Origin of the sequence: Limnohabitans sp., from assembly GCF_046052825.1 — a bacterium.
GTDB lineage: Bacteria > Pseudomonadota > Gammaproteobacteria > Burkholderiales > Burkholderiaceae_C > Limnohabitans.
In genome coordinates this window covers 1-45568 of the sequence record NZ_JAVLFP010000029.1, presented here as the reverse complement: position 1 = coordinate 45568, position 45568 = coordinate 1, and the positions used below count along the sequence as shown (strand labels likewise).

Here is a 45568-nt window from a genome sequence, read left to right as displayed (position 1 = left end):
ATCTACACTCGACTAGTCGTCGGCAGCGTCAGATGTGTATAAGAGACAGATGTGATCCATGTGCCCTACAAAGGCAGCTCTGGCTCGGTGAACGATTTGATCTCGGGCCAAGTGAGCGCACTGTTCAGCAGCCTGCCCTCGCTGCAAGGCTTGATCGACAAGGGCTATGTGCGCTTGCTGGCGGCTACCGCGCCCAGCCAATCACCGGCCACCAAACATTTGCCACTGATGTCGGCCACCCTGCCCGAGTTTGAATACGCCACCTGGTACGCCATGTACGCACCGCTGGCCACACCGCCCGCTTTGGTGGAACGCATCAACCAGGCTCTGAGCCGTGCGCTGAAAAACCCAGCCCTCACCAGCAAGGTGGAAGCGGCGGGCACCGAGCTGCGCACGGGCTCGGCCGAAGAGGTGCTGCAGTGGACCCAACGCGACGCAGCCAAATGGCGCCGCGTGATTCAAGACGCCAAGATCACGCTGGAGTAGCGCCGCCCGCGGGGTGGCTGAGGGCGTCAATCTCTGCTGGGCTGTAACCCAGCTCAGCCAACACCACCGCGTTGTGCTCGCCCAAGCGCGGCGGTGACAGGCGAATGCCAGGGCGCTGACCATCCAGCGTGAACGGCAGCAACACCGCAGGGGCGCTGCGCCCATCGGGCAAGGTGATGGGCGACAAGCCCCCGCTGGCTTGCAGGTGCGGGTCATCAAGCAACTCATGCGGACGGGTGATGGGCGCAAACGGCAAGCCGTGTTGCTCAAACACAGTGGCCAAGTCGGTGGCGGACCAAGCGGCCAAGCGTTCGCGCAAGATGGGCATCATCCAGTCGCGGTTGCGCACGCGGTCGTTGTTGCTGTGCAAGCGGGCATCGGCTTTGAGGTCGGCAAAGCCAAAGGCGTTGCAAAAAATGCCCCAGGCGGTGTCGCTGACCACCGCCAAAAAGATTTGCGCATCGTCTTTGACCTGGAACACGTCGTAAATGCCCCAGGCCGAAATGCGCGCTGGCATGGGAGCGGCGGCTTTGCCGGTGACGGCAAACTGCATCATGTGCTGGGCCATCAGGAACACATTGTTTTCAAACAAGGCACTTTGCACTTCTTGGCCCAGCCCCGTCTTCTCGCGTTGCGCTAGCGACGCCATGACGCCCAAAGCGCCAAACACGCCGCCCATGATGTCGTTCACGCTGGTGCCAGCACGCAAAGGGTCACCGGGGCGGCCGGTCATGTAGGCCAAGCCGCCCATCATCTGCACCACTTCGTCCAAGGCGGTGCGGTGTTCATACGGCCCAGGCAGAAAGCCCTTGTGGCTGACATAGATCAACCGTGGGTTCAAGGCTTTGAGGCTGGCGTAATCCAACCCCAGCTTGCGCATGGTGCCGCTCTTGAAGTTCTCGCTCACCACGTCGGCGGTGGCAATCAAGCGCAGCACGGCCTCTTTGCCTTCGACCGTTTCCAGGTCGAGCGCCAGGCTTTTTTTGTTGCGGTTGAACATCGGGAAAAAGCCCGCGCCTGAGCCAATCAACTGCCGCGTGGCGTCGCCGTGGCGGCCGTGACCAATGGGTTCGACCTTGATCACCTCGGCGCCCAAATCGGCCAGCGCCATGCCGCAGGTCGGGCCCATCACCATGTGGGTGAACTCCACCACGCGCAGGCCCGCATAAGGCGCGGGCTGCGAGGGTGTGGATGGTGTGGTGGTGGTATTGGTCATGGGCAACACATCAAGTGTCAGAGCCAGCCCTTGGGCAGGCCCGCTTCGGGCGTCATGCCGTACAGCGGTTCATCGGGTAAGCCGTCGCGCAAAGGTGCGCGTGCGGCCATCAAACGGGTCAAGTCCACGCCGGTGCGCACGCCCATGGCTTCGAACATGAACACCAGGTCTTCGGTCACCACATTGCCCGAAGCACCGGGGGCGTAGGGGCAGCCGCCCAAGCCGCCGAGCGAACTGTCGAAGGTGCGCACGCCCGCGTCGTAAGCGGCCAAGCAATTGGCCAAGCCGAGACCACGCGTGTTGTGCATGTGGGCCGCGCCGGTTTTGTCGCCAATGGCGGCACGCACTTTGGCAAACAGACGCCGCACCTGCGCGGGGTTGGCCATGCCGGTGGTGTCGGACAGGCCCGACTCATCGGCCCCCGCCTCCACCACGGCCTGCGCCAGCCAGACCACGTCGTCTTCGGGCACCACGCCCTGCAAGGTGCAACCAAAGGCGGTGGAAATGCCGGCTTCGATGTGCACCTGCGGCGCGAGTAGGTTTTTGAGCTGCACGATGGCACGCACTTCGGCCACCATGTCTTCGCGTGTTTTACGCACATTGGCCATGGAGTGCGCGGCACTGGCCGACACCGGAATGGTGAGCTTGTGCACGCCCGCACGCAGCGCAGCCTCAGCACCACGCAGGTTGGGCACCAAGGCCATGACGGTCAGACCCTTGTGAGTCAAGGCGTGGCGCACCACCTCGGCGGTGTCGGCCATTTGCGGCAACAGCTTGCGCGGCACAAACGAGCCGACCTCGATCTCGCGCAAGCCCGCCGCCACCAGGGCATCGAGCCAACGCAGCTTGTGCGCGGTGGACATGACCCGGCTGACCGACTGCAAACCGTCGCGCGGGCCGACTTCGCTGATCAGCACATCAGGCGTGGACGACATCAGAAACAACTGGGGTGAACATGGTGCCAATTTAACCATCGTCTGAACGGGTAAAGTGGGCCTCACGATGATGAGGAGACACCCATGTTCAACCGTTTTCTAAACCGCACATTGCGCCATACCACCCTGGCCCTGTCGTTGATGGGTGCCAGCGCCCTGTGGGCCCAAACGCCCAGCACCGAGGTGCAGTGGCTGGGCCAATCGGCCTTCAAGATCACCACCCCGGGTGGCAAGACCGTGATCACCGACCCGTGGCTCAAGGCCAACCCGCTGACACCACCCGAGTACAAAAACCTGGAGAACCTGGGCAAGGTGGATGTGCTGCTGGTGAGCCACGCGCACTGGGACCATTTTGCCGATGCCCCGGCCCTGGCGTTGATGCACCACGTGAAGATGTACGCCCCAGGTGACATGAACCAAACCGCCACGCTGCTGGGCATCTTGCCACCCGAGTTGCTGCCGCGCTTCAACAAAAGCGGCACGGTCGAGCCTGCACCCGGCATCCAAGTGACCGCCGTACACGCCGAGCACTCGTCGGTGCTGGTGTGGAAGAACCCAAGCACCGGCAAAGACGAAGCCCATGTGGGCGGCGAACCGCTGGGCTTCATCATCACCTTGGAGAACGGCTTCAAGATTTACCACATGGGCGACACGGGCGTGTTTGGCGACATGAAACTGATTGCCGAGATGTACAAACCGGACCTGGTATTGGTACCGATTGGCGGCAACTTCACCATGGGTCCGACCGAAGCGGCCTATGCGCTGAAAGCCTGGTTCAAACCGCAAGCGGTGATCCCGATGCACTACGGGGCCAACCCCTTGGCCAAGGGCACAGCCGCCCAGTTTGTCGACGCCATGAAAGGCAGTGGCATCCCGGTGCTGGCCTTGAAGCCGGGCGAGCGGGCCAAGTTTTGAAGCTCAGGGCTTGGCGCCCAACACCACCGTGACCATGCGCTCGGGTTGCAAAGTGCGTGCGAAGGCGGCTTGGATGTCGGCGGCCGTCAGGCGCTGCACCTTGTCGCTCCAGGTGTCCAAGTAGTCCAAGGGCAAGTCGTACCAGGCAATGTTGCTCACGTTGTCGAGCAGCTTGCGGTTGCTGTCCAGGCGCAGCGCAAAGCCGCCAATCAGGTTGTCTTTGGCGGCTTGCACTTCGGCCTCGGTGGGGCCATGCTGCACAAAGTCGACCAATACCTCGCGCGCCACCTGCACCGCTTGAGCCGCCTGGTTGGCGCGGGTCTGCAAAGCGATGCGGAACGCGCCCGCGTGCATGCCAGGCGAGAAGTAACTGGACACGCTGTAGCTCAAGCCACGTTTCTCGCGCACCTGCTCGGTCAGGCGTGACACAAAGCCGCCGCCGCCCAACACATAGTTGCCCACGGTCAGCGCCAAGAAGTCGGGGCTTTGGCGCGCAATGCCGGGCTGTCCGATGAAGACATGGGCTTGGGCAGACTCAAACGGGATGTCGATGTTTTGGGCGCGTGCCAAGGGTTGTACCTGCGACACGCCCGGCAAGGCGGCACAGGCTTTGCCCTGAGGCAAGCCTGCCAGCAACTGGGTCACGCGGGCTTGGGCTTGGGCACGGTTGAGCGCACCCACCACACTGACCCGCGCGTGGCAAGCTTGCAGGTGATGCGCATGGAAGGCCCGCATGGGCGCCGCCTCGATGGCCTGCAAATGCGCAGGCGTGGTGTCTAGGCCATAGGGGTGCACGCCATACACGGCGGTTGCAAACGCGCGAGCCGCCACATAGGCGGGCTGGGTTTTGGCCTCGGCCAAAGAGGCCAGCCAGCGTTGGCGCTCGCTGTGCCACACCGCTGTGGGAAAACTCGGCTGCGCCAACTGCCGGGCGGCCAGTTGCACCGCACCGTCGAGCAATTCGGCGCGGGTGAGGCTGCGCAGGTTGACGCTGAAGCGGTCGTTGCTGGCCCCCAGGCTGAGCGAGGCCCCCAGGTCGGCCCAGGCCTCACCCAACGCGTTTTCATCCATCGCCGGTGCACCACCGTGCGCGGCAATGCCTTTGCTCATCATCAAAGCCGTGGCCGATGCCAGCCCCACTTGGTGGGCCGGGTCGCGGCGTGCGCCAGCGTCGAAGTCAATTTGCACATCGACCATCGGCAAGCCTGGTGCCTCCACCAGGTAGACCCGCGCACCGTTGGGCATGACCCAGTGTTGGATGGGAATGCCCGCTTGGGCCCATGAGGACAGACAGGCCAGCACCAGGCCCAAGAACGTGCGTGTGCAACGTGAGGTGTTCATCGTGTGGCCTCCATCGGCTTGGCCTGGGACTTCGATGCGTTGGCAGCGGTCTTGGGCATGGGCAGGGGTTGCAACACCGCCACCGTCAACTGCGTGTCGTCAAAGTAGCGCTGCGCCACCGAGCGCACTTGCTCGGGGGTGACCGCTTGCAGGCGGTCGAGCAAAAGCTCGTTGCTGTCCAGGGGCAGGCCTTCGATCCAAGAGGTGCCAATTTCTCGCGCTTGGTTGAACAAAGAGTCGCGCTGGTAGACCTTGGCGGCCATCCATTGCGCTTTGACACGGCGCATCTCGGCCTCGCTCACGCCCTCGCGGGCGATGCGTTGGATCTGAGCGCGCAAGGCGGCCTCTAAGCCATCGGTGGTTTTGCCCTGGGCCGGCACGCCGGTGAGCATGAACGTCTGGGGGCCGCGGCCACTCAAGCCATACGAGGCACCGACCTCATCAGCCAAGCGCGTGGGGCCTTGCGCCAAGGCACGGTCGAGTCGCGCACCGCTGTAGCCGTCGAGCACGGCCGACAACAGGGTGAGGGCCAAGCTGTCTTGGGTACCGGGGCTGTCGTCAAAGGCCAACAGGCCAGGGACTTTCCACGACAAGCACAAATACGCTTGTTCCGCCGGGGCTTGAACGGTGACGCGCTTGATGCCTTTTTGAAGCGGCTCGATGCGCGGCTTACGCGCAGGCACCTCACCCGCAGGCACACGGCCATAGGTGGCCTGTGCGAGCTTGAGCACGGCTTGGGGCTCCACATCACCCACCACCACCACGGTGGCGTTGGCGGGCACGTACCAGCGGCGGTAAAAGTCGCGCGCGTCTTGCGGCTTCATGGCCTCTAAGTCGTTCATCCAACCCACGATGGGGCGGCGGTGAGGCGACGCCACAAACTGGGTCGCACTGAGTTGCTCAAACAACAAAGCCCGAGGCGCGTCGTCGGTGCGCATGCGCCGCTCTTCTTTGACCACTTCCAACTCGCGGACAAATTCGTCGTCAGGCCATTGGTTGTTGGCAAATCGGTCGGACTCCAAGCGCATCACATCGGCCAAACGCTGAGCCGGGATTTGTTGGTAATACCCGGTGTAGTCTTTGCTGGTGAAAGCGTTTTCACGCCCACCCAAGGCCGCCACTTGGCGCGAGAAGTCACCCGCTTTGACGGTGGGCGTGCCTTTGAACAGCATGTGTTCGAGCATATGGGCCAGCCCACTGCTGCCGTCGACCTCGTCCATGGAGCCCACGCGCACCCACAGCATGTGCACCGCGGTGGGGGCGCGGTGGTCGGCCTTGACCAGGAGCGTCATGCCGTTGTCGAGCATGAAGCGCTGCACCTGGGCGTCGGCTTGTGCCCATGCCAACCCGGAGCACACACCCAAGGCGAGGATGAGCCGCTGCAGCACGCGCGCACAAAGAGATGAAAAGGGTTTCAAACAGTGTGCGCGCGGTTCATGCGGCACGCGAGGCATGGCGTTGGTTGTTGCAGTGTTCATGGCTGATGGCCAAATTTTCCAAATGGCTGTTGCCCCCTTGACTCAAAGGCTGGATGTGTTCCAAGGTGGCGGTGTCGTGCGGCACATGTTGCCCGCATACCCAGCAAGGTACCACGCCATGCATTTGGCGCGCGACTGTTTTGTAGATCTTTTCTCGGGTGAGTGCTAAACGGCTCAAGGGACGGTGCTCCAAAGTCAGGCCGAGATTTTGACATTCACCCAGGCGACACCTGCGTGACATGGCCTATGGATTCCACCCTTGTCATTCAAACGGGGGGCCGTTAGCTTTGGGTCTGCGTTGCTTCATTCCTTCAGGTCAGGTTCTGTTTTCATGTCTTCCCCTCCCCCTTCTTTGGCCCTGGCTCGCTTCAAGGTGCTCGATTTGACCCGCGTGCGTTCAGGCCCGACCTGTGTGCGTGTGTTGGCCGACTTTGGGGCCGATGTGATTCGCATCGAGTCGCCCCCGGGTGTTGACCCCAATGAAGGGGCCTTGGGTGGGCGTGAAACCTACGACATGCTCAATTTGCACCGCAACAAGCGCGCCATCACGCTCAACCTGAAAGAACCAGAAGCGCGAGAGATTTTTTACCGACTGGTGGAAACCGCCGATGTGGTGGTGGAGAACTTTCGCCCCGATGTGAAGTTTCGTTTGGGTCTTGATTACGACCGCCTGGCAGCCATCAATCCACGCATCATCTTGGCCAGCATTTCGGGGTTCGGCGAGGACGGGCCTTACCGCGAGCGCCCTGGATTCGATCAAATTGCCCAGGGCATGGGCGGCATGATGTCGGTCACGGGCTTGCCCGGTCAAGGCCCGGTGCGCGCCGGGATTGCGATTGCCGATTCGAGTGCCGGTAACTTTGCGGCCATGGGCGTGATGGTGGCGCTGCTGGAGCGCGAAACCTCGGGCCGTGGCCAATGGGTGCAGACCAATTTGTTGCAATCGATGATTGGCATGTGCGATTTCCAAGCCGCGCGTTATTTGATCGAGGGCGACGTCCCACCCCAAGCCGGCAATGACCACCCCTTTGCCACGCCCATGGGCACGTTTCAATCGTCCAACGGGCACTTCAACATTGGCGCCTCGGGCACCACGCAGTTTCGCGCTTTGTGCACCGTGCTCGGTCGCTTGGACCTGCGCGATGAACCACGCTACCAAACCAACCCCGGGCGCTTGCAAGACCGCAACTACCTCAACGCCGAGCTGAACCGCGCTTTCGCCCAACACACCACCCAACACTGGGTGGACTGCCTCAATGCAGCGGGTGTGCCCTGTGGGCCGATCTACAACATGCAAGAGGTGTTTGAGGACCCACAGGTTCAACACTTGAACGCCGCCGTCACGGTGCACAACGCCAAGCGCGGTGACATTCGGGTGGTGGCGCAGCCCATCACCCTCACGCGCACACCAGCCAGTGTGCGGTCGAGCCAACCCCCATTGGGCGAACACAACCACGAGGTGCTCACCAGCCTGGGGTACACCGAATCACAAATCGCCGCATGGCAAGAAAAAAAGGTCATCTGACATGTCCACACCTGAACCCCACGCCCCCGGCACACTGCAAAGTTTCAAACGCGGACACGTTGGCCATGTCGTGTTCAACAACCCCAGAAAATTCAATGCCATGAGCTATGACATGTGGGCCGCCCTGCCCCAAGTCATGCAAGACTTTGTGGACGACGTCGACGTCCGGGTGATTGTGCTCAGCGGTGCCGGCGACAAAGCGTTTGTCTCGGGCGCCGACATCAGCCAATTCGACACCATGCGCACCGGCGACGCCAACATCGTCTACTCGCAAGCCTCCGAAGCCGGGTACGCTGCCGTGCTGGACTGCCCCAAACCCACCGTGGCCCAAATTCAAGGCATCTGCATGGGCGGCGGTTTGGGCCTCGCGCTCAACTGCGATGTGCGCATTTGTGCCAGCAACGCCAAATTTCGCATGCCGGCCGGGCGCCTGGGTCTGGGCTATGCCTTCGATGGGGTGAAGCGCTTCACCGAGGTGGTGGGGGTGAGCCACACCGCCGATTTGTTTTTCAGCGCCCGCATTTTTGACGCCCAAGATGCGCTGGCCATGGGACTGGTCAAGCAAGTGGTTGCGCCAGAAGCCTTGTCGGCCACTGTTGACGACTACACACGCACGGTGTGTGAGAACGCACCGCTCACCTTGGCTGCTGCCAAGCGCGCGTTGTTGGAGCTGCGCAAGAACCCCGAGCAGCGCGACATGGCCTTGGTGCAAGCCATGGTGAGCGCGTGCTTTGCCAGCCAAGACTACCAAGAAGGTCGCCAAGCGTTTGCTGCCAAACGCGCCCCTGTTTTCAATGGTCACTAGGAGTACACGCCCATGTTCAACGGTTTGTCACGTCGCTCGTTTCAGTGGTTAGGCGCTGCCTGCTTGTGCTGTGCACTGTCGGCCTTGGCGCAACCCTACCCCAACAAACCGATCCGCTTTGTGGTGGGCTACCCGCCCGGCGGCTCGGGCGACTTTGTGACGCGCACCGTGGGTGAGGCGATTGCCGCAGAGCTGGGCCAGTCGGCCGTGATTGACAACCGCCCCGGCGCTGCGGGCAACTTGGCCAGCGAGATCGTGCTCAAAGCGCCCGCCGATGGCTACACCTTGTTGGTGGGCAGCAACCCGTACATCAACAAGGCGCTGTACAAAAAGTTGCCCTACGACATCGAGAAAGACTTCCAACCCGTCACCCTGTTGGCCAACGGGCCCATGGTGATTGCGGTCAACAACAGCTTGCCAGTCCACAGCATCCGAGAGTTGATTGCGTATGCCAAGAAGAACCCTGGCAAGCTCAACTTTGCGTCGAGCGGCAACGGCTCGGCGCCGCACATGGCCGGGGTGTTGTTCAACAGCGTGTCAGACCTGGACATCTTGCACATTCCCTTCAAGGGCGGCGCACCCGCAGTGCAGTCGGTGATTGCGGGCGACACCCAAGTGATTTACGGCACCTCGCCTGTGGTGTTGCCTCAGGTGCGCGGCGGACGCATTCGCGCCTTGGCCATCACCACGCAAGAAAAGTCGGGCGCCATCCCCGGCATCATGGGCATGAAAGAGGCCGCACTGCCCGACTACGACATCAGCTTTTCATTTGGTTTGTACGCCCCCTCTGCGATGCGCGCAGAGGACATCAAGAAAGTGTTTGATGCGGCCGTGAAAGTGTTGAAGCGCCCCGACATTCGCGACAAACTGGCCACGCAAGGCATGGACCCGGCACCCAATGCCTCCCCCGCCGAGTTTCAAGCGCAAAACCTCAAAGACGCGCCGATGTGGGCCAAGCTGGTGGTGGACTCGGGCGCCAAGGTCGATTGATCACGCCTGCGACAGCAGGTCATGGACCGCCTGCTCGCCTGCGATCTTGCCAAACACCAATGCACGCAACATGGCCACCGAGTTGGGCGCCTGACGGTAAAAATGCCCCGTCACTTCGCCCGCTGCATACAAGCCGTGAATCGTGCCGTGTGCACTGAGCACTTGGGCTTGTGGGTTGGTTTTGACACCGCCAAAGGTGTAGACCAAAGCCCCCACCAGGGGCCACGCCAAGAAGGGGCCTTGGTCAATGGCTCGGGCCCAATTGGACTTGGGCGGCTGCCCCACCGGTGCGCAAGCCAAGCCGTCCTTGCGGGTCGGGTCAAACTGCGCTGGCGTGCCATGGCAAGCGGCATTGAAGTCGCCCACCGTGCGCACCAAGGCATCCACAGGCAAACCCAAAGCTTGGGCCAAGGCCTCCAGGCTGGGGGCTGAGACGGGGGGCACGTCAGAGCGAATCGCACGGGAGTAGTCTGCAATGGTGAGCAACTTGGCGTCCAAAATGGTCCAGGCTTGTTGCTCGGGCAAATCATGCTGCATCTGGTGAGAAAAACGCTCCCAGGTTTCATGCATCAAGCCTGCACCCTCGTCAAAAAAACGCTGGCCTTGCGCGTTCACCACCACCCCATAGGGGTAGACCAAGACCACCGGAGCGGGGCCTTGGCTGCGCGGGTCAATGGGCTCAGCGTGACCGGTGTGCCAGTCGCCAGACGGCAGCGCACCCAAGGCCAAGGCGGCACGGATGCCTCCCCCATCATTGAAGGCAGTGCCCTTGGCGATGAGACGAAAGTTTTTGGCGGCAGACCCCAAGTGAGTGTGCAGCATCTCCGGGTTGCCTTGAAAACCGCCGCAGGCTAAGACCACCGCATCGGCTGGCCAGGTTTGCCACTGTCCGTTTGCATCGGTGCCCACCACGCCGGTGACCCGGTGGGCGTCGCCCAGCACTTCGGTGAGGGTGAAGCGATCGACCCATTCCACGCCCGCGGCCTGCGCCTGCGCACGCAAGGCTTGCAACAGGGCCGCGCCGCCGCCTTGAGGCTGGATGCGCGCTGGGCCCTTGGCCAAGTAGTAAGGCGGACTGAGAAAGGTGATACCCAGCGTGACCAGCCAATCGGCCATGGCAGGGGCCTGGTCAACCAGCTGCTGAAAATAATCGGGGTCGGCGAGGCCCTCTGATTCCGCCATGACCTCGTCGACAAAACCAGGTGCCATTTGGTGGTTAGCTTGCAAGCGAATGTTGGACGGGCTCCAGCGCGAGTTGCCACCGCTGTCGGCTTCGCTGGCCGCATCGAGCACGGTGATCTGCACGTTCAACCCAGAGCGGCGCGCTTGGCCTAAGGCCGAGACCACCGCGCACAGACCGGCTGCGCCCTGACCCACCACCAGCAAGCGGCGCGGTGACGGCGAAGGTTGCGCCGACATGCTAGAGACCTTGTGCTGCAAACCGCCCTGCGCGGCGACCCGACACAAACGCCCAGGCCAAATGATGACCGTGGCCTTTGAGCAGCAAGCCGCCTTGGCCGGTAGAGCCTGCGGCATACAAACCAGCGATGGGCGCATCGGCCGCATCCAAGACATGGTGATGCGCGTTGACCTTGAGCCCGCCCTCGTTGTGCACAAACACCGAGCGCACCGGACCCAAGGCCACAAAGGGGCCAGATTGCAAGGCGCGCACACCACCCGATTGGGCACTGTGGCGCAAGGCGGTCGGATCCATCTTCAAGCGCTGGGCCAAGGCGTCAAGCGTGGGCGCTTGGGTGTAAACATCGGGGCGGTTGCGCCGGTAGTCGTCGACATACGCATAGGCAATGCCGGGCGCGGTCGACACGAAGTTCGGCCAAGCCGAAAACTGCTGCACCAGGGATTGGTCGAGCACGATGTAGCCCACCTTGTCGGGTTGATCCGGCAAACGCAGGGCCGGACGGTCGCACTCGTTGCCCAAGCGTTCGCCGCGCTGGTTGACCAAAATTGCACCAAGGTCAAACAACGTGGTCGAAGGGGCCAAGGCGGTGGTCAAAAACTTCATGACGAAGGGGCGCAACACCACCCCCGGCACATGGTCAATGGCCCAAGCCATGAACACCGCCAGCCAACGCCAAGGGGGCAAGCGTCGCATCAAGGTTTCGTGGGTGGGCGCCATGAAACGGATCTCCGGGCCCAGTGCCAAATCGCCGTTGAGGATGCGCCCGCCCAGCGCTTCTGCCGCGCGTTGGCCGTCGCCCGTGGCGGTCACGTTGACGGCTTCGACCTTGGCTTCTTGCGGCCCCATGAAGCGCGCCTTGAGTTCGGGGCTGTTGGTGAAGTCACCTGCCGCCAACACCACACCACGGCGTGCCGTGATGCGCTGAACACCAGATGCATGGCGAACCTCCACGCCCGTGACACGGCCTTCGTGCAGCAGCAACTGTGTCAAACAATGCCCAGTGCGAATGTCCACACCCGCGTCCCGCGCACGGCGACTGAGGTGGTAGATGAACGAGCGTGAATTGGGCAGCACGTTGTGCATGCGCGGCACGCGGTGTGGTGGCTCGGGCATCGGGCCCATGAAGCGCACGCCCGAGTCGAGCAGCCACTGGAAGGTGTCGGGAATGTCTTGGCACAAGATACGTCGCAAGTCGTGGTTGTCGCGGTCGGCCAAGTCCCCGGCAAAACCGGGCATGTCGGCCCAATGGTCTTCGGAGTTGTCGTCAATGCCAACGCGTTGTTGGTGCGGAGTGCCACTGGACGTGACCGAACCAATCGACCACGCGGTGGACCCTCCGAGGGCATCGTTTTTTTCCAGCAATAGCACGCTGGCCCCATGGGCTTGGGCCTCGATGGCCGCCGCCAGGCCAGAGCCTCCGCCGCCAATGACCACCACATCAAACGCAAGCGCTGTCATACCGTGCCTCAGACCATGCCGCCGTTGGGCTGGATGATTTGGCCGTGAATCCAAGAAGCTTTGTCAGAGGCCAAGAAGCACACCACCTCGGCAATTTCCTCGGGTGTGCCAATGCGATTGAACGGGCTGAGAGCGGCAGATCGTGCCTTGACCTCATCGGTTTTGCCCGCACGGAACAAATCGGTGTCGACCGGGCCAGGGGCCACGCCGTTGACCCGCACGCCACGCGGTGCGACTTCTTTGGCCATCGAGCGCAAGAGGCTTTCAACCGCTGCTTTGGTGGCGGTGTAAGGGCCACCGCCCGGAATACCCACGCGCACCATCGAGGTGGTCAGCGCCAAGATGCTGCCACCATCTTGCACATGACGCGCTGCGGCGCTGAGCACGTTGAAAGCGCCAACGATGTTGACCTCGACCAATTGGCGAAAGCTCTCGGGCTTGAATTGCGCCAAGGGACCGGGTGGCACATTGATCCCCGCATTGGCCAGCACACAGGTAGGGGCAGCGCCAAAGTCTTTTGCCACCGAGGCAAAGACTTGCTCCACTTGGGCCGCATCACAGATGTCCACCGCGTAGCCTTGGGTGCGTGAGCCACCGATGTGCTTGGCCACGTTGGGCGCGCTGCTGACGTAGGTATAGGCCACATCAAAGCCTTGTTCGGCAAACTGATGCACGCACGCCGCGCCAATGCCACGGGTGCCGCCAAAGACGAGGGCAATTTTTTGACTCATGAGAAATCCTTTGAACAATAAAAATCAGGGTTAGGCGATGTACGGTTTGCCGTAGATCGGTTCTTTGAAGGGGGTCGGTGGTAACTGCCAAGTGCCCGTGGAGGGTGGGCGCACTTCGGGATCCACGTGCACGTCAATGACGCAAGGACGTTTGTTCTTGAGCGCCATCTCCACCGCTGCGGCCAACTCTTGCGGGCGTGTGACGGTGTAGCCATCGGCACCACACGCGCGGGCCCAGGCGGCAAAGTCGGGGTTGTAGCGCTCGCCGGTTTGGCCATGGTAGAAAGCCGTGCCAATCTCGCGGCCATCGAACATGCCGTACTGGATGTCGCGAATGGCACCCCAGGCAAAGTTGTTCCACACAATCCACACCACCGGCAGGTTGTATTCGACGGCAGTGCACAAGACATACGGTGCCATCGTGAAGCCGCCGTCGCCGACCACCGCCACGCAGGGGCGGTCGGGCGCTGCAAGTTGTGCGCCCATCACACCGCACACGCCAAAGCCCATCGACGAATAGCCCCAGCTGTTGAGCATGCTCTGGGGCCGCTTGGCCTTCCAAAACTGCATGAACCAGTTGTGGTGCACGCCGGAGTCGAGCGACAAGATCACGTCATCGGGCAAGATTTTTTGCAAAGTGCCCACCACAAACTCTGGCCGCAAGGGGCTGGTCGAATCGGAGAAGTGCGGGCGAATGAACATCTCCCACTGGGCTTGCCAGCCTTGCACTTGCGCCAACCAAGGGGCGTAGCGCGCGGCTTGAATCTCGGGACGCTTGTCCAGCGCGGTGAGCAACTGCTGGGTGAAGACCTTGATGTCGGCGATCACGCCCAACGTGGGCGCGTAATTGCGGCCCAGCTCTTGCGGGTCGATGTCCACATGGAGCAATTTGGTTTTGGGGAAGTTCCACGAGTAGCCCACGTGCCAGCTCGATGAACTGCGGTCGTCAAAGCGGGTGCCCAAGGTGAGCACCAAATCGGCATGGCGGCCCGACTCGTTGGCGGGATAAGCACCGTTTCGGCCAATGAAGCCCAGCGCCAAAGGATGGTCGCCTGAAATGCAGCCCATGCCATTGGGCGAGGTGATAACGGGGATGCCCAAGCGTTCAGCCAAGGCGGTGATTTCGGGGCCGGCTTCTGACAGCGTGGCGCCATGGCCAATAAAGATCACCGGTTGATGCGCTTGCGCCAGCAAGTCGAGTGTGGCGGCCATGTCATGATCGCTTGCGCCGGGGCGGTGCATGCGGTGGATGTGCGAGCTCTCGGGCACGCTGACCTCGGCCTCTTCTTGGTACACGTTGTAGGGAATGTCCAAGTTCACAGGGCCGGGTCGGCCGGTGACCATGGTGTCCATCGCCTGACGCAAGGCCAGGGGCAACATGTCCACGCGGGTGGGCTGGAATGCCCGCTTGACCACCGGGCGCATGACTTGCGCAAAGTCGGCCTGGTTGTGTTTGTAGAGTTCTTGAAACGGCGCGCGGTTGTGCTGCGAGGTAGGCACATTGGAGGTGATGGCCAAAAAGGCCGACGAGTCCGACAAGGCCGTGGCCAAAGACATGACCATGTTGGCCGACCCCGGCCCGGTCGAGGTCAGGGTGACCACAGGCTTGTGCTTGACGCGGAAATACGCATCGGCCATGTGACCGGCGCACTGCTCATGCCGCGGCGACACCATCTTGAGCTTGTCACGCACGTCGTAGAGCGCATCCAAGATGCCCACGTTGCCATGGCCGCAAATGCCAAAGACATAAGGCACTTTCTCTTGTACCAAGTACTCGGCGATGAGCTCGCCCCCCTTCATTGTCGACATGATGTGCTTTCTGGATGAAATTAAGTGGTAATGGTCACAAGGCGCTCTTCGGTCATCTCGTGCACCGCATAGTGTGGCCCTTCCCGGCCAAAGCCGCTGTCTTTGGAGCCGCCGTAAGGCATCAAATCGACACGGGAACTCGAGGTTTCGTTGATATGAACCCCGCCGACTTCGAGTTGGTGCGCCGCTGCCAGGGCATCGGTCAAGCGGTTGGTGAACATGCCGGTAGCCAAGCCGTAAGGCGTGGCGTTCACGCGGGCGATCGCTTGTGCCAATGTATCAAACGGCATGACGCACATGACAGGACCAAAAATTTCGTTGCAACCGACCTTCATGTCGTCGCGCACGTGGGTCAGCAAGGTGGGCGGAATGACTGCCCCTTGGCGCGCGCCCCCGGCCAACAGCGTGGCACCGCTGGCCACTGCCTCTTGAATCCAAGCGTCGATGCGAATGGCTGCGTCTTCGCTGATCACAGGCCCCACAAAGGTGTTGGGGTCTTGTGGATCGCCAAAGCTCAAAGCTTGCACCATGCTGGCCAAGCGTTGTTCCACCTCTTGCACGCGCGAGCTGTGCACCAGCAGCAACTGCACCGAGGTGCACACTTGCCCCGCTTTGCGGTAGCTGGCATTGATCACCTTGGGCAAGGCCATGTCGAGGTCGGCGTCATCGCACACGATGGTGCAAGCGATCGACCCGAGCTCCATCTGAGTGCGCCGCAAGCCTGCAGCTTCTTGAATTTTTCGACCCACCTCGGTGCTGCCGGTGAAAGCAAAATAACGCACCCTGGCGTCGTCTTGCAGGTGTTTGACCACCGGGGCACTGCCATGCAAAACCGTCAAAAAACCTGTGGGCATGCCCGCGTCCAACAACAGCTGCGCAAACTTGCAAGCAATGTGCGGGGTTTGGGTCGAGGGCTTCAAAATCACCGCGTTGCCTGCTGCAAACGCTGGCCCCACCTTGTGCGCCACTGTATTGAGCGGGGCATTGAAAGGCGTGATGGCCGCCACCACGCCGAGGGGCACGCGCAAGGTGAAGCCAATGCGCCCTTTTTGATGTGGGGCGCCCATGAGCGGGATCATGTCGCCCGACAAGCGACGCGCCTCTTCACCAGAGAGCTTGAGGGTTTGGACGCACCGGCGAGCTTCGCCCGTGGCATCCGATTGCGTGAACCCGGCCTCGCGCTGCATGGTCTGTACGAAGTCGTCTATGCGCGCCTCCAGCAAAGCTGCTGCACGCTCGAGCACGGCACCGCGCTCATATGGCGTCAGGGGCCCTCGGCGAAACGCAGCTTCTGCGGTGTCGACCGCATGTCGCACTTGGGCTTCATCGGCCGTGTCCAGGGTTGACAAAGGTTGAAGCGTGAACTTGTTGCGCACGGTGACGCGCACGCCCGCACCGTCGACCCATTGACCTTGGATCAGGTGCTGTAAGTAGGTGACAGGGTCAGTCATCAACGCATCTCCTGCTCATCATCGGTGGGGGTGGTGACTACCAAGAACACCAAACCGTTGGTGCCGGTATTGGTGAAACTGTGGCGCACGCCCGGGGGCACATACACGTAGTCATGGGGACGCATGAGGTGTTTTTCGTCGTCGGTGGTCAATACGCCCTCGCCTTCGAGCACGTAATACACCTGCTCTTGAATTTTGTGAACATGCTCTTCGACAAAGGCGGCCGGCGCGTAGCGCGAAATGCGAAAGTCCATGCGGTGGGTGTCGGCATTGCCCGGGCCGACCAAGGCTTTGGACAAGGCCCCACCAAAGTGACCAGGAAATTGCTGCCAAGGGATGTTGGCCATTTTTTCAACCAAGGCGCGGGGTTTTGAAGAGGTCGTCATGGATGGGCTTTCAAAAAGAGGTATTGAGGAGGGGCGGCGCAGACAGATGCGGCTCAAAGCCACAAGATTTTTTTACGGTAGGTCAAGTCGGTCAGTAAGGGCTCGGCCGGGCCTTCGTGGAACACCTGCCCGCGCTCGAGTGCATAGACACGGTCGGCCAGGGCCAACACCAGGTCGAGGTTGTGCTCCACGATGACGATGGAGATGTGTTGACGCAACAAATCGAACACGGTGAACAGCTCTTGCACCACAGCAGGTGCCAAACCTTCAAAGGGCTCATCGAGCAACAACAAGCGCACATTGCCCGACAAAGCCCGCGCCACTGCCACCATTTGCTGTTCACCACCGGAGAGGTAATCGGCCGCCACATGCATGCGCGCCCGCAGACGGGGGAAGTATTGGAGGATTTGTTCCTCGTCCCATACCACGCCCGATTGCCCATCGGTGGCGCGCGCCAATCGACCCAGACTCAGGTTCTCAGCCACCGTCATGCCGGCAAACAGCCCCCGGCCTTGGGGCACATACCCGATGCCCATGCGGGCAATGTCAGGGGCCGACAGACCGGCGATGTTTTGCCCCGCAAACACCACTTGACCACTCTTGGGCGGGAGCAAACCAACCAAGGCCTTGAGCAAGGTGGATTTGCCCGCGCCATTGCGCCCGAGCAAAGCAACGATTTCGCCTTCGTGCACGCGCAAACTGGCATCGTTCAAGATGTGGCTCTTGCCATAAAACGCATTCACTTGGTCAAAGTCCAGCAGCAAAGTGGGTGCGGTGTGGACAGTCGCGCTTCTGCCGGTGACAGGCGGTGTGCCATGACCGGTGTAGATTTCCTGCACGCGTTGGTCGTTGCGCACAGCATCTGGGCTACCGCTCATCAACACTTCGCCTTGGTTCATCACCGTGACGCAGTGCGAAAAAGCCAGCACGCGGTCGATGTCGTGCTCAACGATCAAAACCGGAATATTGCTGGCGATGGTGGTGACCAAGTTCGACACCCGCTCGCGCTCGGCGGCGGCCAAGCCCGCCAGCGGTTCGTCCATCAACAGCACCTGTGGCTTGCAGCCCAGCGCAATGCCAAGATCGACCAAGCGTTGCCCACCGTAAGACAACTCGCCGCCTTCGACATGCTCCATGCCTTGCAGGCCCAGAAATTTCATCAACTCGGCGGTTTCTGCATGCACGTGTGGGTAGTCGTCGACATCACGCCATGCATTGAAGCGTCCCGCATGTTGGGCTTGCAGAGACAAGCGCAGGTTTTCGTAGATCGTCAGCCCCTTAAAAAGGTTGGTGATCTGGAACGAGCGGGCCAAGCCGCTTTGGCATATTTGATCGGGCGAGAGGTGCCCGATCGATTGACCATGCAACCGGACATGGCCGGTGTCGGAGGTGAACAAGCCCGAGACCAAATTGAAAGTCGTGGTCTTGCCGGCGCCGTTGGGGCCAATGAGGGCATGAATTTGTCCCGCCTCCACCACCAGCGAGGTGTCTTTGACCGCTTGAATGCCCCCAAATTGTTTGCTGATGTGGCTGGCCTCCAGCACGGCACCTTGGTGCGGGGCTGGCCGCAAGAAGTCGGGCAGTGGCAAACCCTCGTAAATTTTGCGCTTGCTCATGGCCGCTGAATCTTCAGCAGGCGGATGCCAGCGCCGTTGCAACTGCGCCCAAATGCCGACCAATCCGGTAGGCGAAAAAATGATGAAGCCGACAAAGATCAAGCCAAACCAAAGCAACCAGTTGTCGGTGTAAATCGAAAACAGTTCACGAAATAGCAAGAAGAACAAAGCGCCCAAGGCCGGGCCCAAAAAGCTGCGCATGCCACCGATGACCACCATCGCCAACAACTCGCCCGAAAACGCCACGGTGGTGGACTCGGCTGCAGCCAAACGATGCAAAAACACCATCAACGAACCGGCCAAACCGGTGATCGTGGCCGAGATCACGAATGCCAACAGTTTGTAGCGGTCAATTGCGTAGCCTTGGAATGTGGCGCGCTGCTCGTTTTCACGAAGCGCCACCAAGGTGTGCCCAAAAGGTGATCGCACCACGCGAAGCAAGGCAAACACCACAGCAAACGCAATGGCGGCTATGAAGATGTAGTAGTTGATGTGCTCGTCCAAGCTGAGCGGACCGATGCTGTTGCGCTCGATCCCGCCCAAACCACCCTCACCGCCGGTGAGGCTGGTCCAGCGAAACGAGATGGCAAAGGTCAAGGCACACAGGGCCAAGGTCATGAGCGAGAAGTAAACCCCCTTTCGACGCAACACCAACACACCGACCACCCACGCCAGCGCGGCGGTGAAGGCCACGCCAAAAAGCAAGGGCAGCAAGGTCTGCCCAGGCATCCAATGCCGCTGTGACAAGGCGGCCGCATAACCGCCAATGCCAAACCACGCACTGTGTCCAAACGACACCAAGCCGGTGTAGCCCACCAGCAGGTTCAAGCCCATCGCCGCCATGGCCAAGATGACCACCACGGTCGCGGCATCGGTGGTCAAGCCAATGGCTTGAAACACAATCGGCAAGAGCACCAAGCTCGCTGCGGCGATCCAAAGGGGTTGGTATTTCGAGTTCAAGGACATCCTGCTCATTCAAAACGCTCGATCCGCTCGCCCAGCAAACCACGGGGGCGCAGCATGAGCACCAAAAACATCAAGACATACATGGAGGCTTCGCTGGCCGCAGGCTGAAAGTGAATCGTGATGCCACGCACCACTCCCACCAACAAGGCCGACAAGACCACGCCCCAAAAACTACCCAGACCACCGATGATGACCACCACAAAAGCCACGGTCATGATCTCGGTGCCCATGGCGGGGTGAACGGTGGCAATGGGACCAAACAACACACCGCCCAAGGCAGCGGTGGCGACACCCAACACCACGATGGCCGTCATGTACGGTTGCAAGCGGATGCCCAACACCGCCACCATGTCCGGGCGTTGAACCCCCGCGCGCACTACGCGGCCAAAGGCGGTTTTATGCAGCAGCAACCAGATGCCGCACAGAATGACCACCACCACAGCGAGTATGAAAATGCGGTATTTGGAGAACATCATATCCCCCACCATCCAAGCACCTTTGAACTCCGCCGGCATCATGGACGACAAGGGCGCAGCGCCCCACAGCATGCGAATGAACTGCTCGACCACCATGGCCAAGCCAAAGGTCAGCAGCAAACTCAAAATCGGATCAGCGCTGTAAAAGCGTCGCAGCAAGTACCGCTCAAACGCAATGCCCAAGCACCCCACCAAGACGGGCGTGATGAAGATGCTGGCACCAAAACCCAGTTGCTTGATCACCTCGAGTGAGATGTAGGCACCCAGCGCATAAAAAGCGCCATGTGCCAGGTTCACGATGCCGCCAACACTGAAAATCAGTGATAGCCCCAAGGCCATCAACAGGTAGTAACCGCCCAAGACCAAGCCGTTGACCACTTGTTCGAGCAAAAAAACAATTTCCATGTCACTCCAAAGGAACCAAATGCCATGCTGACAGCGTCAGCATGGACAGATCGACACACGCAGGATCACATCTTGCAGGTGTTATCGGCCTTGTTGGTGGCCAGCAATTCCAGCGACTGATTGGGCGCGGGCACCGCATCGCCAAACTGCAAGAAGTCTTGCTTGTTCTTGGCTTGACCTTTGGGCTTGACCGTGAAGGGATAAGCCTCTTGCATCAACTGATGGTCCCACGAACGGAAGTAGCCTTTGCGCGCTTTGAGGATGTCAAACTCAGCGCCTGTCTCTAAGTAAGCGATCAGTTTTTCGCTGTCGGTGGACTTGGTGGCGTTCATGGCCTGCGCCATGATCTTGAGGGTGATGTACTCGATCCATGCGTGGTTTTCTGGGATGCGGCCAAAGCGCTTCTCGAAATTCGCCACAAAGGTTTTGGACGCAGGGGTTTGCAAATCGTGGTGCCACACGGTGGGCCAAATGCCACCCAAGTTGCCCTCGCCTGCCGCCCACGCATCCGCGGTGTTCAAGTTAAAGCCCACCACAGGGTAAGGCAAGCCGAACTCTGCGTACTGCTTGACGAAGTTGGTCACCTGGTTACCGGCCAAGTTGGACGCGATCAGGTCGGGCTTGGCTTGACGAATTTTCAGCAAGTAGGGGCTCAGGTCGGTGGCATCGGTGGGCACCAACTCGTCACCAATCAACGTGCCGCCGTTGTCGGTGAAGAATTTCTTCGCGACTTTGGTCAGGTCGTGTCCAAACAAGTAGTCGGCAGTCAAGCTGAAAATTTTCTTGCCTTTGACCATGTTGTCACGCACCAGGGCTTGACCCACGGCGTTGACCATGACGGTGACCGGAATGTCCACGTGGAAGGTGTAATGGTTGCAGTCTTTACCGCGCAACACGTCTGAGCGCGCGCCAATGCTAAAGAACAGTTTTTTGTTGCGCCCAGCGACTTGCGAAATCGTCAAGGCGGAGGCGGAAGAAATTTCACCCATCAACACCGACACGTTGTCGCGCTCGATCATGCGCTGGGCTTTGGTGGCGGCAACTTGAGGGTTCACCGAGTCTTCGGTCAGCACTTCCAACTTGCGGCCCATCACGCCACCGCTGGCGTTGATTTCGTCAGCGGCCATCTTGATGCCCTGCGCGGCGTACTCACCCAAGGCGCCCAGAAAACCCGTCATTGGGGTCAAGTGCCCCACTTTGATCGGTGCCGCCCCCTGCGCCCACAAGGGCATCGAGAAGGTCGCCGCACCGCCCAGCGCCAAACCGGTGGAGAGCAGTTGTCGACGTCCGGTCGATGCCACGTCTTGGGTCTGCCCTGGTTTCTTGGAAATGTCCATGAATGTCTCCTTGTAGTCATTGATCAAGCTAGCCGCTGCATACTAGGGAGCTTCTGACGGTTTGCAAAGTAGTGTTTTCCGTCACACGCTATAAGTTTTTCATATATATTCGCCCCACACGTGGAGAGCCTCGCCCTTGAATCTGAAACAACTGCAATATTTCGTTCGTATCGTCGAGTGTGGCAGCCTGGCCAAAGCATCGCGACAGCTCTACATTGCGCAACCGGCCCTGAGCCAACAGTTGTCCAAGCTGGAAGAAGAGGTAGGGAAAACACTGCTGATTCGATCGGCCAAAGGCGTTGTGCCCACGCCCAACGGTGCCGCCTTGCTGCAACACGCGCGCTTCATGCTGCGCCAACTCGAGCAAGCCTTGGTCATTGCGCGCCAAGAGCCGGGTTCGATCCAAGGCATGGTGTCAGTGGGCCTGGCCTCCACCACGCTGTGCGCACTGGGCGCACCCTTGATGCGTCGCATGCGCGACAAATACCCCGGCATCGTGCTCAACATCGTCGAGGGACTGAGCGGCCACATCGCGCAAATGATGCGCCTGACTCAACTCGATCTGGCAGTTCTGTTTGGTCGCGATGAGGCGCCCGACCTGCCCCACGAGGCCTTGCTGGAAGAAGACCTTTTCCTCATGCTGCCAGAGGACAGTGACTTGGTGGCCGCGCGCCGAAAAAGTGTGCGCTGCGACGAAATATCGCAACTGCCCTTGATACTGCCCACCGGCATCCACGGCTTGCGCCGACGCATTGCACATGAGTTTGAACAACGCAATTTGCAAATGAACGTGGTGGCCGAAATCGATTCGCTGTCGCTTTTGATGCTGTGCGTCAAAGAAGGCATGGGTGTGACCATCAAGCCGATGTCGGCCACCATGATGGAAGATCGCATGGCTCAGGGTCTGCGCTATTTGCCCATCTCCGATGCCAGGCTCAGGCGCCCCAATTTTCTCTACACCACCGATCATGAACGCCTGACACCGGCCACCATCGCGGTGCACAGCGAACTCAAAGCAACCATCCAACACCTGGTGCATACCGGGCAATGGAAAGGCGTTGAGTTGCTATCCCCTTGAACTTTGACCACAACACGGAGAACACCTGCATGAAACGCCCACTCTCTCACCTGCTGTCGTATTCACTCGCGCTTGGCAGTTTGCTGCTGGCTGGATGCAGCACCTCCTCAGGTTCGTTGTCGCTCAAAGACATGGGCTCCTTTCATGTGGGGGGACGTGAAGTGGAGCTGTCTGGCAAACCCATCAAAGAAGTGCTGTTCTCGCAAGGCGGTGTGCCCGCCAAGGTGGACCCGAACGGGGTGTACCAAGTCGAGCAGATGTATGTGCAGTACTTTGTGCCCGCCACCGAAAAAGGCAAGCTGCCTTTGTTGATGTGGCATGGCGGCGGCTTGAGCGGCGTGACCTATGAAACCACGCCCGACGGTCGCGAAGGCTGGCTCAACTACTTCATCCGCCAAGGCTGGACGGTGTACAACAGCGACGCGGTGGAGCGCGGCCGTTCAGGCTGGGCCATGTACCCGGAAATCACCCAAACCGACCCGGTGTTCTTGACCAAAGAAAACCCGTTTGAGCGGTTTCGCATCGGCAATGGCCCGGGCAGCTACAACCGCGACCCGGCCAAGATGAAGCCGCTGCCGGGCAACCAGTTCCCGACCGAGGGCTACGACAACTTCACCAAACAGGTGGTGCCACGCTGGACCAGCACCGACGAGCCAACCATTGCCGCCTACATCGCGCTGGTGGACAAGGTGTGTCCGTGTGTGGTGCTGGTGCACTCGCAAGGCGGCCCCTTTGGCTACAAGGTGGCGCAAGCGCGGCCCGACAAAGTCAAAGCGCTGGTGTTGGTGGAGCCCGCAGGCGTGGGCGACATCAGCCAAGCGGCCAAGCTCAAAGACATCCCCAGCTTGAGCATGTATGGCGACTACATTGCCAGCGATGCGCGTTGGCCCACCATCCGTGCCAACAACATCAAGTTCCATGACGCCATCCGCGCTGCTGGTGGCCAACCCGATTTGGTGAACTTGCCAGAAGTGGGCATCCGAGGCAACAGCCACATGATGATGATGGACCGCAACAACCAACAGATTGCGCAACTGATTCAGAAATGGCTGGCTGACAAAGGCTTTGTGCGCTGAGTGACGCATCGAATTGCTGCGCGCATGACGCAGCAGAGCGTCTGAACCGAGCCCTGACGGGCAGGGCACCGAAGTTCAGGCGCGAGAACGGCTCAATAGAAATCTTCTTGTGCTGCTGCTTGCCGAGCGTCCAAGCTCAACGGGCCAGCGCCCCAAGCCATCAGCCCAAGAAAACCGCCAGTGATGGCTATGTTTTTCAAAAACTGAATCGTTTGGCCGGCCACTTGCGCATCCGGCACGGCCCAAAAGTTGTGGAAGAAATAGGCTGTCAACACACAGTAAATGGCCAAGCCCAACGCAGCCCAATGGGTTCGCCACCCCACAATCAATGCTGCGGCACCGACCAGTTCGAGTGCAGCCGCAGCGGCAGCGCCAAGCTCTGGGAAAGGAAGTCCTTTAGAAAGGATGTAGGCCACAGAGTTATCAAAGCCCGTGACCTTGTTCAAGCCAGAGGCAATGAAAATGATCGCCAACAAAATGCGACTCAACAAACTCAACAGGGGCTGCATAGAAACGAACATCGTGGGATCCTCTCTGGATGAATGAATTTTCTGACAAGAGAATACCAATGATTTGTGGCGCAAACAGGCGAGAACCGTCAGCAATAACCCGACATCACGATGCAAGATTTGCGGCAGTGTTCAAACGCAGGGCACCGATTGCCAATCGGTGGTGTAACGGGGTGACTTGCGCTCTTGCTTCATTTGCCATGCGTGATGGGCCCCTTGTGTCGAGACCTTGACCGTGCCACGCCCGTAGCGTTGGTTGAGTCCATCCAAAGCATCCATCAAGCGCGTGTCGCGCGCAGGCGCGGGCTCTAGCCAGTCGGCCTGGGTGTGCCCTACGGGCGTGATCTGCCCGAGCATGATTCCCGCTTTTTTGTAGCCATAGCCTGGCTTGAACAAACGCCCCACCAAATGGTCGGCCCAGCGGTTGACCACCAGGCTGTCGTTGGTGGGCTGCGGCAATGGCACAGAGACCGATGGGTTGTATTGCGGCTGATCTTTTCTGAAACGGTTGGTGCACAAGAACACGTGAATCAACGCGGCATGGGCGCCTTGGGCACGCAACTTGACACACGCGTTGGCGACAAAGGTGCTCATGGCGTCTTTGAGTACCGCCACCTCGGTGACCGTTTGGCCAAACGATCGGCTGCTGATGATTTGCTGTTTGTCAGGCACCATCTCTTGCAAATCCAAGCACGCGGTGCCTTGAAGTTCGCGTTGTGTTTTTTCAAGGACCACGCCGAACTGCGCCCGCAGCGTGGGCGTGTGTGCGGCGCGTAAATCTTGCACCGAGTGAATGCCGTGCTCAGCCAAACGCGCAGCGATTTTTCGCCCCACGCCCCAGACCTCGCTCACGTCAATTTGTCCCAACAGCTTGTCTTGTTGCGCTGGCGTCAACTCGTTGTAATTGAAAACGCCCTTGGACCTGGGATGTTTCTTGGCAATGTGGTTGGCCAACTTGGCCAGTGTTTTGGTGGGGCCCAGGCCGACACACACCGGGATGCCAGTCCACGCCATGACACGCTCACGCATCTGGTAGCTGGTCTGCTTGAGTCGGGGGCTTCCACTGAGGTCGACAAAGCATTCGTCGATGGAGTACACCTCATGCCGGGCAGCGTAGTCGCTCAAGATCGACATCACCCGGTTGGACATGTCGGCGTACAAAGCGTAGTTGGAACTCAAGGCCAATATGCCATGTGCTTCAGCCAAGGCTTGGCATTCAAACCACGGTTGTCCCATGCGGATGCCCAAGTCTTTGGCTTCGTTGGAGCGTGACACGACACAGCCGTCGTTGTTGGACAGCACCACCATGGGCACGTGCTTCAGATCAGGACGAAAGACGCGCTCGCAACTGACATAAAAATTGTTGCAGTCCACCAATGCAAGCTGTGGTGTCATGGCGCATCCACCGTTTCAATTTGGACGGTTTGCAACATGATGGGTTTGACCAAAATTTTGTAACTGTCCAAGTCAAAATCGTGTGGCTTGCGCGCTTTGAGCGGAGTGGCTTGTCCCGCCCTTGAACACTGCGTTCCTAAATAACACCAGTTGTTCACACGGTGGCGTTGCACCCAATCGCCGGACGCTTCAACCACATCCACCGCACCTGCGAACGGCCATACCTCGACCTGCGAGTCCACCAAGGCGGACAACAGACGTTGGTCGTGCGTGTGGCGGTCTTCCTTGCCCACGCAAGCCCCTAAACAGCTTTTGATTTGCAGGCCAAAGCAACCACGTGTGGAAGTTTTTTCCAGCCCCAACAGCGCCATGCACAGCAGGTGCTGCTGGGCCAAGGCCTTGAGCTTTTCCTTCGCCGCATGGCTGGATGAGAACAGGCCATACAGCCCTGGGGTCGCGCCCAAGTTGACCACCTGGCTGTCGACAATTTCTGGCACATGGCCTGATTCTGTTGCCGTCAAGCGGATGGCGCACAGCGTTCTCAAGCGCCGCAGACGTTGGTTGAACAAGGGGCTTTGTTCTTTGATCATGCGCGACTCGAGCAACAACGCACCGATCTCTCCGGCGGTTTCGACAAAATCAATGCGCCGCGTTTGCGCCACCATGCTGACTTCGTCAGGCGCTCGCAAATGGCTCATCACCCGGCTGCGAATGTCCACGCTCTTGCCGATGTACAGCGGCAGCGTGCCCTCGCCTTTGAAAATGTAGACGCCGGGTGTGCGCGGCAGCGCGGCTAAACAGTCAGGGGCAATTGGGTGCCCAGCATGGGTTGCGTCGGCCATCGCTCAGCACAGCTTGTGAATGTTGTTGGTCACCACACCCCAGACCACGAAGTCATCTTCTTCTTTGATGAGGCGTGACGGATAGATCGGGTTTTCCGCCACAAGTTTGACCACGCCCCCTCGGCGGTACAGGCGCTTGACGGTGAACTCGTTGTTGAGTTGGGCCACCACGATGTGGTTGTGCTTGGGGTCCATGCTGCGATCGACCAACAAAGCATCGCCCTCGTAGATGCCAACCCCCGTCATGGAATCGCCCTTGACTTTGAAGATGTAGGTGGCCGCCTTGTTGCGGATCAACTGCTTGTTGAGATCGATCCGTTCTTCGGTGTGATCGGCTGCGGGTGAAGGAAAACCGGCAGGCACCAACCAGCCACAAACGTCTAGCCACAGTGGGCTTGAATCAACAGGGATGGGGGCGGCGTGAGAGGAATTTGACGTGGCTTGCATGGAATTGATGATACTGTTTAAATCAACAGCACCAACAAACCATGTCAATCAATCCCAATAATTGTCATTCACGATTTCTGCGAACTGGCGACACACTCTGGCAGCCAACACTTTGGGCGCCGTTTCTGTTTTGACCGTGCCTTTGCCCACAGGGCCTTCGTAGTGGTAAGAGGAATAAGACAAACCATCCACGTCCATCTTGTACGAATCCAAACGGTAGGTTTCACCATTCGAACAACGCCCAGAGAACACAAAAGTATTCTCATCGTTGCCCAACTGAAGTGGCTGTGCACGCGCTTTATTGGCCGAACCCACTGCGCTTTGCGCGACGGCGAGATGGATGATCAAGCAGGCGAATATCAAAAGGCCTGAACGCATGAGACTTGGTGTGTACATATTCAGTGAAGCTTGGTTTTTCCAGACCCTCATGCTAGAGAGCAAGGACGCCAACGCCAATCGTCAATACGACCTAGAACCAATGTCTCATCAAAATCTTTGAGGTTTGCCATACGTGCGTCATTGACATGCAAACCAAGCGACTCGAACCCTCGAACGAAGTGCCACCGTGTAAGATCATTCGAGTCCATGGACAGTGCTATCGCTGACTTTTTTTATCCAGTTCACCTGCCTTGCTTGGCTCGACCATTTCTCTGATCGGATCCTTCTTTGGAACTTCAATCTTTCTCAAAAAAGAATACGGCCATCACTTATCTGGTGACCGCTGGACTGATCTTATTGTTCTCACTCTGGACGTTCATCTCGTACAGATCCAATCAGGACAAAGAGTTGGTGTTGAAACAATCGATTGCCAATTTACAAAACATTGCCATCAGCTTCAAAGAACATTCCCAAGCGACGATACGCAATTCAGACGAGGCACTTCGCATCATCAAGTTCCACTACGAGACAAGAGGCGCCAAGGACTTCAACTTGCTCAATGAGTACTTTGAAAAAAATGTGATCGATGTGAGCTTTTTTAACCAAGCCGGCATCATCAACAAAGATGGGATTTATGAGTTTTCTAACCTGCAAAACCATAAAAAGATCGACCTCTCGGACAGGGAGCATTACCGTGTTCAAAAAGAAGCGTATCCCTACGGCGTATATGTCAGCAAACCCGTTTTAGGACGTGCCAGCAAGAAATGGTCGATACAACTGACCAAGCGACTGAATACCCCCAATGGCGACTTCAACGGTGTCGCGGTGGTCTCGTTCGACCCAACCTACTTTGTCGACTATCACAAGCAAATAGATTTGGGCCCACAGAGCTTCACATCCCTGGTGGGGACCGATGGCTTCGTGAGGACCTTAAGGGTCGGCGATGTTTCAAAAATTGATGGCTCGGTGCCACAAATCGTGCTGCCGAAATTAGTTCAAGACAAAGAGTCAGGGTATTTTGTATCGGATGACTTGTTTGACCACGTCAAACGCATTTATGCGTTTGAACGGCTCACGAATCAACCGCTCGCTGTGGTGGTGGGGATTCAAGAGTCTGAGGCACTCGCAGAGTACGACAGGTTGGTGCGGTCGTATGTGACATTGGCCGGTTTGCTGTCCATTTTGATCGTCGCGTTCACGTCGATCGCCATCGTGATGATTCGCCGTGCGCAAAGACTTAACTCAGAACTGCTGCAAAGCTATACAGACATGAAAGGCGCGAAGCAAAGTGAGTTTGAAATGTCTCAGCGCCTCACGCAGTCCGAAAAATTAGCCGCATTGGGTCAATTGGCAGCAGGCGTCGCACATGAGATCAACAACCCCATCGGCTATGTGAATTCAAATTTAGGCACCTTACGGCAGTACTTCAGCATCTGCGAAAAAATCATCTCGAAATATGAAAGCCTCGTTGCCTCAGCAAGTTTTTCACCCATTGCCGATCAAGACAGCCCTGATTTACTTAAGAAAAAACTCAACTACGCGTTTGTCAAAGAAGACATCTATGCAACCCTCCATGAAAGCCAAGAGGGCATCGTTCGAGTCAAGAACATCGTCGATGATTTGAAAAACTTTTCTCGCTCAGACAACACCAACTTATTTGTTCGCAGTGATTTGCACAAAGCCATTTTGTCGACGCTCAACATCGTCAACAACGAAGTTAAATACCGCGCAGATGTTGACATTCAATTTGGCGACATACCCGAGGTTGAATGCCTGCCCTCGCAGCTGAACCAAGTCTTTCTTAATCTGATCGTCAACGCAGCACAAGCCCAACCACAAGGTCAACGCGGGAAAATCGTCATCAGCACCGGTACCGTCAACGACAAAGTGTGGATCGAGGTCTCTGACAATGGCGCCGGCATTGCCAAAGAAAATTTGAACAAGATATTTGAGCCATTCTTCACCACGAAAACGCTTGGATCGGGCACGGGCTTGGGGTTGGCTGTGTCCTACGGAATCGTGCAAAGACACGGCGGCACGCTGACCGTTTCAAGCACGTTGGGGGTTGGCACACGCTTTCGCATCGAAATACCTATTCGGCATGTTCAGTCTTCTGAGGAGAAATAATTGAAAGATTCAAATACACAATTTGAAGAGCCATTGCACGAATTTGATGCTTCTGATTTTCGAATTCTGTGCGTAGACGATGAGCCCAATATTTTGTCGTCTTTGCGGCGGATGTTCACCTTGGCCGGGTTTTCAGTTGAAATCGCCAACAGCGGTGCTGAGGCCCTCAAGATGTTGTCCAACCAAGAGTTTCACTTGGTGCTGTCAGACATGCTCATGCCTGAAATGAATGGCGCTGAGCTGTTGATGAAGGTGCGCGCTCAGCACCCCAACATCATGCGTTTGATGCTGACTGGAACCATTGAACTCACGGACGCCATATCAGCGGTGACCCAAGGCGATGTCCACACATGCCTCACCAAACCTTGGAACGATGAAGAAGTCATCTCCGCAGTCAGAGCCGCACTGACGACTGCTTGCTGATCGATCTGCGCGGTGGTGTTTATCGCTGTCTGAAATATAAAAAACTGCTGGCACTCAAAAAAATAAGGCCGTGCAGCAACAGCAGGTACGTCAGCCAATGGATCAGGCCTTCAGCGACCCAGCTTTGGCCCACATTGATCATGTTGTTGTAGAAGTGGAAAAATAAAATCCCCAAGGCGAAATTACCGCCCCTTCCCACCCGCGCATTGGGACTGGTCAAGGCCAAGGCCATCAGCAAATAATTCAAAGGGGCGATAAAGATACTCAGTCGCCAAAAAAACTCCGCCCGGTGTACCAGATTGGGCGAGGTGATGAGTTCATCCGTTGGAATAGCACGCGTGTTGACAGTTTTCTCGATCACATGATTCGATTGAACCACCGAGCCGTACAGCTTGAACTCAGTGATTTTGAGATCACCGTCGGACGCCGACTCTTCGACACGTTGACCGTTCTCAAGCATCAAGTAATCATCGCCCTCTTTGCGGTCAAGAAACCCCAACTGAGCCGACGTCATGATCTGCTTGTCATGCTCATTGGACAAGATGAAAATATTTTTAGACTTGCTGCCTTCCGTATTTTTGTCGACAAAGTACACGCGACTTCCATTGGCTGACTCTTGAAATATGCCAGGCTCCACACGCGCCAAATCATTGCGCTTGCTGAATCTGGTTTTCATTTCATCGGTGTGATAGTTCACCCAAGGCCAGGCAATGGTGACTAAGAAAAAAACAATGACGATGAACGGCCAAGCAAACGCAAACAACTGCTTCACCAAATCAAAGAAGTTTTTGCCGCTCATTTGCCAAATCACCATCTCACCATCCATGTACATGCGATAGACCGTCGCCACGACGCATATGTACAAACTCAGCGAAATGATCGTTGGGAGTTGGCCAATGAAGTTAAACGCCATGATGTAGCCCACTTCGATGGGGTTCACTTGACCAATGGACGCCTGTCCCAATGTGCGGATCAAAATGGTGGTCAACACAATGGTGCCCAGCACCAACAAGGTTGGACTGAAGCTTCGCGCCAGTTCCGATCGGGTGGAGGTCTCGTATAACTTCACATGGGCCTCTCTTTATGGATTCAACCACCACAGTTGAAACACCAAGGCATCTGCTGGCATCTGGTCTGCCCGTATTTCGCGAATCCAAGTCGCCTTTGGAAAAGCCTGTAAGACGTCATCACGCGAAGCTTTGGTGACCAGCAACACAGTCTCTGTGGTGTCGGATTTCAACGGGAAATGTTGTTCAAAATGATTTTCTGGCGCTGGATCGCGCTGCCAACCGAGCACCTGACCGGGCCGCAAAACCAAGCTCATCTGAGTTTGCGCCAATACGGCCCTGTCCTCTGAAGCAATACGCCATGCGGGCCTGGGCAAATTTCCCGCCAACTCTTGTGCCACCTGTTCGTTGATCTTGGGCCAATTTCGCAATGCCCAAAATGGATCGGAGGCTGCCGTGCCGTGCAAGTGAAAAGGTGTGGCCACCAGCGCCTGGTAGTGATACAAAACGACGGCAAAAAGAAGATTGAACCCAACAGCGAGGCTCAGCCATATTTTTCGAGATGAGGCCGACATGTGACTCACGGCCAGCAAACAGACACCCAAATAGGCCGGCGCGGCCCAATTGGCATAGGCGCGTGTCATCAAGGCCTGCCCACAGATCACCCACAAAATAGGAACAGCGGCAGACAGGCTGAACCAAGTTTGAGCGCTTGGCGCCGATTTGGCGTAGCGAAAAGCCGCCAGCAAGAAGAAGAACACCAGGAATGGATTGCCGATCAAGACTTGCTGCGCCAGAAAACTGGCCAATGAGTCCCAATACAAGCCAAAGCTCTTGGCCCCATGGGTGATGTTGGCGGTGTGCTGGAATGTGGGCATTTGATGGGTCAAGTTCCACACCACATTCGGTGAAAAAACGACCACCGCAACCAGCAAAGCCAAATATGGCCCCCAAGTTTTCCAATGACTGCGCCACTGTGGGTGCAACAAAATCAGCAAGGCGCTGATGCCAAATACAACCATGGTGTATTTGGCCAGCATGCCCAAGCCAAACGCCAGTCCAAGCATTGGCCAAGCCCAAAAACGACCCTGCAGGGCAAGCCACAAACACAGCATCGCGGTTGACCACATCAACAACAAGAAAGTATCTGTGGTGGCGGCGATGCCATAAAAAGAAGACAGCGGAATCGTGACAAACAAAAAGGCCACCAGACAAGCTGATTTGAGCGACTCGCCCATGCGCCAAGCAAGAACACCCAACACGAGACTGGTGAGTGGAAATCCGATCAATGCCGTCGAGCGAATGCATGCAATGGATTCGCCGCACACCATTCTTGCGCCACCGATGGCCCAAGCGATCAAAGGCGGCTTGGTCCAATAGCCCCAATCCGGACTTTTTGACCATGCCACGTAGTAGGCCTCATCGACCGACAGCGGCAGATTGGACGCGATGTCAAAACGCCAAGCGGCGATCAACACCAGCCCAATACAGAGCAGCCAGACGGGTAACAGGCCAGACGCTGTGGGCTCTTTGAAATTTGGGTTCAATGCCATGGGTATATTGACTTATTTTTTCCAGCCCATCTCGTCTGACACTTCGGGCAGATTCCTGACAACATACGATTTGTTTTGTCCCGACTCAAACATCACGCGGACCAGAACCTCAGCCAAAATTCCTGTAGTAATCATTTGAAAACCCGCGATCATGAGGAAAAAGGAGGTGGTGAGCAGCGGTCGACCGCCAATATCTTCAGAGAAGATAAATTTGAGTCCGCACAGGTAGGTGAATATTGCGCCGCCCAGCGCCAACAGCATGAGGCCGGTTCCACCAAAAAAATGGCCTGGCCTGGCGCGGAATTTCATGAAGAAATAAACAAAGAACAAATCCAACAAGACTCTGAAAGTGCGAGAAATTCCATATTTGGATTCGCCATGAATTCTTGGGTGGTGCTGCACCACCTCTTCGGCAATTCGACGGCTGCTGGTGACAGTGACCAACCAAGCCGGAATGAATCGGTGCATTTCGCCATACAAACGCACTTGTTTGATGACACTGGCACGAAACACTTTCAAACTGCAACCATAGTCATTCAATACAACCCCCGTCATGCGCGCGATGAGTTTATTGGCGATCTTGGACGGGAATTTCCGCAACCAATAGCCATCTTTTCTGTTTTGACGCCAGCCAGCCACCAAGTCTAGGTTTTCGGTTAATAAACGTTTGACCATTCGAGGAATATCGCTTGGATCATTTTGTAAATCACCATCCAGCGTGACGATCACATCTCCGCGCGCCGCATCAATACCGGCTTGCATTGCTGCGGTTTGTTTGAAATTGCGGGCCAGCTCAACCACACGGACATAATCGCCATATTGATTGGCGGTCTGTTTCAATTGCTCAGTCGTACCATCTGAGCTCCCGTCGTCCACCAGAATCAGTTCCCAAGCCTGATCTGCCATCTTCATGGCGTTGACAATGCGCTCAACCAATGGTTCGACGTTGTCTTTTTCGTTATACAACGGCGCCACAATCGAAATGCGCGCAGTCTTATTTGTTTCTTGATTCATTTCAAACACTTACTTTCTTTTGTTTGATCAGGGGTAATGCACACATGCTCACGAATGCCCAAAGCAATGAGCTCGCCAACATCATCAAATGCACTTGCGCGGCTCCTTGCAAAGCATCCATCCATGGCACGCCTTCAGCACGCATGACCATGGCACTGCTGGCCTCAAATGTCCCAATGCCAGCCAAACCTTGGATTGGCAAAAATGCCGCCAATTCAGTACTCAATGTGGAAAGTACACCCATTGAAAAACTCAAATGCAACAAATAACCGTACAAAGCGGCTTGAATACTTATTTTGATGATCCAGTTACTGGCGGTGAGCAACCAACTCAGGCCTGCACGTTGATTACCCCGCGCCAAAGCCTCACGCCAAGCAGCCAACTTTCTTTTCAAAAGCCAGCTCGAATCCTGCCAGGATGCCGTGGATTTTGCCCACTGCTGAAACAACAAGGCGGCAACCACCAAAAGCAAGGACAGCAGCAACCGCAAACTCAAATCTATATTCGGCCAAAAAGCAATGCCGATCATCAAGACAGTGCAAGCGTCTTGAAATCGAAGGTATATCAATGAAGTGACCGAATTCAAAACAGGGATGTCGGCCACTTGGCGCAAAAGCAAAGGAAACACCACCTCACCACTTCGAAAAGGCAGCAGATTCAAGGTCGCGTTGTGCCACATCACCACTTGGATCGCCCTCAACAGGGTCAGCTTCTCGTAGTCACGAAACTCATAGGCGACTCGCCATCCGCGCAACACGTAGGTGCTCAGCAACCCGATGACGACCATCAGCCAAACTGCCGCAGGTAGCGCCAACAAAGGCTCGTAGATGCCCGCCCAGGACATGGCTTGATGCCCAAAAAGCCATCCCAGAAACAACAGGCTCACGGCTATTGCTGCTGAATTCTTAACTATTCTGGGGGACAAAATCATAAGTCATGCTATTATCGCATAAGCTTGTTTTAGCCTAGTCATCGGCACCTCATTTAAGACGCATCGGAATGTCATTTATTCAAAACTACAGCCAGGCGCAATTCTTTAAGCGTGATTGGTTGTTTTTTTTGGCGTCTGTGGTTTTTTTTGCCGCGCTCCCAAATCTTGATTTATATTTTACAAATTTATGGTGGACGCCCGATCAAAAATTTATTTATGAAAATACCCCCTGGGTACAGTTTTCTTATTTGATATTTTCCAAAGCTCATTTTTTTTATTTGGCCATATTAATTCTTCTGATTCTCAAAGAGCTCATTTCTTTTCGCCTCAAGAGCACGCTCACCAAAAACGCACTGTTCATCATCATTGCCTTGTTGCTTGGGCCGGGATTGGTGGTCAACCAGGTCTTCAAACAAAATTGGGGCAGAGCCAGGCCCAACGAAGTTGTTCAATTTGGTGGCGTCAACACATATTCTGCCCCCTTGGAAATCTCAAACCAATGCGAGAGCAACTGCTCCTTTGTGAGCGGCCATGCATCCGGTGGATTTTTCATCTTGACGCTCACCTGGGCTTTGAGGCGTAGGCGCTGGTTTTGGATTGGTCTTATTTCAGGAAGTATTGTTGGATTGGGTCGGATTCTGCAAGGCGGTCACTTTTTGAGCGATATTGTTTTTGCTTTTTGGACTGTTTATTTCAGCAGTCAACTGACCGCGGCGCTTTTTGGAATCAAGGCACCTCGCAACAACAATGACAATACCCAATTATTTAAATCATAACCACAGTTAAATTTTCACCTATAGCCCAAAGATGAAACATATTTTAGTTACCGGTTGCGCTGGATTCATAGGGATGCATGTCGCCAAGAAATTGCTCCAAATGGGCCATTCAGTGATAGGCGTCGATAACTTAAACAATTACTACAACACCGATATTAAAAAAGATCGGTTGAACCAACTGAAACAGAATCATCATTTTGTTTTTTCCGAAACGAATTTAATTGACTCAAAATCAATTCAAGAAAAATTAAAAGTATTTGATATTGAGCACGTCATTCACTTGGCCGCGCAACCAGGCGTTAGATATTCGATTGACCACCCAGAAGCGTGCATTGAAAATAACATTGTTGCATTTGTCAACGTTTTAGAGTTTTGCAGGCAACGTCAAACCAAGCACTTGGTTTATGCGAGTTCGTCGAGCGTGTATGGCATGAACACGCAAACGCCCTACGCGACACAACACAACGTGGATCACCCGGTCAGCTTGTACGCCGCCAGCAAAAAATCCAATGAATTGATGGCCCACTGTTACAGCCATCTGTTCAACTTACCGACGACAGGCTTGCGCTTTTTCACAGTCTATGGTCCTTGGGGAAGGCCCGATATGTCTCCATGGTTGTTCAGCAAAGCCATTTTGAACGGCCAGGCGATTCGCTTATTCAACCATGGCGATATGTCGCGTGACTTCACTTACATCGACGACATTGTCGAAGGAACGGTCAGTGCAATGGCTTGTGTGGCACAACCCTCAGCAGAATTTAACCCGGGCATCCCGCTGTCGGACATCAGTTCTGCGCCTTACCGCATCTACAACATTGGCAATCAAAACCCCGTTCGACTGTTGGACTTTGTGCATACCCTCGAAAATGCTTTAGGGCGCAAAGCCATCTTGAACATGCAACCGATGCAGCCGGGCGATGTGCTCAACACATCGGCCAATATTGACAGCTTGTACGATGCGACCGGCTATCAACCCAAAACCGATTTGGCGACCGGCTTATCTCAATGGGCCCAATGGTTTATCAGTACTGGGCAGCATTACGCGACCTGATGACATCAGACAATTCATTTCTCAATGGATGCTTGATTGACTCTTTGAAAAAGCGCTTCAACAGATTCTTTGCGCTCGCTTGGATTGGAGCCATGTCTTGGCCATGTGAAATCGTACGCACACGTACATTCACAATGCGTACAAATTTGAATGTACAAAACTTAACTCCAGTGGGCCCTATCGTTTTCCCTAGAAAAGGCATCAAGAACTGGGGCTTGTCATGCCCGACGCATGCAAAGTATTGGCCCAATCGGCGCAGGAGGGATCACCCGCCGGATACGCGTTGCTGAGCCACCGCGCAAACGCCCTGCCTACGAAGCATCCACTGAACAGGCTCGGTGGCGGCAATCAGAGAATATTGAGTGGCCTGAACTTGAAGAAAACAAGCCGGCTGTTGGTCGATCTTTTGAAGCACCCACTGAGGCATGACATCAAATGCAGCGGCCATGACCAAACGCATGAAGGGCTTGTCCATGAAGTGGACGGGATAGTTCTCAACCACTTCAAGAATCTCCTTGGCCCGGTCATCAAAACACAGCTCCTGCTGAAACACAGCAAGCTCATTTTGTGTGGATTGCCATGTCATCGGCAGTTCAACGGCACCCAACAAATGTCCTATCTTGGTCATTTCGCGGATGTACCGATCACACTCGGCCTCACTCAAAGGTTGTTTTGACAAGTGCTGGAATGCATTGACAAAGGATGTCACTTCGACAAGGTGAACCCATCGAATCAAGCCGGGTTCGTTGGCAACGTATGGGCGTCCTTGCTGATCGACACCTTTGATGTTTGCGTGAATGGAGTTCACACGACCAATGGCCCCCAATGCCTGCGCTTCACCACCATAAGTTGTTGCTGCGACGAAATATGCCGTTCTGCCTAATCTGTCTTTGAGTTTGTTTCTAAAGTCTGAGTGGTCCCAAACGGCAGCAAGTGCGCGTGGGTGCAAAGCCTGAACAATCAACGAAGAAAGGCCCCCAACCATCATGGCTGTGAAATCAGCATGAACCCGCCATGCGATTGAATCTGGCCCCAACAAACCTTTGTCGCCCTTGGGTGATGCAAATTCATCCAGAGATGACTTAGAGCCTGTGATTGAACGAACGCGCGCGCCAATCACCAGTGCAGCAAAGTCCAAAAAGGACTCACTCAGAGACATGGCTTGCTCGAATCCGCGATTCAATCCGAGCGCTGAGTCTTGTCAGGCTCGACCCCGTGCTCCGACTTGTGCTCCATGTCAGGGGTTGGAAAGCACATTTTCTGGCCATCCCATTTTTGACCACACCAACACACACCCTCATGGTTGATGAGGCAGGTACCCGTTCCGCAGCATCTGGGGTCATCTTGCATACGTAGCTCCGTTCATTCTGAATCAGCAATTGTCACGTCGGCCATTGGCAATCCACCGATCATCAAATTTCATATCTGCGCAGTTGAAAAAAGCGATAGAACTCAACCGTTTTCAGAACGACATGTGCAGTTGAAAGACGGAGTTCGGGGCTTTGGGGATGAACGTCGCGGCAAGTGGCTTGAACTTGAAACGCCCTATTTCTTGACCCAAAGACGCGTGCTCAGATCGGGTGGGGTCAACAAAATCAGACAGAGAAAAGCTGCTCAACATATTTCGAATAACCTGCTCAAGTTCACGCTCGTACGAAGGGTAGGCGTGGCTTTCTTGCCCGATATCCCCCAAGGTCTGCTCAAACACAAAAGCGATATCTGCCACTGAAACCAAGGACACATCGCCAAGGATTTTGTAACCGCCCCCGGGCCCTTTCATCGAGGTCACAATGTTGTGATCCTTGAGGGCCTTGAGAATAATTTCTAGGTAAGAAATTGACAGCCCAAGTCGCGATGAAAGTTCTGACGTGGCGAAATAGCCGGAGTCACGTTGCTCGGCCAGCAAGACGCAGAGTTCAACTGCGTTGATTGTTTTCTTTGAAATCATGGCTTCACCTCTCAATGAGTAGGATTTTGAGGCTTTTATCTACGCAAGTCACAATTTTTTATATTTATTGAGATAATATCAACTCAATACCTACTCAACCTATCTTTATTGATGTCAACCCCAACCCATCACATCTTTCGAATTGGCGCCGTCTCGAAAGCAACTGGTATTCCTGTCTCGACCTTGCGAATTTGGGAGACCCGCTATGGGGCTTTCAGCCCTGTCAAAACCGAAGGCAAGCAGCGTATGTTTGAAGAACTGGATGTGTCTAAAGCCATATTGCTCAAACAACTCTCAAGCGAAGGGCACGCCATCAGCGCCATTGCTGGCCTTGATGTGAATCAGTTACGCAGCTTGAGCAATTTACAAAACAGCACACACCTCAAACCCAGGGCTCAAGATGAGCCTGTGACATTGGCTGTTGTGGGGTTGAGCCTAGCCAACCGAATCGAATCCAAGAAATTTGCATCTGGATTGATGCACAACAGAATCAAAGTGACAGGCGTCTTGGTGGACATGGAGGCCGCAAGCCATGCAAGCTTTGGCGAGGTACCCCACGTACTTCTTGTCAAAGTCAACTCTCTACAAACAAGTGTTCACTCTTGCATTCAAACCCTCATACAGAAGCACCAATTTGCGCAAACCATCGTCATCTATAACTTCGCACCAGAAGCCGTCGTGCAAGCCATGAAATTTTCCGGCTTGATCGTGAGGCGCGAGCCAATCTCAGACCTCGACCTCGCAGAGCTCTTGCAATCTGTGGCGTTTGTAGACAAAAAACGCGCCCAAGAATTTGGCACGAGTGGCGCCGTCATTGCTGGCCGTAAATATTCAGATGACACACTCATGCGCGTTGCCAGCATCTCCACCAACGTGCTGTGTGAGTGCCCACGACATGTTGCCGAATTGATAGCACAACTTGCAAGTTTTGAAGAGTACAGCCAAGAGTGTTTGAATAAAAATTCAGAAGATGCGCATCTGCACGCCTACTTGCGCTCCATTTCGGGTTCTGCCAGATCTTTGTTTGAGAATGCACTTGAAAAAATTGCGCAACACGAAGGCATTGACTTGCTCGAAGGGAAAAAATGAAACAAGCCCTCAACGTGCTTGGAACTCCGTTGGTTCCATGCTCGTACGACCCGTTGACTGGATACTTCAGAGATGGGTGCGTAAGCTCCCCCATCAGGTAGACAATTCAAAACTAGAGATTCCTGTTTTAAATGTCCTCGGCATGAACTCCATGGGAGTTTTATCGCCGAGGGAGTCATGGGGTCTGAACTCGTTGTAATCCATCACCCAAATCTCCGCAGCCTCTTGAGCCTCAGCAATTGAGTTGAATAAATTGGCATCGAGCACTTCATCCCTGAAGCTTCTGTTGAATCGCTCAACAAATGCATTCTGATTGGGCTTGCCAGGCTGAATAAACAGCAGCGCATTCCCTTTTCCTTCGCCCATTCTGTGAACGTCTCGGACGTCATTTCGGGGCCATTGTCCATCCGAATCGCTTCTGGCGGACCATACACCTCAATCAGCTGATTCATGGCCCTCACTAGCCGAGCTGATGGAATAGATGTCCCGCACTCGATACGCAATGCCTCTCGGTTGCCTTCGTCGATCACATTGAGTGTTCGAAATGGCCGACCGTCATAGAGCGTATCGCGCATGAAGTCTAGCGCCCACACTTGATTCAACTGCGTTGAGCCGCCAAGCGGCTGCCTCTCGCGTGTGATGAAGCGTTTTTTAGTTCGCCGTTTCATGTTGAGCTTCATCTCGCAATACACCCTGTACACACGTTTGTGGTTCCAAGGGCGCCCATCTTTGCGCATGCGTGTGAAGCACTTCCAAAACCCCCAGCGGGCACGTACGGCAACTATTTCATTCAATGCATCAACTACTGGCGCATCCTTGGCAGCCCAGTCTGTCTTAGGTTTGTACAACGCCGACCGCGATAAACCCACTAATTTGCAAGCCTTGCTTCGAGAGAGTTGATGGTCCACAACCATCGACTCAATCACAGCACGCTTGGCTGTCGGCGTTAGAACTTTCGGGACAAAACATCTTTGATTGCCGTGTTCTCTAACGCCAGCTCGGCATACATTCGCTTGAGCTTGCTGTTCTCAGCTTCAAGATCCTTGATGCGTTTGAGTTCGCTGGCGGATACACCTGAGTACTTACTCTTCCATTGGTAATAGGTCGCGTTGCTGATACCGTGCTTGCGGCAAACCTCAGCGACGGGTAAACCAGATTCGCCCTCACCCAATATCCCAACAATTTGGCTTTCCGTAAATTTCGACTTCCTCATCTCTCATCTCCAAAGAAATGGAAGTCTCTATTTTCAACTTGTTCACCGTCTAGGGGAGCTTACGTGTTTGCAGTGCGTGCCATGTTTCACTTTCTATTTTTTTAGATTTTAAATAACTAATCCACTAAGTCTCAACGACCTATAGCAGTTGCATTATAAAAATCCCAACCATTTTCAACCCAAAAGTCTTTCTTCATTTCATCACTCAACGGATAATTAGTTACGAATTCACAAATTGAAAAAGGATCACAAATATCTGTAGCCATCATGCGAAAATACTCTTCTTTATTTGTATTTTTATTAGTAATTAAAATTGTTATGTATATAAGCTTATTATTTGAATTGTTTTTTGCTGAGACCACTAATCCAGTACCTCCCCAACCATAATATTTTGAGGTTCCAAACTGAATTTTTCCATTTGTCAAGATATTTGAAGAGACGGTTTTGGAATATGGCTCAATTTTCTTTATGTATTGTTTTGTACAGTTTGCCATTACGAATTGTGGGTTTTGAATTGTTCCACTTTGTCCTCGAACTGTATTTACAGCGCACTCATTTGGTTCCTCAAGATTTGCTGCTTGAGCATTGGAATACATAAACAAACAATAAGTAATTGTTATTGCAGCTCTAAAAATATTTTTGATCTTCATAATTCCTCGATTCTTGTGAGATGAATGTTCCAAAAGTCTACAGATTTTTTCATCAAATCCCTAAAGTCTTTACCTTCATTTTCGCCACCTTTAAACAAGTATTCCATACGATGGTCTTTATCTATCGTAGTAACGCTTGCCCATCCCACATATGTTGTGTACTCCTTTATCGCAGAGTCTCTTGTTGATTTTATAAATCCTTTAAATAAATTATCATGAGCTATATATTTTTTATAGTAGTCATTTGATTTTTTTGCTGCAACTGAGTCATTTTCATTTTCTGATTCAAGAACATGACCAACTGCACGTATCAACACAGTGCACAAAACCACTAGATGTCTGAAGTCCACATCAATAGGTTTGTCATTAAATTTTTCAAGTGCTTCAGTGGCATCACTTAAAACACGTCTAGCTTTAACTGTTTTTACTTTCATTTTATTTTTTATAAATACTACATGCGTATCAATGAAGTCATCAGCCCTCTCAAGAAGTTCATAGCCACTGTCAATGTCAAAGGCTCACAAACAAGAACCATGATTGATGCTGAGTCAGCTAGTCAAGCAAGACTACTTCTTGGCAAGATGTATGGCGAGAAGAACGTTGTGTCTGTGAACCAAATCCACTTAAACGAGCAACGAATTGTTCAACCAACAGCAAGTGAAGTCAAACACGAACCACTTGTTAGATGGCTGACGAACAAAATCACAAGTATGAGTAACAGACCACACTTCACGAAGCAAGACGTTTACACAGCTATTGAACGCTACAAGACGAGACAGAAGCGTGTGAATCATGAACTTGCGATGCAGCAAAAACTGACTCTAGCTCGTAAGAAGTAGATCCAACACAAGCCCCCACATTCAAGCGAGAACAGCTCCAATTTGTTCTGAGAGTACACACGTAGCGTCAATAGTGCTTAGAGCGTCTAAGGGGGCTTCTCTAAAAAAGAGTGACTTAAGCTGCTTGTCCAATGTCTTTGGACGTGCTAATCTTGAAAATTTTGCCTATTATTTAAGCAAAATTTCAGATAAAAAGTGTATCTTTGGGTGTATCTTTTACTGAGCATAAAAGAAAAAAGCCGTTGAAAATCAACGGCTTTTTAGGGTTTGCTGGCGGAAACGGAGTCTGAAACTACAAATGTAGAGTCTTGGATGACTTTGTAACGTGTTGACTGCTATTCCCGTGTCTCAGAGCCTTTCTGCACCGCACATTTCTCGCAAAAACTAGTTTTCGCCTTTGCATACCTATTCCAAGACCCTACGCTAGCTGTGCAGGGCTTGCTACCACGTACTAAGCACCTGCTGGAGTAACGAATGTGGTAACCAATAGGAGAAAAACATGCAAATGACGGACATATCAATCAAGGCGCTGGGGACACCCGGGCGCTATACCGACGACCAAACTAAGGGCTTGCACCTTTGGGTCAAGGATACTGGCCGAAAGTACTGGAATCTAAGGTACACCTGCTCCAGTGGCCGAAAAGGAATTGGGCTGGGCGCATATCCGGAAGTCACCCTGAAACAAGCCCGTATGAGGGCCATAGAGCTGCGCAACCAGATAAACAAAGGCCTTGATCCCATGCAGATCAAAAATGCCCCAGCAGCCCCTACCTTACTTCCGGCAAGCCTAAGTTTTCGGGATTTTGCCTTGGACTACATCGAAACCATGCGCCCCAAGTGGCGCAACCAAAAGCATGGCGACCAGTGGGTGGCTACCGTCTCAAACTACGCATTCCCTGTCATTGGGGCAATGCCACTGGCTGAGATTGACACCCATCACGTACTGGACATACTTTCACCCATTTGGGTTAGCAAGACAGAAACGGCCGTTCGGCTGCGCGGCCGCATTGAGCGCATCCTTAGTGCAGCCATCACCCGCAAGCTGCGCCCAGCAGGCAATCCAGCGCTGTGGAAGGGCCATCTGGAAAACTTGTTGCCGACACCTCGAGCTACCGACAAACACCATGAGGCGCTTCCCTATAGTGACGTCCCAGCCTTCATGGCACGGCTACGCGAAGTCGATGGTATTTCAGCCTTGGCGCTTGAGTTCACCATACTGAACGCCTCGCGAACAGGGGAGGTGTTACTGGCGCGGCGCACTGAGGTTCAAGGCACTGTATGGACTATTCCCGGTCATCGAATGAAAGCAGGTCGGTTGCACCAAGTCCCACTTTGCCAGCGGTCGCTAGATTTGATGCAGATTGCACAAAGTCTGGACCCGAATAGCCAGTATCTGTTTTCCCGTGATGGCAAGCCGCTGTCCAACATGGCGATGTTGATGATGGTGCGTCGATTGCAATCTGGTCTCACGGTGCACGGTTTTCGCAGCAGCTTCAGGGACTGGGTATCAGAGGAGACCGACCACAACCCGGAGGTAGCCGAGATGGCGTTGGCACACACCATAGGGAATAAAGTGGAGCAGGCATACCGTCGAGGTAACCTTCTCGAACGTCGCCGCTGCTTGATGCAAGACTGGCAAACGTTTTGCATTGTCGGCAACAGGGAGGACTTACGCTTGGTAAGCGCTGCTGCATAAAAGGTGAATCGGGCGGCGGCGGATTGCGTAAGGTGATTAGACCGCCTGCCACTAACAATGAAGGGGCAAAGCAAAGGAATTACATGAGGCAACACTCAAACACAAAGAAGACCATTAGAAAAAGTTCAGTCGATAGTCCTAAGGATCAACTCCGTAATGCATGGCTGTCGCTCGGTGAAACACTTCAAAAAATTGTTCAACTTCAAAGGTCCTTTACAGGGTTGTCAGAACAGGAGCAAAGGACAGAAGGTGTTTTGTTGCAAAAACTCCGCATCTACCAAAACGCCATGCCGGAATTAGTGGACGCATTTGAGCGGTTAGGGACACCCATAATAGCTAAGCAGGCTGGTGGGCGTCCAGCCAAGTCAAAGGAATTCAATGTCGCATGGGATATTGCGGTGTCTTACTTCAAAAAGCACGGTAAAGATTTAAGCGCCGAAAACCTTAGTCTGATGACAAGCAAAAAGCTCATAGCGGACGACCCAAATGCCTACAAGCACTGCGTGGGTTGGGAGGCGGAAGTGGAGGATATTTCTCGACCTTTTTCTCAGCGGACAGCTTCGGATTGCTTACTTTGCTTACGCGTTTCGAGGCCATACGAAGAATAGTGCGCAGTAACTAGTTTCTGCCTTTGTAGATTTTCGGCACTGCGGGATTATTGGTACTCCAGCTTACAAACGGAGTCCAAACATGACCAATTCCGACCAACTTCTTCGCATCACCGAAGTAAGCCACTTCACCTCATTAGCAAAGTCCACCATCAACCTATGGGTTGCGCAGGGAAAATTCCCCAAACCCATCGCGCTGTCCCCAACAATCAAGGTTTGGAAAAGCCAGCAAATCTTGGATTGGATTGACATGCTGGGTTTTAAGCCTGACCAAGAAGACCAAACGACCGATGAGTTGGTACGGATGGACTGATCATGCCGCGGCAACCAACATTTCAGAGGTCTGGGCGATATCAGAACGCTCTCACTGATTGGGCTAAGAGCCTAGCCAATTCCGGAGTAGCAGTCACCGTAGTCTTTGGGACTGGACGCGGTGCTGACGTAACTTGCCCTAGTGAGCACAACGCTGAAGAAATGGTGCGTAAGGGCATCAAGCGGTTAAACACAATAGTCTATGGAAACAGTGTGAAGCGCAAGGGCTATTCCATTGGTGCAGTTACTGCCCTTGAAGGGACAGGCCGATATGAGCGTATCCACGCCCACATTGCCTTTGAGCCTCCGCCAGATATGTCGTTTATGCAGTTCAGCAGGCTCGTGGACCGGGCCTTTAAGCGTTCAAAGTGGATTGAGCAGCGTCCACACATCAAAGAGTGCTGGAGCCAAGACTGGATTAACTACACATTGAAGTTGGGGCAGGAGGCGCTCAAACCGTCTTGTTGCTTTAAGGCCAAGCACCCTGTTGCTTAAGCCTCTTCAGACCTTGTGTCGTGGAGGTGCCTTGTAGACGTGGCTGTTGGCCTTGGTAGCTTTACTCTGCCCGCTTCACTTTCAACAACACCGAACTGTGGCTTACGCCAAAGACACAAACACTGACGAGGGGTAATCAAATGAGACGCAAGCAGACCTGCGGAGCCTATGCTCGAAGCACTGGTAACCCATGCCAAGCCAAGGCACTGTCCAACGGTAGATGCAAGAACCACGGGGGCATGAGCACTGGCCCAACCACTGTTGAAGGGAAACTGGCTGTGGCTGCGGCCACCTCCAAAAGGATGGCCGCAGGACAGCGAAAAAGGGCTTTGGAGGGGTTTTAAGCTTGGCTTGAGGGTGGAGGT

Annotated in this window: 44 protein-coding genes and 2 pseudogenes; 18 read left to right on the top strand and 28 right to left on the bottom strand. The window is 55.3% G+C overall.

The window, feature by feature from the left end:
* The first annotated feature begins 51 nt into the window (after nucleotides 1-51).
* Nucleotides 52-486 (top strand): tripartite tricarboxylate transporter substrate-binding protein, encoded by a 435-nt coding sequence (locus tag ACKWJN_RS04725; RefSeq protein WP_408594981.1) that lies wholly within the window; start codon nucleotides 52-54, stop codon nucleotides 484-486.
* Here the strand turns inward: ACKWJN_RS04725 and ACKWJN_RS04720 are convergent.
* Together ACKWJN_RS04720 and ACKWJN_RS04715 are read right to left on the bottom strand one after the other, a co-directional pair.
* On the bottom strand, nucleotides 473-1702 hold the full coding sequence (locus ACKWJN_RS04720; protein WP_408594979.1) for a CaiB/BaiF CoA transferase family protein: 1230 nt from the start codon (nucleotides 1700-1702) through the stop codon (nucleotides 473-475). The two genes, ACKWJN_RS04725 and ACKWJN_RS04720, sit on opposite strands and share 14 nt — an antisense overlap.
* A gap of 17 nt (nucleotides 1703-1719) precedes the next feature.
* Nucleotides 1720-2637 carry a hydroxymethylglutaryl-CoA lyase gene (locus ACKWJN_RS04715; RefSeq protein WP_408594977.1) on the bottom strand — a complete coding sequence of 306 codons (918 nt, stop codon included), beginning with the start codon at nucleotides 2635-2637 and terminating at the stop codon, nucleotides 1720-1722.
* An 84-nt stretch (nucleotides 2638-2721) separates the two neighbouring features.
* On the opposite strand from ACKWJN_RS04715, the gene ACKWJN_RS04710 reads away from it, so the two are divergent.
* Nucleotides 2722-3552 carry a metal-dependent hydrolase gene (locus ACKWJN_RS04710; protein ID WP_408594975.1) on the top strand — a complete coding sequence of 277 codons (831 nt, stop codon included), beginning with the start codon at nucleotides 2722-2724 and terminating at the stop codon, nucleotides 3550-3552.
* 3 nt (nucleotides 3553-3555) lie between these two features.
* Here ACKWJN_RS04710 and ACKWJN_RS04705 read toward each other — a convergent pair whose 3' ends face one another.
* From ACKWJN_RS04705 to ACKWJN_RS04695, 3 genes are read right to left on the bottom strand one after another with little or no spacing between them, the layout of a single operon-like run.
* Nucleotides 3556-4893, bottom strand: a complete 1338-nt coding sequence (locus ACKWJN_RS04705; protein WP_408594973.1) for a M16 family metallopeptidase — start codon at nucleotides 4891-4893, stop codon at nucleotides 3556-3558.
* Nucleotides 4890-6371 (bottom strand): M16 family metallopeptidase, encoded by a 1482-nt coding sequence (locus tag ACKWJN_RS04700; RefSeq protein ID WP_408594971.1) that lies wholly within the window; start codon nucleotides 6369-6371, stop codon nucleotides 4890-4892. The genes ACKWJN_RS04705 and ACKWJN_RS04700 overlap by 4 nt, the downstream gene beginning before the upstream one ends.
* Nucleotides 6328-6549 (bottom strand): HNH endonuclease, encoded by a 222-nt coding sequence (locus tag ACKWJN_RS04695; protein ID WP_408594969.1) that lies wholly within the window; start codon nucleotides 6547-6549, stop codon nucleotides 6328-6330. The genes ACKWJN_RS04700 and ACKWJN_RS04695 overlap by 44 nt, the downstream gene beginning before the upstream one ends.
* Before the next feature lie 153 nt (nucleotides 6550-6702).
* On the opposite strand from ACKWJN_RS04695, the gene ACKWJN_RS04690 reads away from it, so the two are divergent.
* From ACKWJN_RS04690 to ACKWJN_RS04680, 3 genes are read left to right on the top strand one after another with little or no spacing between them, the layout of a single operon-like run.
* Nucleotides 6703-7896, top strand: a complete 1194-nt coding sequence (locus ACKWJN_RS04690; protein WP_408594967.1) for a CaiB/BaiF CoA transferase family protein — start codon at nucleotides 6703-6705, stop codon at nucleotides 7894-7896.
* A gap of 1 nt (nucleotide 7897) precedes the next feature.
* Nucleotides 7898-8701, top strand: a complete 804-nt coding sequence (locus tag ACKWJN_RS04685) for an enoyl-CoA hydratase (protein WP_408594966.1) — start codon at nucleotides 7898-7900, stop codon at nucleotides 8699-8701.
* Nucleotides 8702-8713: 12 nt separating this feature from the next.
* Entirely contained in the window at nucleotides 8714-9691 is a 978-nt protein-coding gene (locus tag ACKWJN_RS04680; protein ID WP_408594964.1) for a Bug family tripartite tricarboxylate transporter substrate binding protein, read from the top strand.
* Here ACKWJN_RS04680 and ACKWJN_RS04675 read toward each other — a convergent pair whose 3' ends face one another.
* The 9 genes from ACKWJN_RS04675 to ACKWJN_RS04635 form a co-directional block, all read right to left on the bottom strand.
* Nucleotides 9692-11110 carry an FAD-binding protein gene (locus ACKWJN_RS04675; protein WP_408594963.1) on the bottom strand — a complete coding sequence of 473 codons (1419 nt, stop codon included), beginning with the start codon at nucleotides 11108-11110 and terminating at the stop codon, nucleotides 9692-9694. It abuts the gene before it with no gap.
* A 1-nt stretch (nucleotide 11111) separates the two neighbouring features.
* Nucleotides 11112-12569, bottom strand: coding sequence for an FAD-dependent oxidoreductase (locus ACKWJN_RS04670; protein ID WP_408594962.1), 1458 nt, complete (start codon nucleotides 12567-12569; stop codon nucleotides 11112-11114).
* Nucleotides 12570-12577: 8 nt separating this feature from the next.
* Nucleotides 12578-13300 carry an SDR family NAD(P)-dependent oxidoreductase gene (locus ACKWJN_RS04665; RefSeq protein ID WP_408594961.1) on the bottom strand — a complete coding sequence of 241 codons (723 nt, stop codon included), beginning with the start codon at nucleotides 13298-13300 and terminating at the stop codon, nucleotides 12578-12580.
* A gap of 30 nt (nucleotides 13301-13330) precedes the next feature.
* Entirely contained in the window at nucleotides 13331-15109 is a 1779-nt protein-coding gene (locus tag ACKWJN_RS04660; protein ID WP_408594960.1) for a thiamine pyrophosphate-binding protein, read from the bottom strand.
* 20 nt (nucleotides 15110-15129) lie between these two features.
* Nucleotides 15130-16560, bottom strand: coding sequence for an aldehyde dehydrogenase family protein (locus tag ACKWJN_RS04655; protein ID WP_408594959.1), 1431 nt, complete (start codon nucleotides 16558-16560; stop codon nucleotides 15130-15132).
* Nucleotides 16560-16946, bottom strand: a complete 387-nt coding sequence (locus ACKWJN_RS04650) for a cupin domain-containing protein (protein ID WP_408594958.1) — start codon at nucleotides 16944-16946, stop codon at nucleotides 16560-16562. Before ACKWJN_RS04650 ends, ACKWJN_RS04655 begins: the two co-directional genes overlap by 1 nt.
* Nucleotides 16947-16999: 53 nt before the next feature.
* Nucleotides 17000-19528: an ATP-binding cassette domain-containing protein gene (locus ACKWJN_RS04645; protein ID WP_408594957.1), complete on the bottom strand. Its 2529-nt coding sequence runs from the start codon at nucleotides 19526-19528 to the stop codon at nucleotides 17000-17002.
* A 5-nt stretch (nucleotides 19529-19533) separates the two neighbouring features.
* On the bottom strand, nucleotides 19534-20409 hold the full coding sequence (locus ACKWJN_RS04640; RefSeq protein WP_408594956.1) for a branched-chain amino acid ABC transporter permease: 876 nt from the start codon (nucleotides 20407-20409) through the stop codon (nucleotides 19534-19536).
* Between the two features lie 65 nt (nucleotides 20410-20474).
* Nucleotides 20475-21746, bottom strand: coding sequence for an ABC transporter substrate-binding protein (locus tag ACKWJN_RS04635; protein WP_408594955.1), 1272 nt, complete (start codon nucleotides 21744-21746; stop codon nucleotides 20475-20477).
* A gap of 136 nt (nucleotides 21747-21882) precedes the next feature.
* Between ACKWJN_RS04635 and ACKWJN_RS04630 the strand changes: the two genes are divergently transcribed.
* Nucleotides 21883-22824, top strand: coding sequence for a LysR substrate-binding domain-containing protein (locus ACKWJN_RS04630; RefSeq protein WP_408594953.1), 942 nt, complete (start codon nucleotides 21883-21885; stop codon nucleotides 22822-22824).
* A gap of 29 nt (nucleotides 22825-22853) precedes the next feature.
* Nucleotides 22854-23900 (top strand): esterase, encoded by a 1047-nt coding sequence (locus ACKWJN_RS04625; RefSeq protein WP_408594952.1) that lies wholly within the window; start codon nucleotides 22854-22856, stop codon nucleotides 23898-23900.
* Between the two features lie 92 nt (nucleotides 23901-23992).
* On the opposite strand, the gene ACKWJN_RS04620 is transcribed toward ACKWJN_RS04625, so the two are convergent.
* The 5 genes from ACKWJN_RS04620 to ACKWJN_RS04600 form a co-directional block, all read right to left on the bottom strand.
* A complete protein-coding gene (locus tag ACKWJN_RS04620; RefSeq protein WP_408594951.1) occupies nucleotides 23993-24421 on the bottom strand; it encodes a DoxX family protein in 429 nt (142 codons plus the stop codon).
* Nucleotides 24422-24541: 120 nt separating this feature from the next.
* Nucleotides 24542-25804, bottom strand: a complete 1263-nt coding sequence (locus tag ACKWJN_RS04615) for a Y-family DNA polymerase (RefSeq protein WP_408594950.1) — start codon at nucleotides 25802-25804, stop codon at nucleotides 24542-24544.
* Nucleotides 25801-26646 carry an endonuclease gene (locus ACKWJN_RS04610; protein ID WP_408594949.1) on the bottom strand — a complete coding sequence of 282 codons (846 nt, stop codon included), beginning with the start codon at nucleotides 26644-26646 and terminating at the stop codon, nucleotides 25801-25803. The genes ACKWJN_RS04615 and ACKWJN_RS04610 overlap by 4 nt, the downstream gene beginning before the upstream one ends.
* A 3-nt stretch (nucleotides 26647-26649) precedes the next feature.
* Nucleotides 26650-27093: a LexA family protein gene (locus ACKWJN_RS04605; RefSeq protein WP_408594947.1), complete on the bottom strand. Its 444-nt coding sequence runs from the start codon at nucleotides 27091-27093 to the stop codon at nucleotides 26650-26652.
* Nucleotides 27094-27141: 48 nt separating this feature from the next.
* A complete protein-coding gene (locus ACKWJN_RS04600) occupies nucleotides 27142-27441 on the bottom strand; it encodes a hypothetical protein (RefSeq protein ID WP_408594946.1) in 300 nt (99 codons plus the stop codon).
* Between the two features lie 318 nt (nucleotides 27442-27759).
* On the opposite strand from ACKWJN_RS04600, the gene ACKWJN_RS04595 reads away from it, so the two are divergent.
* Together ACKWJN_RS04595 and ACKWJN_RS04590 are read left to right on the top strand one after the other, a co-directional pair.
* Complete coding sequence (locus ACKWJN_RS04595) at nucleotides 27760-29598, top strand: ATP-binding protein (RefSeq protein ID WP_408594945.1); 1839 nt, start codon at nucleotides 27760-27762, stop codon at nucleotides 29596-29598.
* Nucleotides 29599-30021 (top strand): response regulator, encoded by a 423-nt coding sequence (locus tag ACKWJN_RS04590; RefSeq protein WP_408594944.1) that lies wholly within the window; start codon nucleotides 29599-29601, stop codon nucleotides 30019-30021.
* Between the two features lie 19 nt (nucleotides 30022-30040).
* Here the strand turns inward: ACKWJN_RS04590 and lptF are convergent, their stop codons facing one another.
* From lptF to ACKWJN_RS04570, 4 genes are read right to left on the bottom strand one after another with little or no spacing between them, the layout of a single operon-like run.
* The gene (lptF, locus tag ACKWJN_RS04585; RefSeq protein WP_408594943.1) at nucleotides 30041-31090 is read right to left on the bottom strand and encodes an LPS export ABC transporter permease LptF; all 1050 of its coding nucleotides are present in this window, start codon (nucleotides 31088-31090) and stop codon (nucleotides 30041-30043) included.
* A gap of 12 nt (nucleotides 31091-31102) precedes the next feature.
* Nucleotides 31103-32581 carry an ArnT family glycosyltransferase gene (locus ACKWJN_RS04580; protein ID WP_408594942.1) on the bottom strand — a complete coding sequence of 493 codons (1479 nt, stop codon included), beginning with the start codon at nucleotides 32579-32581 and terminating at the stop codon, nucleotides 31103-31105.
* 12 nt (nucleotides 32582-32593) lie between these two features.
* The gene (locus ACKWJN_RS04575; protein ID WP_408594941.1) at nucleotides 32594-33595 is read right to left on the bottom strand and encodes a glycosyltransferase family 2 protein; all 1002 of its coding nucleotides are present in this window, start codon (nucleotides 33593-33595) and stop codon (nucleotides 32594-32596) included.
* A 1-nt stretch (nucleotide 33596) separates the two neighbouring features.
* A complete protein-coding gene (locus ACKWJN_RS04570) occupies nucleotides 33597-34526 on the bottom strand; it encodes a lysylphosphatidylglycerol synthase domain-containing protein (protein ID WP_408594940.1) in 930 nt (309 codons plus the stop codon).
* Between the two features lie 68 nt (nucleotides 34527-34594).
* On the opposite strand from ACKWJN_RS04570, the gene ACKWJN_RS04565 reads away from it, so the two are divergent.
* Both ACKWJN_RS04565 and ACKWJN_RS04560 read left to right on the top strand, forming a co-directional pair.
* Nucleotides 34595-35302 (top strand): phosphatase PAP2 family protein, encoded by a 708-nt coding sequence (locus tag ACKWJN_RS04565; RefSeq protein WP_408594939.1) that lies wholly within the window; start codon nucleotides 34595-34597, stop codon nucleotides 35300-35302.
* Nucleotides 35303-35333: 31 nt separating this feature from the next.
* The gene (locus ACKWJN_RS04560; protein ID WP_408594938.1) at nucleotides 35334-36353 is read left to right on the top strand and encodes an NAD-dependent epimerase/dehydratase family protein; all 1020 of its coding nucleotides are present in this window, start codon (nucleotides 35334-35336) and stop codon (nucleotides 36351-36353) included.
* A gap of 265 nt (nucleotides 36354-36618) precedes the next feature.
* On the opposite strand, the gene ACKWJN_RS04555 is transcribed toward ACKWJN_RS04560, so the two are convergent.
* On the bottom strand, nucleotides 36619-37512 hold the full coding sequence (locus ACKWJN_RS04555) for an oxygenase MpaB family protein (protein WP_408594937.1): 894 nt from the start codon (nucleotides 37510-37512) through the stop codon (nucleotides 36619-36621).
* 303 nt (nucleotides 37513-37815) lie between these two features.
* Nucleotides 37816-38301, bottom strand: a complete 486-nt coding sequence (locus ACKWJN_RS04550; protein WP_408594935.1) for an RrF2 family transcriptional regulator — start codon at nucleotides 38299-38301, stop codon at nucleotides 37816-37818.
* Nucleotides 38302-38412: 111 nt separating this feature from the next.
* On the opposite strand from ACKWJN_RS04550, the gene ACKWJN_RS04545 reads away from it, so the two are divergent.
* Complete coding sequence (locus ACKWJN_RS04545) at nucleotides 38413-39390, top strand: MerR family transcriptional regulator (protein ID WP_408594934.1); 978 nt, start codon at nucleotides 38413-38415, stop codon at nucleotides 39388-39390.
* A pseudogene (locus tag ACKWJN_RS04540) lies at nucleotides 39387-39479 on the top strand (DUF2237 family protein); the annotation flags it as partial. The gene ACKWJN_RS04545 and the pseudogene ACKWJN_RS04540, both read left to right, overlap by 4 nt.
* A 4-nt stretch (nucleotides 39480-39483) precedes the next feature.
* On the opposite strand, the pseudogene ACKWJN_RS04535 reads toward ACKWJN_RS04540, so the two are convergent.
* The 3 genes and pseudogenes from ACKWJN_RS04535 to ACKWJN_RS04525 all read right to left on the bottom strand — a co-directional run bounded on the left by ACKWJN_RS04535 (nucleotide 39484) and on the right by ACKWJN_RS04525 (nucleotide 41687).
* Nucleotides 39484-40603, bottom strand: a pseudogene (locus ACKWJN_RS04535) (IS3 family transposase).
* Nucleotides 40604-40734: 131 nt separating this feature from the next.
* The gene (locus ACKWJN_RS04530) at nucleotides 40735-41253 is read right to left on the bottom strand and encodes a hypothetical protein (RefSeq protein WP_408594933.1); all 519 of its coding nucleotides are present in this window, start codon (nucleotides 41251-41253) and stop codon (nucleotides 40735-40737) included.
* On the bottom strand, nucleotides 41250-41687 hold the full coding sequence (locus ACKWJN_RS04525) for a hypothetical protein (protein ID WP_408594932.1): 438 nt from the start codon (nucleotides 41685-41687) through the stop codon (nucleotides 41250-41252). Before ACKWJN_RS04525 ends, ACKWJN_RS04530 begins: the two co-directional genes overlap by 4 nt.
* Nucleotides 41688-41708: 21 nt before the next feature.
* On the opposite strand from ACKWJN_RS04525, the gene ACKWJN_RS04520 reads away from it, so the two are divergent.
* From ACKWJN_RS04520 to ACKWJN_RS04500, 5 genes are all read left to right on the top strand, one after another.
* Complete coding sequence (locus ACKWJN_RS04520) at nucleotides 41709-42092, top strand: hypothetical protein (protein WP_408594930.1); 384 nt, start codon at nucleotides 41709-41711, stop codon at nucleotides 42090-42092.
* A 499-nt stretch (nucleotides 42093-42591) separates the two neighbouring features.
* Nucleotides 42592-43788, top strand: a complete 1197-nt coding sequence (locus ACKWJN_RS04515) for a tyrosine-type recombinase/integrase (protein ID WP_408594929.1) — start codon at nucleotides 42592-42594, stop codon at nucleotides 43786-43788.
* Between the two features lie 83 nt (nucleotides 43789-43871).
* Nucleotides 43872-44396: a hypothetical protein gene (locus ACKWJN_RS04510; RefSeq protein WP_408594927.1), complete on the top strand. Its 525-nt coding sequence runs from the start codon at nucleotides 43872-43874 to the stop codon at nucleotides 44394-44396.
* Between the two features lie 82 nt (nucleotides 44397-44478).
* Nucleotides 44479-44709, top strand: coding sequence for a helix-turn-helix transcriptional regulator (locus tag ACKWJN_RS04505; protein WP_408594926.1), 231 nt, complete (start codon nucleotides 44479-44481; stop codon nucleotides 44707-44709).
* A gap of 634 nt (nucleotides 44710-45343) precedes the next feature.
* Nucleotides 45344-45547 carry an HGGxSTG domain-containing protein gene (locus ACKWJN_RS04500; RefSeq protein ID WP_408594924.1) on the top strand — a complete coding sequence of 68 codons (204 nt, stop codon included), beginning with the start codon at nucleotides 45344-45346 and terminating at the stop codon, nucleotides 45545-45547.
* Nucleotides 45548-45568 lie beyond the last annotated feature (21 nt).

What these genes read in the sequence shown, in the direction of transcription:
- ACKWJN_RS04650 (WP_408594958.1), bottom strand. Translation starts at nt 16,946, where the DNA reads ATGACGACCTCTTCAAAACCCCGCGCCTTGGTTGAAAAAATGGCCAAC.
- ACKWJN_RS04565 (WP_408594939.1), top strand. Translation starts at nt 34,595, where the DNA reads ATGTCATTTATTCAAAACTACAGCCAGGCGCAATTCTTTAAGCGTGAT.
- ACKWJN_RS04545 (WP_408594934.1), top strand. Translation starts at nt 38,413, where the DNA reads ATGTCAACCCCAACCCATCACATCTTTCGAATTGGCGCCGTCTCGAAA.
- ACKWJN_RS04515 (WP_408594929.1), top strand. Translation starts at nt 42,592, where the DNA reads ATGCAAATGACGGACATATCAATCAAGGCGCTGGGGACACCCGGGCGC.
- ACKWJN_RS04555 (WP_408594937.1), bottom strand. Translation starts at nt 37,512, where the DNA reads ATGTCTCTGAGTGAGTCCTTTTTGGACTTTGCTGCACTGGTGATTGGC.
- ACKWJN_RS04665 (WP_408594961.1), bottom strand. Translation starts at nt 13,300, where the DNA reads ATGAGTCAAAAAATTGCCCTCGTCTTTGGCGGCACCCGTGGCATTGGC.
- ACKWJN_RS04570 (WP_408594940.1), bottom strand. Translation starts at nt 34,526, where the DNA reads ATGATTTTGTCCCCCAGAATAGTTAAGAATTCAGCAGCAATAGCCGTG.
- ACKWJN_RS04500 (WP_408594924.1), top strand. Translation starts at nt 45,344, where the DNA reads ATGAGACGCAAGCAGACCTGCGGAGCCTATGCTCGAAGCACTGGTAAC.
- ACKWJN_RS04615 (WP_408594950.1), bottom strand. Translation starts at nt 25,804, where the DNA reads ATGACACCACAGCTTGCATTGGTGGACTGCAACAATTTTTATGTCAGT.
- ACKWJN_RS04530 (WP_408594933.1), bottom strand. Translation starts at nt 41,253, where the DNA reads ATGAAGATCAAAAATATTTTTAGAGCTGCAATAACAATTACTTATTGT.
- ACKWJN_RS04710 (WP_408594975.1), top strand. Translation starts at nt 2,722, where the DNA reads ATGTTCAACCGTTTTCTAAACCGCACATTGCGCCATACCACCCTGGCC.
- ACKWJN_RS04715 (WP_408594977.1), bottom strand. Translation starts at nt 2,637, where the DNA reads ATGTCGTCCACGCCTGATGTGCTGATCAGCGAAGTCGGCCCGCGCGAC.
- ACKWJN_RS04610 (WP_408594949.1), bottom strand. Translation starts at nt 26,646, where the DNA reads ATGGCCGACGCAACCCATGCTGGGCACCCAATTGCCCCTGACTGTTTA.
- ACKWJN_RS04635 (WP_408594955.1), bottom strand. Translation starts at nt 21,746, where the DNA reads ATGGACATTTCCAAGAAACCAGGGCAGACCCAAGACGTGGCATCGACC.
- ACKWJN_RS04525 (WP_408594932.1), bottom strand. Translation starts at nt 41,687, where the DNA reads ATGAAAGTAAAAACAGTTAAAGCTAGACGTGTTTTAAGTGATGCCACT.
- ACKWJN_RS04510 (WP_408594927.1), top strand. Translation starts at nt 43,872, where the DNA reads ATGAGGCAACACTCAAACACAAAGAAGACCATTAGAAAAAGTTCAGTC.
- ACKWJN_RS04560 (WP_408594938.1), top strand. Translation starts at nt 35,334, where the DNA reads ATGAAACATATTTTAGTTACCGGTTGCGCTGGATTCATAGGGATGCAT.
- ACKWJN_RS04675 (WP_408594963.1), bottom strand. Translation starts at nt 11,110, where the DNA reads ATGTCGGCGCAACCTTCGCCGTCACCGCGCCGCTTGCTGGTGGTGGGT.
- ACKWJN_RS04655 (WP_408594959.1), bottom strand. Translation starts at nt 16,560, where the DNA reads ATGACTGACCCTGTCACCTACTTACAGCACCTGATCCAAGGTCAATGG.
- ACKWJN_RS04605 (WP_408594947.1), bottom strand. Translation starts at nt 27,093, where the DNA reads ATGCAAGCCACGTCAAATTCCTCTCACGCCGCCCCCATCCCTGTTGAT.
- ACKWJN_RS04625 (WP_408594952.1), top strand. Translation starts at nt 22,854, where the DNA reads ATGAAACGCCCACTCTCTCACCTGCTGTCGTATTCACTCGCGCTTGGC.
- ACKWJN_RS04685 (WP_408594966.1), top strand. Translation starts at nt 7,898, where the DNA reads ATGTCCACACCTGAACCCCACGCCCCCGGCACACTGCAAAGTTTCAAA.
- ACKWJN_RS04645 (WP_408594957.1), bottom strand. Translation starts at nt 19,528, where the DNA reads ATGTCCTTGAACTCGAAATACCAACCCCTTTGGATCGCCGCAGCGAGC.
- ACKWJN_RS04720 (WP_408594979.1), bottom strand. Translation starts at nt 1,702, where the DNA reads ATGACCAATACCACCACCACACCATCCACACCCTCGCAGCCCGCGCCT.
- ACKWJN_RS04575 (WP_408594941.1), bottom strand. Translation starts at nt 33,595, where the DNA reads ATGAATCAAGAAACAAATAAGACTGCGCGCATTTCGATTGTGGCGCCG.
- ACKWJN_RS04640 (WP_408594956.1), bottom strand. Translation starts at nt 20,409, where the DNA reads ATGGAAATTGTTTTTTTGCTCGAACAAGTGGTCAACGGCTTGGTCTTG.
- ACKWJN_RS04705 (WP_408594973.1), bottom strand. Translation starts at nt 4,893, where the DNA reads ATGAACACCTCACGTTGCACACGCACGTTCTTGGGCCTGGTGCTGGCC.
- ACKWJN_RS04670 (WP_408594962.1), bottom strand. Translation starts at nt 12,569, where the DNA reads ATGACAGCGCTTGCGTTTGATGTGGTGGTCATTGGCGGCGGAGGCTCT.
- ACKWJN_RS04700 (WP_408594971.1), bottom strand. Translation starts at nt 6,371, where the DNA reads ATGAACACTGCAACAACCAACGCCATGCCTCGCGTGCCGCATGAACCG.
- ACKWJN_RS04680 (WP_408594964.1), top strand. Translation starts at nt 8,714, where the DNA reads ATGTTCAACGGTTTGTCACGTCGCTCGTTTCAGTGGTTAGGCGCTGCC.
- ACKWJN_RS04690 (WP_408594967.1), top strand. Translation starts at nt 6,703, where the DNA reads ATGTCTTCCCCTCCCCCTTCTTTGGCCCTGGCTCGCTTCAAGGTGCTC.
- ACKWJN_RS04620 (WP_408594951.1), bottom strand. Translation starts at nt 24,421, where the DNA reads ATGTTCGTTTCTATGCAGCCCCTGTTGAGTTTGTTGAGTCGCATTTTG.
- ACKWJN_RS04520 (WP_408594930.1), top strand. Translation starts at nt 41,709, where the DNA reads ATGCGTATCAATGAAGTCATCAGCCCTCTCAAGAAGTTCATAGCCACT.
- ACKWJN_RS04550 (WP_408594935.1), bottom strand. Translation starts at nt 38,301, where the DNA reads ATGATTTCAAAGAAAACAATCAACGCAGTTGAACTCTGCGTCTTGCTG.
- ACKWJN_RS04580 (WP_408594942.1), bottom strand. Translation starts at nt 32,581, where the DNA reads ATGGCATTGAACCCAAATTTCAAAGAGCCCACAGCGTCTGGCCTGTTA.
- ACKWJN_RS04505 (WP_408594926.1), top strand. Translation starts at nt 44,479, where the DNA reads ATGACCAATTCCGACCAACTTCTTCGCATCACCGAAGTAAGCCACTTC.
- ACKWJN_RS04660 (WP_408594960.1), bottom strand. Translation starts at nt 15,109, where the DNA reads ATGTCGACAATGAAGGGGGGCGAGCTCATCGCCGAGTACTTGGTACAA.